The organism is Pseudomonas sp. WS 5027 (genome assembly GCF_012985695.1).
In the GTDB taxonomy this organism is placed as follows: Bacteria; Pseudomonadota; Gammaproteobacteria; order Pseudomonadales; family Pseudomonadaceae; genus Aquipseudomonas; species Aquipseudomonas hygromyciniae.
In genome coordinates this window covers 173,015-228,425 of record NZ_JAAQWU010000006.1, presented here as the reverse complement: position 1 = coordinate 228,425, position 55,411 = coordinate 173,015, and the positions used below count along the sequence as shown (strand labels likewise).

Below are 55,411 nucleotides of genomic sequence, written 5' to 3'. Positions count from 1 at the left end.
TTCAATTAATTGATTGAATGTTTGGCCGATGCTAGGATCTTTGCCATGAAACCGTCAAGCCCCGTATTCCCCGCCGATCATTTCACCGCCCTGGCCGACATTGCCCGGACCCTGGGCCATGCCCATCGCCTGGCCCTGCTTGAGCACATTGCCCAGGAAGAACGCTCTGTCGAACAACTGGCGCAACTGTCCGGGGTGTCTGTCGCCAATGCTTCGCAGCATTTGCAGCAACTCAAGCGTGCGGGCATCGTGCAAACGCGCCGCGATGGCAAACGCGTGCTGTACAGCCTGGGAGCGGGCCCGCTGGCGCCCTTGCTGGAGGCATTGCGCGGTTATCTGGCGTACCAGCACGCCGAGATACGCGAGGTCGCCCTCGATAGCCTCTCGCGGCGTGAGCGGTTGGAAGGCATATCCATCGAGGAACTGTTGCTGCAGATGCAAAGCCAGAGCGTGGTGCTGCTGGATGTGCGTCCCGAAGATGAGTTCGCTTCAGGGCACTTGCCCGGCGCGCTCAACATCCCGGCCAATGCCCTGCAGCAGCGCTTGGCCGAGCTGCCCAAAGGCAAGCAAGTGATCGCCTACTGCCGTGGACCTTATTGCGTACTGTCCACCGACGCCATCAACACATTGCACGCCCATGGCTTGCCCGCTCGCCGGCTGCGCGCCGGGTTTGACGACTGGAAAGCGGCTGGCCTGAGCGTCGAATAAACCATCGCAAGACTGGAAAAATGATCAGACTCCTGGAACCCAAAGACCTCGATTGCGTCCTGCAGATCTGGCTGGATGCGTCGCTCATCGCCCACGACTTTATCGACGCCGCCTTCTGGCAGTCGCAGGTCGAGAACATGCGCAACCTGTATATCCCGGCCTCGGAAACCTACGTCATGGAACGCGACTCAAGGGTCGTGGGTTTCTACTCGCTGCTCGACAACCAGATGGCCGCGCTGTTTGTCGCCCCCGATTGCCAGGGCCAAGGCATCGGTAAACGCTTGATGGCTCACGCCAGGGCGCAGCGGCCCGTGCTGACCCTGGCGGTGTATAAAAACAACACCGCCAGTTGCCAGTTCTATCTGTCGCAAGGGTTTGTGGTGACCCATGAACAGGTCGATGAACACAGCGGCCAGGCGGAGTACTGGATGAGCAGTGGCGCCAGCGCGCCTCAGTAATCCGTCATCACCACCATCACTTCAGCGTCCGCCTCGCTTTCGGCCAGGTAGATATGACCGATGCCGCTGTTGAAATAGGCGGTTTCGCGGCAGCCAATGCTGATGGACTCGCCCGTCTCGAATTGAATCCGCACCCGCCCGGACAGCACCACCGCAAACTCCTGGCCGGGGTGGCGGATGTAGTCGTCAAACTGGGTCAGCTCCCGGGCGAAAATGCGCGCATACATCGGTGTCATGCGCCGCCCCGGGAAATCCCCGGCCATCGGGTGGTAATCGTAATTGCCCGTGCTGTAGCCCGCCGCACTATCAATGGCGGTGCTGACCACTGTGGGCTGGACCAGGTTCGGCGCGGTCTTCACGGGGCTGAATAACTGCGCAATATCCACGCCCAGCGCCCGCGCCGCCGCCGCCAGTTTTTCGTAGCTCACCGAGACCTGTGCCAGCTCCATCTTCGACAGGGTCGACAGTGCCACACCCGAACGCTCGGACAGTTGCTTGAGCGTCAGCTGCTGGTTTTTGCGGATACCCCGTAAGCGGGCGCCTACCTGGCTGCGATCTATCAGCGGATGGGTCGTGGAACACGAAGCTGACGCTGTCTGATCGGAACTCATGCTGACTCTCTGTCGTACAAAAAACGGGGTGGGCATCCAGGCCGGAATATTAACCCACGAAGAAGGCTTGACTGGAAAATTCTCATATCCTACATTTCTCTTATGTGAGAATTATCAAAAACGAGAAAAGCCTCATTCGCACACAGAAGGGACTTCGGCATGCAGGACAGTGACTGTTTCGATTTCGCCATCATCGGCGGCGGCATTGCGGGGGCGTCCCTGGCCTATCGCCTGGCCGCAGAGGCCAGCGTGGTGGTGCTCGAACGTGAGAGCCAGCCGGGCTACCACGCTACCGGACGCTCTGCCGCCATGTTCATGGAAACCTACGGCACCCCGCAGATTCAAGCGCTGACCCGTGCCAGCCGGGCCTTCTACGAGCAACCACCGGCAGACTTTACCGAGCACGCACTGCTGGAGCCTCGCGGCTGCCTGTATGTGGCCAGTCACGAGCAGCAGGCGTTGCTGCAAAAAACCTTCGACAGCCATCAGGCCTGCGCGGCCAATGTTTCGCTGATTGATCGCGAACAGGCGTTGGCATTGGTGCCTTGCCTGCGCCCGGAAGTCATCGCCGGCGCCATGCTGGAAACCGAGGCCCGCGACCTCGATGTGCATGCGCTGCACCAGGGTTTCCTGCGGGCCATGCGTCGTGCCGGAGGGGTCTTGAAGTGTGACGCGCAGTTGAGCAGCGCCACCCGCCAGGGCCGGCATTGGCTGCTGACACTGGCCGACGGCCGACAACTGCGCGCGCGCAACCTGGTCAACGCCGCTGGCGCCTGGGCCGATGAGGTGGCACAGCAATGCGGCGTAGCACCGATCGGCCTGCAACCCTGTCGGCGTACCGCCTTTACCTTCGACGGTCCCGAAGGCCTGGACTTTGCAAACTGGCCCGCCGTTATCAGCATCGACGAAAGTTTTTACTTCAAACCCGACGCCGGCCAACTGCTTGGCTCACCGGCCAACGCCGATCCGGTTCCGCCACAGGACGTGATGCCCGAAGAGCTGGACATCGCCACCGGGATTTATCACATCGAAGCCGCCACCTCCCTGAGCATCCGGCGGCCCCGTCACAGCTGGGCCGGCCTGCGCTCTTTCGTGCCCGATGGCGACCTGGTGGTTGGTTGGGACGAGCGCTGTGACGGCTTCTTCTGGCTCGCCGCCCAGGGCGGTTATGGCATCCAGTCGGCGGCCGGTGTCTCGCAGCTGGCCTGTGCCCTATTGCTCGATCAACCCTTGCCCCAAGCGCTGCAGCGCCAGGGCGTCGAACCACAGCGCCTGGCTCCCGCCCGTTTGCGCTGACCCTTCACTCTGCCGAGGTTCCCTGTCATGCCTGAAAATATCCAGCGTTATCCCAGCCACCTGCCCTACCCGTTCTCCAAAGCCATTCGGGTGGGCGATTTGCTGTACCTCTCCGGGCAAGTGCCCATGGACCCAAAAGGCGAAGTGGTACGCGGTGATATCCAGCAGCAAACCGAAGCTGTCATGAGCCGCATCGGCGAAACCCTGACCGAATGCGGCGTGGGGTTTGACCACGTGGTCAAGGCCACTGTGTGGCTGTCGGACATGCAGCACTTCGCTGGTTTCAACGAGGTGTACGCACGCTACTTCAAGCAGGGTTTCCCGGTGCGCTCCACCGTCGGTGGCACGCAACTGGCGCTGGGGGTCGATGTAGAAATCGAAGTCCAGGCCTGGGTCGGCCCGCCAACCCGCTGATTCGAAACAACGCGTTGGTTCAAGGACAGCGCGTTATCGTTGCGGTTTTTCGCAAGCACGCTCGCACGCCCCTTAACAAAAACAATTCAAGGGAAGTCGTCATGAAAGAAAGTCTGAAGATTGCCGGTGCATTTGTCGGTGTGATCGTCGGTGCGGGGTTCGCCTCGGGCCGGGAACTGTTGCTGATGTTCGTCGATTTCGGCGTATGGGGATTGCTCGGTGCGGTGCTCAGCGCCGCACTGTTCACCTTCCTCGGTATGGCGCTGGCGGGCATGGGCAACCGCCTGCGCGCCACCTCCCATAAAGACGTGGTGTATGCATTGTGCGGGCGGCACCTGGGGGTGTTGGTCGACCTGATGATCACCTTTTTCATGTTTGCGGTCACCGTGGTCATGCTGGCAGGCGGCGGTGCGTTGCTGGAGCAGCAGTTCGGCATCCCGGCCACACTGGGCAGCGTGGTGGTCACCCTGGTGGTGATCGTTATCGTGTGCCTGGACGTGCACAAAGTCATCGGCCTGATCGGCTCGGTCACGCCGTTTTTGATCCTCACTGCCGTCGGCGTAGCGCTCTACGGCGCTGCCACCCGGGGCCTGAGCTTCGCTGAACTGAATCAACTGGCCAGCCGCCAGAGTGCCGGCGCCAGCCATTGGCTGCTCGGTGCATTGCTGTACGTGTCCTACAACATCGTGGCCGGCGTACCGATCCTGGCGATCATGGGCGGCGCGGCGAAAAGCGAAAAACAGGCGGTCTGGGGGGGAATTCTCGGCGGCGCCATCTTGGGCCTGCTGATGCTGGTCATGAGCCTGGGACTGTTGTCGCGCCTGGACAGCGTGGCAGACCTGCCGATGCCCATGCTGTCCATCGCCAGCGAAGTCTCGCCCGCTCTCGGGCTGCTGATGGCAGTGATTATCTTCCTGATGATCCTCAATACCGCCGTCGGCACCTTGTACTCCTTCTCGGCGCGCCTGCTGCCACCCGGCACCCGTACATTCCGGGTCGGCTCGGCGGCCTTTGCCACACTGGCCTTTGCCGGCAGCCTGATCGGCTTTATCAGCCTGGTCGGCCAGGTATACCCGCTGTTTGGCTACCTGGGCTTCTTGCTGATCGCCGCCGTGTTGATTGGCTGGCTGCGCCTCGGGCGCCTTGCCGGGGCAACGGGCTAAACCCAGGGCTGGTGGCTGGTCACGCAGTGAATGCCACCGCGGCCTGCGGCGATGGGCTTGTGGCGGGCCTAGGCCCGATGACAAGACGTCCAGTGCCCTTTGCCCATGCCGCCCCGCTCGATTCCTCCAAGCGTAGGAGATCCTCTTGTGAGACAGCAATCGACCAACAGCAGCCACTCGAACACATCATCTGAATAGGTTGTTTCACAAGACAAGAGGCACCAATGTTCCGCTGCCAAAGCCCGCCTGATCAAAGGCGGGCCCAAGGTGTTCCGATCAAGCACGGCGAGCCGTACTCTGATCTGGCTACAGGGTATAAGAAATGCCCACTTGCACCGTACGCGGCTCACCGGGGTAAGCGTAGAAGTTCAGGAACGAGCCTTCTTCGTACTCGCGATTGAACAGGTTCTTCACGTCGAGGTTGAGTCTGAGCTTTTCGTTGACCTTGTAATAGCTGAGCACGTCGACAACGGTGTAAGCCCCCATCGAGAACGTGTTATTGGCGGTCTGCCCGGCACGCTCGGCCACGTATTTTCCACCTGCGCCGAGCCCCAATCCTTTGAGCGCACCATCCTGAAACTCATACATATTGAGCAGGCTGAAGCTGTTGCGCGGAATATTCGCCAGACGCGTTCCGGTGCGCACTGTAGTGTCCTTGGTCACAGCGGCATCCACATAGCCATAGCCGCCGATTATCCGCCACTCGGGCGTCAGGTTTCCGGCCACGTTCAGATCGAAGCCGCGGCTGCGTACCTGCCCCGTGGCGACATTGAAGGCCGAGTCAACGGGGTCAACCCCCTGAACATTTTTCTTCTCGATCTGATATATCGCCGCGTCGACGCTCAACTGCCGGTCAAGCGCTTCCCACTTCACGCCCACCTCGTAGGACTTGCCCTTCTCCGGCTCGAACCCGCCGCCTTGACGACTGGCGCCCGTGTTGGGCTTGAACGAGCGCGCGGCATCCGCGTAGATCGCGACAGTGTCAGTGAGGTCATACATCACACCAACGCGCGGAGTGACGGCGTTGTCGGCGGCGTTCCAGGGTTTCACGCCGAGCACGTAGGATTCGTACTCGTGCTCGAAACGCTCAAAGCGCGCACCAGCGAGCACCTTCAAACGCTCGGTCAGCGCCACTTGATCCTGGACGAAGGCCGCGTAAGTCTTGAGGTTTTCTTTGTCGTGGGTAGGCGTACGAGTCAGCGCCGGACGTGGCTGGCCATACACCGGGTTGAAGATATCGATTGGAAAAGCCCCCCGCGTTGCGCTGGAGCGTTGGATGATGGACTTGTAGTCATAGTCTTCGTACTCGACGCCAGTCAGCAACGTGTGATCAAGGCCTCCCGTGGAAAAGCGCCCGGTCAGGTTCAGTTGATAGTCTTTGTCGGTCCAGTCCAGCTTGCGGTAGTTGAAGTTGCGCTGGAGTGTCCGCCCATCGGCATTCATGCTGTCAGGACCGTTGGCCTCAACAGCATTACCCTTCATCGTACCGTCCAGCCACTGGAAACCACCGCCCAGGCTCCAGTTGTCGTTGAGCATATGCTCGAACCGCAACTGGGCCATGTTGTTATCGTTGTGCAGATTACCGGCGTATTTTTCACCCCAGAAGGTGTCGCGGGATGCGGTACCGCGTTGGTTGGCAAAGCGAGTCAGGCCTCGATCAAGCGGATGATTGTTACGCATGAAGTCGCCTTCGAAAATCACCTTGGTGTCGTCATTGACCTGCCAGCTCAGTACAGGCGTTACCCCATAGCGCTCGGTTGAGACATGGTCGCGGAAGGTGTCGCCGCCCTCTCCTACCACGTTGAGGCGATAGGCCAGGCGCCCTTGCTCATCCAGCGGGCCAGAAGCATCAAGGGTGCCGCGTTTCATACCCTGATCATCCAGTTGGCTACCCAATGTGACCGTCCGCTCAGGCAAAGGCTGCTTGGAAACTATGTTGAAGGTACCGCCGGGATCACCACGTCCGTAGAGCATCGTCGCTGGTCCGCGAAGCACTTCAAGCCGCTCAATGCTGTTGGCGTCCGGCATGTTTGGGTAGCCCCGGTTAATCGGAAAACCGTTGCGGTAGAACTCGGCGGTTGTAAAGCCTCGGACAGTGAAATTGGTCAGCCCTTGGCCGCCGAAGTTGTTCGCGCGGCCAACGCCGCCTGCATAGTCCAGGGCCTCCTGCAAGCGAGTGGCACCGATATCCTCGACCACGTCTTTGGGCACTACGCTGATGGACTGAGGCGTCTCATGAATTGATGTGTCAGTGCGCGTCGCACTGGCCGAACGTGTGGCGCGATACCCCTTGACCGGCCCTTGAGCCGTCTCAGGGTCTGATTCGCCCGTGACATTGATGGCTTGCAGTTCGAGGCTGGCATTTTCGGTGCTGGCAACCTGCGCCCAAGCAAAAGGTGAAAACGCCTGAAGCACGCAGAGAGAAAGCAGGGTACGACGCATGAATTTTTGACCTGATGGATGAGCGGACGGGAAGGTGAACCTGCCTGGAAATCGCGAGGCATGATATACCAGCAGTTCCCATTTGCTACTCATTCTCACTTGTGTCTTTTCGGGTATGAGCTGGTCTACCCGAGTCTCATTATTCGCGATCAGTTGATAGGTGCCGCCTGGCGCTTCATGCGATAGCGCGTAGAACGACGACAGCGATGGCTGGTTATCCAGATCAATAAGTAGGGTTCGAAGAGCTGCATCGGCGCAGAACGCGCCTAGATTGGCGCCCACCGTGGTTTTACCCGGTCCGCCCTTGGTTGAAACGATTGCTGCGATTTTCATACTGCTTGCCTCAGAATCGAAGGATTAGAGACAGCTTCATAAAACTCGGGCTATAAGATGACGCTCAGGAAAACCGCCCTGAACGAAAAAAAGCCTGCATCTCTGCAGGCTTTTTTCAATGTCTGGCTCCACGACCTGGACTCGAACCAGGGACCCAATGATTAACAGTCATTTGCTCTACCAACTGAGCTATCGCGGAATGCGGCGTATCTTACTGATTGAAAAGGATAAGTCAACCATTTAGTGCATCTTTACCTGTGCACAGGGCGCGGTTTGGGTGCGTTATCATCGCCCGGGTGTTTACAGCAAGCCGCAACGCTCCACAGCATGAACCCCAGAAAAGTGGCAAACCAAACCGACAGGAAGTCGCTCCGTGAAAAGAATGCATCAACACCCCTTTTTCAAGCCCCGCCGCGCCGCTGCCGCCACACCGACACCGAAAAAGCCCAGGTTTTCCTCCGGTACGCTCCTGTCACTGGCGGCAGTGGTGATTTCCATTGCCGCCGCGTCGATTTCCTTCTGGCAACTGGACCTGATGCGCGAGCACAACCGACTGTCGGTACGGCCCTACCTGATGATCACGCCGCATTTGACCGCGGAAAAAAGCGGTCTGTACCTTTCCAATGAGGGGATTGGCCCGGGCATCATCACTGCGTTCAGCGTTCGCGTCGGCGATCAAACGTTCGATGGGCTTGGGGACAGCCGCTGGCCCGCCGTGTTGGAGAAAGCGCGACTGAATCCCGAGTGTTTCGCCAAAGGTTGGCCCATCGAAGGCGCAGCGGTCAGGCCGGGAATCGACATCGCGATTCTGGAGCCGACTAAAAGCACACAGTTCGGCCCCTTGTGCCTACTGCAAATGAGCTTTTTCCTGCAAAGGAATGACGTGTTTGTAGAGATGCACTATGAATCGCTCTACAAGGAACCCTTCACCTTTTCCGGCCCGTTGAGCATGAATGAGGCCATGGACATGGGCGCGTTGGGCAAAATATTGCAGCGCTGACCAAAAGGCCCCTCGTTACGGCAACTGCTCAATCACCCCACTACTCTTCAACTGCCCCAACTGCTCACTGGACAACCCCAACCGCCCAGCCAATACCTCATCCGTATGCTCGCCCAACATGGGCGCCGGCCGCACATACTCCACCGGGGTGCCGGACATCTTGATCGGGCTGCCGACCATGGCGAAATCCGGGTTTTGCGGGTGGGGAATCTTCACCATCAGTTCGCGGGCGATTACCTGTGGTTCTTCCAGTGATTGCGCGATGTTGTTGATCGCGCCCACTGGCACTTTCGAGGCGTGGATGCAGCTGACCCACTCGTCTGCCGTGCGGCCGAGGAAATGCGCCGACAGCAACTCGACGATTTCAGCCCGATGCGCAACGCGGTCGGCATTGCGCCGAAAACGCGGGTCGTCCGGCAGGTGTGGCAGGCCAATGCTCTGGCATAAGGCGATGAACTGGCTGTCGTTGCCGCAGGCAATGATGAAGTCACGGTCTGCGGCACGGAACACTTGGTACGGCACGATATTGGCGTGGGCATTGCCAAAGCGCTGGGGCACTTTGCCGGAGGCCAGGTAGTTCATGCTTTGGTTGGCCAGGGTCGCGACTTGCACATCCAGCAGGGCCATATCGATATGCTGGCCGACGCCGGTGCGTTCGCGGCTGAGCAGCGCGGCCTGGATCGCCACGGTGGAATATAGGCCGGTCATCAGGTCGGAGAACGCCACGCCGACTTTTTGCGGGCCGCCACCGGGCAAGTCATCGCGCTCGCCGGTGATGCTCATCAGGCCGCCAATGCCCTGGATGATGAAGTCGTAGCCAGGCTCTTCGGCACGCGGGCCGGTCTGGCCGAAGCCAGTGATGGAGCAATACACCAGACGCGGGTTGATCTCGGCCAGGGTCGCGTAGTCCAGGCCGTAACGTGCCAAGGAACCGGCCTTGTAGTTCTCGATCAACACATCGGAACTGGCCGCCAGTGCCCGCACCAGTTCCTGGCCTTCGGCGCTGGCCAGGTCGATGGCCACCGACAACTTGCCGCGATTGGTGGACTGGTAATACGAGGCCTGCCCGGATGACTCGCCAGCGGCGGTCTGCATCCACGGCGGCCCCCAGCCGCGCGTGTCATCGCCACTGTGCGGGCGCTCGATCTTGATCACTTCCGCGCCCAGGTCCGCCAGCACCTGACCACACCATGGGCCGGCCAAGACCCGGCTCAAATCCAGTACGCGCAAACCTGTTAATGCACCCATTGTTGTTATTCCTGAAGGTCTGTGTCGCCGACTGCCGGATTTTCTGGCGCAGCCAGCTATTGTTTTGCTGTGCGAAATAGTATTTCGTAATTTAGCAAAATAGTATGTCTCGACATGGAGGTTGTAAATGCAAAAGCACGATCACCCACAGATGAAAAACATAAACCATTGTTTTAGAAAGAATAATTAAATGACAGAGATAAAAATCAACACAACCATCAATTCCGCACAGCGAAATCTTATTTTGTTTTGTTGATTTTACAAAAAAAGGATGATTACCATGCACCGTCGCAACCCGGACCCCAGTCCATCCCAGACACCTGCAGGCCCCCATGGTTTTGAACACCTGAGGCTGGATCCAATGAGCAACGAAGAGGAGGAAGACAAGGACCGGCAGTTCATCACCGCGCTGGCCCGAGGCCTGGAACTGCTGCGCTGCTTTACCCCCAGCGAAAGCGTGCTGGGCAACCAGGAACTGGCGCGCAAGACCGGCCTGCCGAAACCGACGGTGACGCGCATGACCCACACCCTGACCCGCCTGGGCTACCTCAAGCACCTGCCGCAGTCTGGCCGGTACCAGTTGAATGTGGGGGTGATGGCATTTGGTTACGCGATGCTTTCCAACCTGTCGGTGCGGGCCGCCGCCCACCCGCTGATGGAGACCATGGCCAAGTACGCCCAGGCGGCCGTCGCGATGGCCTCCCGGGATCGCCTGGACATGGTGTACCTGGACGTGGTCCAGGGCGAAGCGAACATGACCATGCGCCGCCAGATCGGCACGCGCCTGCCGCTGCACTTGAGTTCGGCGGGCCGCGCCTGCCTGGCGGCGATGCCGGAGAGTGAGCGGGAGTTCATGCTCGACCATATCCGCCAGCGCCATCTGGAGGATTGGCCGACGATTCGCAAAGGGCTGGAACGCGCATTCAGGGATTACACCGACTTCGGCTATTGCATGTCGATCGGTGAGTGGCACCGCGATGTCAACGCCATCGCCGTGCCCATGCTGCACACACAACATGGGCTGTTGACGTTCAACTGTGGCGGGCCGAGTTTTCACCTTTCCCGGGAAAAACTCGAAGACGACATCGGGCCGCGTCTCAAGCACATGGTCAATAACATCGAGGCCGCCGCCCGCTAGACAGATCGGTGCACGGCCCGGCAGATCCAATACAACCGGCCCGCCTTACGGGCCGCCGAGGAATGCACATGATCCGAGATTCGCAAACGCTTCATATCCTGCTGGACTCCATTCGCCAGTTCGTCAACGAAGCGCTGATCCCACGGGAAAACGAAGTCGCCGAGACCGACGAGATCCCGGCGGACATCGTCCAGCAATTCCAGGATATGGGCCTCTTCGGCCTGACCCTGCCCGAAGCCTATGGCGGCCTGGGCGTGACCATGGAAGAAGAAGTGCATATCGCCTTCGAGCTGGGCCGCACCTCGCCAGCCTTCCGCTCCTACTTCGGCACCAACAATGGCATCGGCTCCATTGGCATCCTGCTGGACGGTACCGAGGCGCAGAAACAACACTACTTGCCCAAGCTTGCCAGCGGCGAGTTGCTCAGTTCGTTCTGCCTGACCGAACCGGATTCCGGCTCAGATGCCGCCTCGCTGAAAACCACCGCCGTGCGCGATGGCGAGTATTACGTGATCAATGGCACCAAGCGCTTTATCACCAACGCGCCCCACGCCGGGATTTTCACGGTGATGGCCCGTACCAATCCGCACATCAAGGGCTCCGGTGGCATCAGCGCCTTTATCATCGAACGCAATACACCGGGCGTGTCCCTGGGCAAGCGCGACCATAAGATGGGCCAGCAAGGCGCCCATACCAGCGACGTGATATTCGACAATGTGCGGGTGCCCGCCGAGCAACTGATCGGCGGTGTCGAAGGCGTAGGTTTCAAGACGGCGATGAAAGTACTCGACAAGGGCCGCCTGCACATCGCCGCCGTCAGCGTCGGCGCCGCCGAACGCATGCTCGACGATGCCCTGCGCTACGCCATCGAGCGCAAGCAATTCGGCCAGCCGATTGCCGAGTTCCAGTTGATCCAGGCCATGCTCGCCGACAGCAAGGCCGAAATCTATGCGGCCCGCTGCATGGTGCTGGACGCCGCGCGCAAGCGTGACGACGGCCTGGACATCGGCACCGAAGCCTCTTGCGCGAAAATGTTCGCCACAGAAATGTGCGGCCGGGTGGCTGACCGTTGCGTGCAGATCCACGGCGGCGCGGGGTATGTGAGTGAGTATGCGATCGAACGGTTCTACCGCGATGTGCGGCTGTTTCGGTTGTATGAAGGCACCACGCAAATCCAGCAGTTGGTGATCGCACGCAACATGATTCGCGAGGCCCAGCGCTAAGCCCCACACACAACCCTATGGGGGAACCGGGCTTGTGTGGGAGCGGGCTTGCTCGCGAAAGCGGTGGGTCAGTTAATAAATAGTTGACTGACACTGCGCTTTCGCGAGCAAGCCCGCTCCCACAGTAGATCTTCTTTGTTCATGCAGCAGCGTTCCAATCTGCAACACCCATAACCAGTGCCCTACAACTACAACAAGGTATCGCTATGGAAGTCGCCACATCGACGGGTGCGTTGTCGCCCGCAAAAAACAACCTGTGGATCATTGTGTTCATCTTCTGCTTCCTCGGTCTTCTGATTGATGGCGCAGACTTGATGCTGCTGTCCTACAGCCTCAGCAGCCTGAAAGCCGAGTTCGGCCTGACCAGTGTCGAGGCCGGCAGCCTGGGCAGTTTCACCCTCGCCGGGATGGCGGTCGGCGGGATTTACGGAGGCTGGGCCTGCGACCGCTTTGGTCGGGTCAAGACCGTGGTGTGGAGCATCCTGCTGTTCTCGGTAGGCACTGCGATTCTCGGCCTGACCCACAGCTACTGGCAGTTTGCGGTCACCCGCTTCTTCGCCTCCCTCGGGCTGGGCGCGCTGTATGTCGCCTGCAACACCCTGATGGCCGAATACGTACCGACCCGCTACCGCACCACCGTGCTCGGCACCCTGCAGGCCGGCTGGTCGGTGGGCTACATCGTCGCCACCTTGTTGGCCGGCTGGATCCTCCCGGACCACGGCTGGCGCTGGCTGTTCTACGTGGCGATCATCCCGGTGATCCTCGCCGTGCTGATGCAGCGCCTGGTGCCGGAACCCCAGGCCTGGCTCAACGCCCAGGCCGCACGCGCACGGGAAAAAGCCGAAGGCATCCAACGCGTCTCGGCGAAAAAGCCCGATGGCATGTTCAAGCTGATCTTCAGCGACCCCAAGGCCAGCCGCATGTTCCTGCTCTGGGCGCTGACCGCAGGCTTCCTGCAGTTCGGCTACTACGGGGTCAACAACTGGATGCCGTCCTATCTGGAAGGCGAGTTGGGGATGAATTTCAAGTCGATGACCAGTTACATGGTCGGCACCTACGCGGCGATGATCTTCGGCAAAATCCTCGCCGGCCTCGCGGCCGATCGCCTGGGACGACGCGTGGTATTTGCCTTCGGCGCCCTGGGTACGGCGGTGTTCCTGCCGGTGATCGTGCTGTACCAGAGCCCGGACAATATCCTCTGGCTGCTGATTGCCTTCGGCTTCCTGTACGGCATTCCTTACGGCGTGAATGCGACCTACATGACCGAGAGTTTCGAGGCGAAATTTCGCGGATCAGCCGTGGGCGGTGCCTACAACATTGGGCGGATTGGCGCGGCGGTCGCGCCGGCGGCCATTGGCTTCCTGGCGTCCCATGGCTCGATTGGCGTGGGCTTTTTGGTGATGGGCGCGGCGTACTTTATCTGCGGGGTGATCCCGGCGCTGTTTATCCGCGACAAGCAATTTGATCCGCAAAAGCAATAACCCGCTGTGGGAGCCGGCTTGCCGGCGCCTACGAAGGGCGCTAGTGCAGGTCCGGCTGAAAACCTAGCCGTTTTGCCAGTTACTTAAACGCTTTGTTCAAATTATCGTGTACCTGACCAATTGTTGATGGCAGGGCCGGAAATGGAATTCATCGAACAGACCCGCCAGGGCTATGCAGCCTTTCGCGGCTATCAGACCTGGTATCGCGTGACCGGGAACCTCGACAGCGGCAAGACCCCAGTGGTCATCCTCCATGGCGGTCCCGGCGGCACCCATGACTATCTGGACGCTTTCAAGGACGTGGCTGCCAGTGGCCATGCGGTGATTCACTACGATCAACTGGGCAATGGCCACTCCACCCACCTGCCCCACCAGCCCGACGATTTCTGGACGGTTGAACTGTTTCTCGACGAACTGGAAAACCTGCTCGGCCATCTGCACATCAGCGAGCATTACGCGATCCTTGGACATGCCTGGGGCGGCAGACTTGGCAGTGAGCACGCGATTCGCCAACCCAAGGGCCTGTGCGCGTTTATCGCCGCCAACCTGGCTGCCGGCTTCGATGATCAGCCTCTATGCCGAATCAACCCGTGGCCCGAAGAAGTGGCGCGCACCTTCGCCCAGATGGCGGCCGATCCTACGGTGTACAACGCCTTGCACGGCCCGATCAGCATTGGCCGGTTAACGCAGATCCGAGTACCGACCCTGATGATTTGCGGGCGGCATGACCAAGCCACGCCGCTGGAATTCAAGGCGTTCCTCGATGAAATCGCCGATGTGCGCGAGGCGTTGTTCGAGGACTCCAGCCATATGCCCCATGTCGAAGAACGCCAGGCTTGCATGGGCACGGTGGTGCAGTTTTTGGATGAGGCCTGTCGCCCCCGATTTTGAAACCACACACATCAAATGTGGGAGCGGCGGTGCGACGATTCGACTTGCTCGCGAAAGCGGTGGATCAGTCGGTACATCCGGCGACTGAAAAACCGCTTTCGCGAGCAAGCCCGCTCCCACATTTAGTGCGTGGTGTTTTCGCTACACCTCGCTGGTTTCAGCCCTACCCGGCACCGCTGCTTTCTCCTGCGGCTGCGCCACCACCGGTATCTCCTTGCCCTCGGCGTCAAACAATTTGCCTTTGCTGAAGTAGTCCCCGTCCCGCAGTGCCGCCACATCCTGGAAGCACAGGCTGCGCTCGGTGCCAGCGACGAACACCGACTGCTGGTCCGAGTTGCCGGCGGTGAAATGGTTGAATGCCAGGTTCAGCAGGATCGCCATGATTGCCGAGGAACTGATCCCCGAGTGGAAGATGGTGGCGAACCAGCTAGGGAATTGATCGTAGAAGCTCGGCGCGGCGATGGGGATCATGCCAAAGCCGATGGAGGTAGCGACGATGATCAGGTTCATGTTGTTGCGGTAATCGACCTTGGACAGCGTGCGGATCCCGCTGGCCGCCACGGTGCCGAACAACACGATCCCGGCACCGCCCAGCACCGAGGTCGGTACTGCCGCAATCACCCGGCCCATAAAGGGCAGCAGGCCAAGGATCACCAAGAACAGGCCGCCGGTGGCCACCACGTAGCGACTCTTGACCCCGGTCACCGCCACCAGGCCCACGTTCTGGGCGAAGGCACTTTGGGTGAACGAACCGAAAATCGGCGCGAACATACTCGACAGCATGTCCGCACGCAGACCGTTGCCCAGGCGTTTGGAGTCAACCTTGGTGTCGATGATCTCGCCCACCGCGAGGATATCCGCCGAGGTTTCCACCAATGTCACCATGACCACGATGCACATGGAAAGGATCGCGGCCACATGGAAAGTAGGCATGCCGAAGTGGAACGGCGTGGGGAAGCCGATCATCGGGCCTTGGGTCACGCTGGAGAAATCCGCCATGCCCAGAAATACCGCGATCAACGTACCAAACACCATCGCCAGCAGGATCGACAGGCGCGAGATAGTGGCGCTGCCCACCTTGCTCAACAACAGCACCAGCACCAGGGTGATGGCCGCCAGGCCAATGTTCGGCATGCTGCCAAAATCGGCGGCGCGGCTGTTACCGCCCATGGCCCAACGGGCGGCGACCGGCATCAGCGTAAGGCCGATGGTGGTAATCACGATCCCGGTCACCAGGGGCGGGAAGAACTTGGTAATTCGCGAGAATATCGGGGTGATCAGCAACCCGATCAGCGACGCGGCCATCACCGCGCCAAGGATCGCCGGCACACCGCCCGCGCCGTCACTGCCAACAATCGCCACCATGGTTGCCACACCGGCAAACGACACCCCTTGGACCAAGGGCAACTGGCAGCCAAAAAACGGTAGGCCCAGGGTTTGCAACAACGTGGCCAGGCCACCGGCAAACAGTGACGCGGCGATCAACAGGCCAATATCGGCGGGGGACAACCCGGCCGCCTGACCGACGATCAACGGCACGGCAACGATACCGCCGTACATGGTCAGTACATGCTGCAGGCCGTAAGCCATGTTGGCAGCGACGCCAAGATTCTCGTCTTCTGGCCGTTGCGGTGACGCCTTCGGGATAGTCATGGTGAGGGGATCTCTGTTTTTGTTGTGCGCTCACTGTATGCAATAGAAAGATTGGATGTCCATAGAGTTGTATACAATCATTTGCACAAGATACCTGGCATCGACGTTACAAAAATCCATTCAGCCGCCCAGCCCCAAGGCTCGAAGCCGTGCCCACAAGGATCAGAAAAAAATGCTCAACCGCACGCTGCGTATCCACTCTGCGGCCATTTGCTACTTCGATATGGTCCGCCGCTGCCATTCGATCCGTGAAGCCGCGCGCCGACTGAACGTCGCATCGTCGGCGGTGAACCGGCAGATTCTCAAACTCGAAGACGAAGTGGGCGCGACCCTGTTCGAGCGCCTGCCCGGCGGGCTGCGCCTGACCGCTGCCGGGGAAATCCTGACCCGGCATGTGACCTTGGTGTTGCAGGATGTGGAACGGGTACGCGGCGAACTGGAAGGCCTGAACCAGGTACAGACCGGGCATGTGGAAATCGCCACCGTGGAAGGCGCGACGGTGGAGTTGCTGCCCGCCGTGCTCAGGCGCATGCGCCAGCGCTATCCGGCGGTGACCATCGGTGTAACGGTGCAGGGCTCACAATCGATTCCGGCAGCGGTGATCAACGGCCAGGCAGACCTGGGGTTGGCCTTTGCCCTGCCGCGCAGTGCGGAAACCACGCAATTGTGTGTCGGCCATTTCCGCCTCGGTGCGTTGGTGGCACCAGGGCATCCACTGGCCTCCCAAGCCAGCGTCAGCTACACCCTATGCGCTGAACATGGGGTGATCCAAGCCAACAGCGAGCTGTCGATCCACCACTTGATCGCCCCGCTGCACCGGCGCTCGTCAACTGCGCACAAGCCGTTGCTGCAAAGCAATTCCATGGAACTGGCGCGACAGTTGGCGCGCCAGCAGTTGGGGGTGGCGTTCCAGACGCGGATCGGGATCGAGGCCGACTTGGCCAGGGGTGAACTGCTGCATATCCCCTTGAGCGATCAAGGCGGGATGTTCAGCGACCTGGGCCTGTATGCGCGCAAGGGCCGGGATTTGCCTACGGCGGTCGAGTCGATGGCCCATCTGATCAGCGAGGAAATCGCTTTGCGCGAACGCGAAGAATCCGCCTGTACGCCACGTATTTCCTGACCTGCAGGCCAGCTTACGCGCTGCCGATTCGGCAGCAGGCCAGTCGATATTATGTTCTTTGAGCATCACGGCGGTTGTGTCGATACTGCGCCCGGCGGCCCTGCACGGCTGCCATGAGCCAAACGCCAAAGGAACTAAAACAATGAAAAAGGCACTGCACGGCGCAACCGTTTTACTCACACTCCTCGGCGGCGGGGAGGCTGTCGCGGTGGAATGGATGAACAACAGCGTAGGATTTCGCTACGGGCAACAGTTCACCAACCCAAACAACCCCAACGACTTCAGCAAACGCATCTACAGCTTCACCCATGCCAGCGGCTACCAGTACGGCAGCAACTTTCTCCATCTCGACGTATTCCTTTCCGACAGCCGCGACCCGCGCAAGGGCACCGACCACGGTGGCAGCGAAGTGTATGCAGTCTACCGGCACCAACTGTATGCATCACGGGTATTCGACATGCCAGTGGGCACCGGGCTGATCAAGGATTACGCGCTGACCCTGGGCTTCGATGCCAACCGCAACAACAACCTGGCGTCGGCCAAAAAACGCGCCGTGGTGATCGGGCCGACCCTGAAGTTCAATACCGTCGGGGTGCTGGACCTGAGCCTGATGTACTACAAGGAAAACAACCACTCTGGCATCCCCGGGGCGAAGGATCCGAACCACACCTTCGACGACACCTACATGCTTAACCTGACCTGGATGCGCCCGTTCGAAATCGGCAACCATGGCGCGAAGTTCCAGGGGTTCATCAACCATGTCGGTGACAAGGGCCATGACTACAACAGTCGCGACACCGCCGCCGAAACCCTGATGCGCACCGCGCTGATGGTTGCCGTACGGCCAGGTAAAAGCGTCAAGCCCAACCTGTACCTGGGGGTGGGCTACGAATACTGGCATAACAAGTTCGGTGTGGATGGCGGCCGAGGTAGCCGCACCTCGACGCCAACTGTGAATATGGAAGTGACGTTTTAAGCGGCCGCCAACTGCGACTCATCCGACTTGGGCCGCGCCAGCCAGTAACCCAACACCGCCAGCGGCGCGGTCGCCAGCATCACGATTGCGGTGATCTGCAAGGGCTCTTCGATCAGCGACGACACCAGCAGGCTGGCGACGAAGCACAAACCCAATTGCAGAGTGTTTTGCAGCGCGGCAGCCTTGCCGGAGTTTTCCGAAAAAGGCATCAGCGCATTCGCCACTACAATCGGGTAGCTGGCGCCGTTGACCAGGGCCATCAGGCAGAACGGAATCAGCAAGGTGGTCAGAGTCGGCACCGTCAATGTCGCCACCAGGTACAACGCCACCATGCTGATGCAGTACGCCACCAGCAACCAGGGCAACAGGAGTTTGCCCTGGAACCGTTGCAAGGCACTGCGGCAACTGTAGCCCCCTACCAGAAACGCCAGGGTCGGCAAGACGTAGCTCAGGCCGATGTCATTGGGGCTGTAGCCCATGCCACCGAGAATAAACGGCGATGCGGTCAGCCAGGCGAAGAAACTGGCGGAGCACGCGGCAAAGATCATCACATTGCCGGTGAACACCCGCGACTTGAACAGTTGGCCGTAGCCCAACCGAGCCTTTTCGCCGTCGGCGGCCTGGCGTTTGGGCATGGGCTTGAGTAACAGCGTGGGTACCAGCAATAACAGCGAGACGCCCAGCAACACGGCGAAAATCGCCTGCCAGCCCCAGTGATTCAACACCACGGCGCCCAACAGCGGCGCCAGCGCCGGTGACAGGGACATCAACGGCATGATGCTGGCGAAGACCCGATGCGCCTTGTCGGCCGGGTAACGGTCAATCACCAGCGCCTGCCAACTGACGGCGGCGCTGCACACCCCAATCGACTGCACAAAACGCAAGGCCAGCAGCTGCGGCGCGGTCTCGACCCAGAACATCCCCAGGCAGCCGAGCACAAACAGGCTCAGGCCGGCCAGCAGGATTGGCTTGCGTCCCAGACGGTCAGATAGCGGCCCCCAAAGCAATTGCCCCACGGCAAAACCGGCGAGGAAGATACTCAAACTGGCCCCCACCGCACCGGGGGAAATTTGCAGGTGTTCGCCCATGGCGCCGAACGCGGGCAAGTACATATCCATGGCCAGGTAGCCGAGCATGCTCAGCCCCGCCAGGTACCAGGTAAAACCAAAAGAATTTTTCATTGAAGCCTTGTAGGTACTGCCATCAAACAATTTGCTGACTGGCGCCTATTATGAAGCTGACAGTTAGGCTGTGAAGCGATAATAATTGAACACTCTTATCAATATTTTTGAAGGCAACGCCCATGTGGTCCGAATACTCCCTGGATGTGGTGGATGCGGTAGCCCGCCATGGCAGCTTCAGCGCTGCCGCCCAGGAGCTGCACCGCGTGCCCTCGGCCATTAGCTACACCGTCCGGCAAATCGAGGAGTGGTTGGCGGTGCCGTTGTTTGTCCGCCGCCACCGTGATGTGGAACTGACTCCTGCCGGCCGCCTGTTCATCGACGAAGCCCGCGGCGTGATGAAAACCATGCTCGGCGCCCGCCGACTGTGCCAGCAAGTGGCCAATGGCTGGAGCGGCCAACTAAAAGTGGCGGTGGACTCTATCGTCAAACAGCAGCGCTGCCGGCAGTTGGTTCTGGACTTCTATCGCCAGTTCCCAGAAGTGGAACTGCTGCTGGAATACGAGGTGTACAACGGCGTGTGGGACGCCCTGGCAGATGAGCGCACCGATATCGTGATCGGCGCCACCAGCGCGGTACCGGTGGCCAGCCACTTCACCTTTCGCGACATGGGGCTGTTGAACTGGCTATGCGTGGTCAGCGCCCGGCATCCGCTGGCACAGGTCGAGGGTTTGCTCAGTGACGATCAACTGCGGCCCTTTGCATCGCTGTGCATGACCGACACTTCACGCAACCTGCCCAAGCGCGACACCTGGACCCTGGACAACCAACGGCGCCTGGTGGTCCCCAACTGGGCATCGGCCATGGATTGCCTCCAGGATGGGCTTTGCGTCGGCATGGTTCCGGCGCACTTGGTGCAACCGTTGATCGACAGCGGCGAATTGGCGGCGCTGCAACTGTCACGGCCGTTCCCGGCCAGCCCGTCCTGCGTGGCCTGGGCGCAGAACAAACTGTCCCCGGCCATGACCTGGCTGCTGGACTACCTGGGGGATAGCGAGACGATGAACCAGGAGTGGCTGAACGGGCCAGGGTCACAGTAACCGTGCGATGGCCCGCACAATCATCTCCACCTCCTTGTTATCCAGGGTCAGGGGCGGCAGCAAGCGAATCACCTTGCCCCGCGTGACATTGAGCAACACCCCCTGCTCCCGTGCGGCTCGCTCGGCCAGGTCACGCTGCGGCTTGACCAGTTCAATGCCGATCATCAAGCCGCGCCCACGGATTGCCAGCACTTTCGGATGCTCGCTCAATTCCACCCGCAGCCGCGCCAGCAGCCGCTCGCCTTGACGCGCGGCGTTCTCCAGCAGGCCTTGTTCCTCGATGATATCCAGCACCGTGCAGCCCACGCGACACGCCAGCGGGTTACCGCCAAAGGTGCTGCCATGGCTGCCGGGGGTGAAGAGCTTGGCCACTGCGGCGCGCGCCAGGCAGGCACCGATCGGGATACCGTTGCCCAGACCCTTGGCCAGGGTCATGACGTCCGGGACGATTCCCTCCTGCTGGAAAGCAAACCAGGTGCCGGTACGCCCGATGCCGGTCTGGATCTCATCGAGCATCAATAGCCAACCGTGCTGGCTGCAGTGGGCGCGCAATGCTTTCAGGTAGCCCGGCGGGGCGAGTTGCACGCCACTTTCGCCCTGGATCGGCTCCAGCAATACGGCAACTATCCTGGGGCCGAACTCACGGGTCACCGCGTCCAATGCCGCCAGATCACCAAAGCCGACCTTGATGAAATCACCCGGCAGGCGCTGGAACCCCAGGCGCACCGATGGCCCATCGCTGGCGGCCATGGTGCCCAGGGTGCGGCCGTGGAAGGCGTTCTCCATGACCACCACCAGCGGCTGCTCGATGCCTTTTTTCCAGCCATGCAGGCGCGCCAGTTTCAACGCGGTTTCGTTGGCTTCGGCGCCGGAATTGTTGAAGAACGCCTGATCCAGGCCGGACAACTGGGCTAACCGCTGGGCCAGGCGCTGCTGCCAGTCGATGCCGTACAAGTTGGAGGTATGCAACAGCAACCCGGCTTGCTCGCTGATTGCCGTCACCAGCCGTGGGTGGGAGTGACCGACATTGGTCACAGCGACTCCGGCCACGGCGTCCAGGTACTCACGGCCCTGCTGGTCCCACAGACGGGTGCCCAAGCCACGGGTAAAACTCAGGGCCAGGGGTTGATAGGTGGTCATCAAGCAAGCGGCGGTCATGGCATCGGGCTCCATCGGGGTCAGGGCCTTAGTATCGTTAGCCACTTAAGCTGGATAAACTGCACATATCTGCAATGACTTTGAATCAAGAGTTGATAATGGATCTGTTCCAGGCAATGACCGTCTACGTCAAAGTGGTGGAGACCGGTAGCATGACCGCGGCGGCCCAAGCCTGCGGCCTGTCGACCACCATGGTCGGCAATCACCTGCGCGCCCTGGAGCAACGCCTCGGCGTCAGCCTGCTTAAACGCACTACCCGCAAGCAAAGCCTGACCGAGTTCGGCGGCCTCTATTACCAGCGCTGCCTGGAGGTGCTGGGGTTGGTGGCCAACTCCGAGCAGTTGGCTGAACAAATCCACAGCGAGGCGCCCCAAGGGCTGCTGCGCATCACCGCCCCGCCCGCGTTCGGTGCCGAGCGCCTGGCACCGGCGCTCAGTGAGTTTTCCCGACGCTACCCAAAGATCCAGCTGTACGTGGTGTTGAGCAATCAAGCCATGGACCTGATCGACAGCGGCTTCGACGTGGCGCTGCGCCTGGGTGAGCTGCAGCCTTCCAGCCTGATCGCCCGGCCGTTGCAGGACTACACCATGACCCTGTGCGCGTCGCCGGCTTACCTGGCGCGCCGGGGTACGCCCCAGCAGCCCATGGATTTGCAGGCCCATGACTGCCTGGCATTCGCCTACCCGTCGACCGATGACTGGCGCAACGCCGACAAACTCTGGCGCCTGCGGGGAGCCGAGGGTGAAGTCGAGGTCGCCGTGTCTGGGCCCATGACCATCAACAGCTCCCAGGCGCTGCACCGTGCCGCTGTCGAAGGCATGGGCATCGTGATGCTGCCCGACGCCCTGGTCGGCGCCGACCTGCTGGCGGGCCGGCTGGTGGCGCTGCTGCCAAGCTATCAGTCACCTTCGCGCTCGATGCACCTTTTATATGCGCAGGACCGTTATCGCCTGCCCAAGCTGCGGGCCTTTGTCGACTTCGCGATCGAACAATGGGCGCGCTAGACGCCCAGCCCCAAGGCCTGCAACTGGCGCCGGGTCTGCTCGGGTGATACGTGGTGAATACCCTGCCAGCCCAAGGCAATGGCGGCATTGGCGTTCTCGGCGACATCATCGATAAACACCAGTTCTTCGGCCTGGATATCCGGCAGATGGGCACGCACCTGCTCGAGGCTGGCGCGGTAGATCGCGGGATCAGGCTTGATCAGCTTCACCTCGCCGGACACTACGATGTTGCGAAAGTATTTCAGGAATGGGTAGTTGGCGCGGGCATAAGGGAAGGTTTCTGCGGACCAGTTGGTCAAGCCGAACAACGGGACTTTGGCTTCATGCAGGTCTTCAAGAATCGCCACGCCATCGGCGAGCGGGCCGCGCAGCATTTCATGCCAGCGGTCGTAGTAGGCCCGGATCAAGGCCTCATGTTGCGGGTGTTCGGCGATCAGGCTGTGGGTGGCCTCAGCCAGGGTGCGCCCAGCGTCCTGTTCAGTGTTCCAGGCCTGGGTACAGATGTTATCGAGAAACCATTGGCGCTCCTCGTCACCGGTAATCAGCTTGCGGTACAGATGCTGCGGGCTCCAATCAAACAGGACACCGCCGAAATCAAAAACTACTGCACGAATCGTCATGAAGATCCTCCGTTAGCCTAGTGTGATAACGGACGCAGTCTGGCACATCGAGGTCAAGAAGGGGCAAGCGAGAAAAGGTAGGACGGTTCCCAAATGTGAGCTTTTTGGAGGAGCCGGCTTGCCGGCGAAAAACCCGAGAACACCACGGGGCGCCAGGCACCCCGCGTAATCGTTGACGATTTTCGCCGGCAAGCCGGCTCCTACAAAGGGTTAAGCCTGGACCAGACCTTCGATCTTCACGGTCGGATTGACGTCAGCCTCGTAGTCCACGCCATCAATCTCAAAACCGAACAGACGCAGGAACTCAGCCTTGTAGCCGGCAAAATCGCTGATCTCGTTGACGTTGTCGTCGGTCACCTGATTCCACAGCGCCGCTACGGCGTCCTGGACTTTCGGCTCTAGCTCAGCCAGGTCGGCACGCAGGCGGCCATCGGCGTCAAGCTTCGGCTGGCTGCCGTACAGGCTGTCCTTGAACAGACCGTAGACCTGCTCGATGCAGCCTTCGTGGGTGCCCTGCTCTTTCATCACCTTGAACAGCAGCGACAGGTACAGCGGCATGATCGGGATCGCCGAGCTGGCCTGGGTAACCACGGCCTTGAGTACCGAGACACGGGCATCGCCCTTGAGTGCGGCGAGGTTGTCGCGCAGGGTCAGGACTTTCTTGTCGAGGTCTTTCTTGGCCTCGCCGATGGAGCCGTTCCAGTAGATATCCTGGGTCAGCTTTTCGCCCAGATAGGTGAACGCGGTGGTCTTGGCGCCTTCGGCCAGCACGTCGGCGTCACGCAGGGCGTCGATCCACAGCTGCCAGTCTTCGCCGCCCATCACTTTGACGGTGCCGTCGATTTCTTCCTGAGTCGCCGGCTCCAGCGTGGTGTCGACCACAACGCCCTTGTCGGTGTTGATCCCGCGCAGGGTCACAGCCTTGCCAATCGGCTTGAGAGTAGAGTTATGCACCACGCCTTGCGGGTCGGTGCGACGTGGCGCGGCCAGGCTGTAAACCACCAGGTCGATCTTGCCCAGGTCTTTCTTGATGGTTTCGATGGTCAGGCGCTTGATCTCGTCAGAGAACGCATCGCCATTGATGCTCTTGGCGTACAGGCCTTTTTCGGCAGCAAACTTGTGGAAAGCGGCGCTGTTGTACCAGCCGGCAGAACTGAGCTTGCCTTCTTCGCCTTCTTTTTCAAAAAACACGCCAAGGGTATCGGCGCCACAACCAAAAGCGGCACTGATACGTGCTGCCAGGCCGTAGCCGGTGGACGCACCGAGCACCAGGACTTTCTTCGGGCCGCCTTCGATGGCACCGTGCTCGGTCACGTAGTCGATCTGCTCTTTGACGTTCGCTTCGCAGCCAACAGGGTGGGCGGTCACACAGATAAAGCCACGAACCCGCGGTTTGATGATCATAAAATTTCTGCCTCTTCCAAGGTGCCGATGGCCAATGGTGGCCATTACGGCGTCAATCGTACTGGTCTATGACGTCCGAAAAACCGAAGCGTCACGATAGTCGCAATTCTTCTGTTCTCAAAATCCAATCCACAGCGGGGAAAGGCACTATATTTTTCCAATAAGGACGCGAACTCAGCAAATTGTGCGGCATGATGAGGCTGTACGGAGTTTGCGTCCTGCCTGTAGGGCAGGGAAAATGCCCGTCCTGTGCGACCGTATTCGGCGCTCGTCATCCTCATGCCACTGGCTATTCATCGCCCGGTGGCTGCGCTTTCAGGGAATAAGAATGCCTCAACGCCAAGTCATCAATGCCTCCGTCAGCCCCAAGGGCAGTCTCGAAACGCTGTCGCAACGTGAAGTCCAGCAACTGAGCGAAGCCGGTTCCGGCAGCATCTATACGCTGTTCCGCCAATGCGCCCTGGCAATCCTCAACACCGGCGCCCATATCGACAATGCCAAGACCATCCTCGACGCCTACAAGGATTTTGAAGTCCGTATCCATCAACAGGATCGCGGCGTACGCCTGGAACTGCTGAACGCGCCCGCCGACGCATTCGTCGATGGTGAAATGATCGCCAGCACCCGGGAAATGCTGTTCAGCGCCCTGCGCGATATCGTCTACACCGAAAACGAACTCGACAGCCAACGCATCGACCTGAGCACCTCCCAGGGCATCACCGACTACGTGTTCCATCTGCTACGCAACGCACGCACGCTGCGGCCCGGGGTCGAGCCAAAGATCGTGGTGTGCTGGGGTGGGCACTCGATCAATACCGAAGAATACAAATACACCAAGAAAGTCGGGCACGAACTGGGCCTGCGCAGCCTCGACGTGTGCACCGGTTGCGGCCCGGGCGTGATGAAAGGCCCGATGAAGGGCGCGACCATTTCCCACGCCAAGCAACGCATCACCGGCGGGCGCTATCTGGGCCTCACCGAGCCGGGCATCATCGCCGCCGAAGCACCGAACCCGATCGTCAACGAACTGGTGATCCTGCCGGATATCGAAAAACGCCTGGAAGCCTTCGTGCGCGTCGGCCACGGCATCATCATCTTCCCGGGCGGCGCTGGCACGGCCGAAGAGTTCTTGTACCTGCTAGGCATCCTGATGCACCCGGACAACCGTGAGGTGCCCTTCCCGGTCATCCTCACCGGGCCCAAACAAGCGGCGCCGTACCTGCAACAGTTGCATGCGTTTGTCGGCGCGACCCTCGGTGAAGCGGCCCAGGCCCACTACCAGATCATCATTGATGACCCCGCCGAAGTCGCCCGGCAGATGACCGCGGGCCTGAAGTCGGTCAAACAGTTCCGCCGCGAGCGCAACGACGCCTTCCACTTCAACTGGCTGCTGAAGATCGACGAAGGCTTCCAGCGCCCGTTCGACCCGACCCACGCCAACATGGCCAGCCTGCAACTGAGCCACGCCCTGCCCCCCCATGAACTGGCGGCCAACCTGCGCCGGGCGTTCTCGGGGATCGTGGCGGGTAACGTCAAGGACAAGGGCATCCGCCTGATCGAACAGAACGGGCCCTATGAGATCCACGGCGACCCGACAATCATGAAGCCGCTGGATGAGTTGTTGAAAGCGTTCGTGGAGCAGCACCGGATGAAGCTGCCCGGCGGCGCAGCGTATGTGCCGTGCTATCGCGTCGTGCAATAAGGAAAATTGCCAGGTCATAGGTTGTATTGCTTTACGGCTGTCTGTGGGGTGTAGAGGGAACGAAAGCGGACTAGGGTTTTAACTATTCCGATCACTGACCCCACAGAAGAGCAACCTATGGACCAACGGATCTTGTCCTCCATTATTCCTTACCCTAAGGTAAGGAATATCCCGATGGAGACCTTCATTATGGCCACCGCCACACTCACCTCAAAAGGGCAAATCACCATCCCCGTTCAAGTCCGGACCGCATTGGGCCTGGATACCGGAGACCGGGTGGAATTTGTCGAAATAGAAGATGGCAAGTTTGCCATCGTCGCCGCCAACCACAGCATCCAGGAGCTCAAGGGGCTGATCCGCAAACCCGCGAATGCCGTCAGCATTGAACAAATGAACCAGGCAATCGCCGCGCAGGGAGCGAAGGCTGGATGATTGGCCTGGATACCAATGTGCTGGTGCGTTACGTCACCCAGGATGATCCCGTGCAATCGGCCAAGGCCTCGCACCTGATCGAATCCCTGACCGTTGCTGCGCCGGGTTTCGTCAGCCTGGTTTCGGTAGTGGAGCTGGTATGGGTATTACAGAGCTGCTACCCATGCACCAAGACGCAAGTGGTAGCGGTTCTGGAAACCCTGTTGCGTACCCGCGAACTGATCATCGAACATGCCGAAATCATCTGGCAGGCCGTGCGCCGATTCACCACGACCAAGGCTGATTTCGCCGACTGCCTGATCGAGCGCTGTGCCCACGCCGCCGGGTGCGAATACACCGCCACCTTTGATACAGACGCCGCGAAGGCCACCGGCATGCGGCGCCTGGGCTGAGCCCTGGCGTTGCTGCAAAGGACCTACTTTGGTAAACCTGTGTTCCATTGCCCCTTGAGAGACTGCCCTACGTGCGTACGCTTCTGCTCGCTAGCCTATTTCTGACACCCACCCTGGCCTTGGCGCAAACCATCGCCTGGCCCGACCTGCCGGAGACCTGTTTTGTCAGTGGGCGGTCCGCCACCAACGAGGATGTAGACCGTGGTTGCGCGGCGTTTCTGATCAATGTGAAGGGCAAGGCAGCCGGTACACCGATCAAAATGGACATTCCCCAATACGCCATGCACATCGAGGCAGGTACCCTTAAGGAGACCCCGGTGGTCATCATCCAGGCGGAACAGAATGGCAAGATCAAGGCTGTGGGGTACAAGGAGGTGGGTACCGAACAACTGGGGGCAGCGCTGCTCAAGGAACTGCGGTTGCTGGGAACGAAAAAACCGACCTAGTGGGGCAAAAAAGCGCTCCCGGCTTATGGCGTACACACCATGGTTTGTCGTTTCAAACGCACCAGAATCAGCCCCGCCACCACCACCACGATACCCACATAGGTCGACGTATAAATCACATCGCCGAACATAAGTGCGGCCCAGACCAACGTCACGGGTGGCTCCAGATAAACCAGGACCGCCACATGGGTGGCCGTCATTACCTGTAGCAGCATCCAAAGGCTCAGATACGCGATGAACGTTGAAAAAACCGTCAACCAAACGATCGAGATCAACACGCCCGCCCCCTGCGGAACACTCAACGTGTCGGTATAGAGCACAGCAGCGGTAAAGCCGATCAAGGTAACCAGCGACTGAATGAACAGCGACAGGCTCAGCGTACTGCCATGAGTTTGCGTCAGTGCTGCGCGGCGCTCATACAGCGTTGCCATCGTCAGCCCCAATGCCGAAACAAGCGGCAGTAGATACATGACCAGCCCGACCTCGGCACCGCTATTGCGGTATTGCCCAGCGATCACAATCGACACGCCACAAAAACCGATCATCAACCCCAACCACTGCCAGCCCCCGCTGCGCTCCACTGTACTGCCTGACGAAAGGGCCGCTGTCATCAGGGGCTGTAGGGCAGCAATGATCGCCGCAATGCCTGGAGGCAAACCGTTTTGAATGGCCACATAGACACAACTCAAATAGAGAAACTGCGACAAGAAACCGATCACCGCATGATGGCGGATTTGCGCCCAGGAAATCTTCAGCAGTGCGACGTTCAAAAACAGCGCCAGGCACACTGACACCAGCAAGAAACGCCAGAACAGCAAGTTGAACGCGCCTGCATCCTGGGCGCCCATCTTGGCCCCAATGAAACCGGAACTCCAAGACAGGACAAAGACAACCTGCAATAGCAGTAGCTTCAGCGCATCCAGGCGCGTGAGTTTGAGAAACCTCATAGGCGAACCGCCAGGTCGGCAAAAGTAATAGGCTCAATGCCGAGCCGCCGGTATTGCTCATCGGCAGGTAAGGCCAAGTCGCGCTTAAGTTGAAACCATAGCCTGATCGTCCTCAACACACCATCATCGGAGGCAAGGTGCCAGAACTTGTTCACATCCGCTGCGCTGTAAGGACAATGGAATGAAAGCACCAGCGACATGCGCCTACCGGACATGAGTGGGCGAACCCCATGAAACACACGACTGCCGTAGATATAAACAGCATCACCGCAGGCCTTGGCCACACTGGTGCAAAGACGTTCACCCAAGTCATTCACATCAAAGAGCTCGTTTGGCCCTTCAAAAAAGACAAACTCCCCACCCTCATACTCGCCAGGGGCCGATAGCAGGATATTCAGTACGAAACTCGTACCATCGGTATGCCACATCCCGACTTGGGCCTTGGCCTCGGGGGCCTGAGGCGGGTAAAAATAGTTAACCTGCGAACGCGCCCGCAAAAACGGATGAGGCACCAAGGGAACGCCTGCAATCCGTGACACCGCTAACAAGAAGGCGCGACTGCCCATCATTTCCCGCAGCAGGGTCGAAGACTCGGTAGCCGCCCGAGTACGATTGGAAATAATCCAATCGCTGGTGGTAGAGCCTGCTTCCAGTTGATAACAGGCCCGGCGTAATTGCACGACGCCTTCTTCACTGAACAACCCCGAAACCTGTGCCACTGCTGTCAACTGTTCAGCCGAGGCAATATCCACCGACGAACTGGCATAGCCAAGTTCGGCCAGGCTTCGGTGGTACCCAAGCAAAGGGGCCGTCTTGTTCAAGTAGCCATCATTCCAATGCTGCAAGGTATCCAGCAATGCACCAGGGTGCTTGCAGCGCAACGATGATGGAGAAAACGATGCCTGCAATGCCAATTTCAACCGTCCGGCCCCCTGTGCAAAGACGGGTAGGTCACTGTCTCGCCTCATTGTTACAAACCTCCCTCGTGGTCCAGGCAGTACTCAGCCAACTGATACATGACACTGCCATCGCCACTGCAATACTCGCCAATGACCCGGCAACTGCCGTATTCCTGCCGCACACGGATGAATTGTTCACGGGTGTATTTCAGGCAGACATTCGTCAAGAGATAGCCGTCATTGTGACCATCATTGACAGGGAGCAACGTTGCGGCGACGCGGTAGCAGTGGTCGTGGTGCTCAATCTGGGAAATGACGACTCGATGGTCATCCGTTTTCTTCAAGCCCAGTTTCAAACCGATCAGGTCAGAAAACCGGCTCATGCAATCGTGCCCATAAAAACGATGGATATGAGCGTCCCCCTCAGCGGTGGACAGTTGCATTTCTGATAAGACGTACGTTCGCATACCGCCTACCCGACGGATGATCTCGCCAATGGTATCGGGCAACTCGTTGCCCTCTTGAAACCCCAGCATGGTGATCAGCGTTACATCCTGCCCCCGTTCGAGCTGATGCCTGTGCAGGTCACGAAAGTCAGTGGCCAAGTAGGAAAACCCTTGGGGAGTTGACAGCAGCGGTTCTACCACTCGGCGCATGACCGCCTGCGAAGCGCTGTTGATATCCACCGCTGTGTAGTGTTGCGGTTCGCTGCCGCACTCAAGCAAATAGCCCATCAGCGCAGACGTTTTCACCGGCTCCGGACCCAGTTCAACGTAATGCAAGCTCCCCGGTCCCAGAAGATCAACCAAATCAGAAGCAACCGAATACAGGATTTCGCCCAAGGAGCCTGACCCACAAGGCGCAGCACACAAGCCTGCACCGCTTATGCCCTCAGTGTTCAAAGTCGTCATCAGCGCCAGTATTTCTTCACTGAGCTGCTGATTCAGGGCCGAGGTATACCCAGGCAATGTCGAATATTTCTCAGCGTTTTCAATCGTCCAAATGTGCCCGCCAAGCTCATGATTACTCTGCAAAGATGCGACAACCAGCGTGTTGATATCCATATGTACGCTCCGACTCTTTTTTTATTCGGTATGCAGGCGCGCTCCTGTTTGACCCAAAGACTAGGATGACGGCATGATTTTGTATATTTGAATAATCTGCATAACTAATCCCGAAAAGAGGGATCATGAACAAGCAACTGAACATTGACCTCTTGCGTACCTTTCATGCTGTTGCCCGCTTCAGGCGTTTCAACGAAGCCGCCAACCATGTGCATCGCAGCGCCTCGACCGTCACGACACAAATTCACAAGCTGGAGAACCTGGTAGGCCAAAGGCTCTTCAGCCGCAACAACCAGGGCGTAGAACTGACGATGTATGGCAAGAAATTGCTGAGCGAGACCACTGATTTCCTGAAAAGCCATGACCGTTTACTCGCCTCGCTAACCCCACAGCGCATGCAGGGCAAAATCCGCCTGGGTTTACCTGACTCCTATGCGCCGGCGTTTATGCGTGACTTCCTTCCACAACTGATTGCAGACAACCCTCTGCTCGAACTGGAAGTGGAGGCAAGGTCCAGCGGCGAACTGTCCACGATGTTCAGTCGTGAGCAAGTTGACCTGGCATTGATCGTCAGCGCGCAACCGCTGGAACAAGGCGAGCGGCTGGGTGCAATACAGCCGGTGTGGGTCGTGGCCGAGCACTTCCAGAGACCTGAACAGGCACCGCTTCCCATCGCCGTCCAGTTGAGCGGGTGCCCATACCGGGAGTCGGCTCTGCGTGTGCTGAAAGAGCACGGGGTGTATTACCGAATCCTGCTTGAGAGCGCCAGTTCAACAGCCGTAGAAGCCGCCATCATGTGTGGGTTGGCGGTTGGGCTGATCGAGGAGGAACGTAGGGTCCCAGGGCTGACCCGGGTCATTCCTGGCGTTCAGTTACCGGGGTTGTCGCCGCATCAGGTTTATCTACTGTCTGATAGCGGCAATCACCTGGCGCTTCATCTGCATGAACAGGTCAAAAAAGGTTTCCGTATTTGACCGGTGTAAGTACATCGAAACGCCACAACCAAAAAACCCGCTGACCGTTTCCGGTTCAGCGGGTTTTCAAGTGTCGATGCAGCCCTGGATCAGGACTGCCTCAACCGCTTACAGCGCGATATCAGCCGCCGGCTTGCTCGGCTCGGCCGCAGGCTTGGCAGCCTCGGTCGCTTGAGGCGCTGCCATTTCAGGAATGGCTGGCGGAGGCGTCAGTTGCAGAACCTTGGCGGTGTAGGCCCATTCTTGCGCAACGCGCTCAGGGCTGCCGTTCAGCTTGGTGCCATAGCTAGGCACGATCTGCTTCAGCTTTTCCTGCCAGGCCGGGGTAGCAACCTTGTCCTTGAACACTTTTTCCAGCACGGTCAGCATGATCGGCGCTGCGGTGGACGCACCTGGCGATGCACCCAACAGGCCTGCGATGGTGTTGTCGGCAGAGCTGACCACTTCGGTACCGAGTTTCAGGACGCCGCCCTGCTCTTCGTCACGCTTGATGATCTGCACGCGCTGACCGGCTTGCCACAGGCGCCAGTCTTCTTTCTTGGCGTTAGGGAAGTACTCTTGCAGCGCCTTGAAGCGGTCGTCATCCGACTGCATCAGTTGGCCGGCAAGGTACTCGACCAGTGGGTATTCACGAATACCGACTTTGGTCATTGGCCAGATGTTGTGGGTCGTGGTGCTGGTCAACAGGTCCAGGTACGAGCCTTCTTTCAGGAACTTGGTGGAGAAGGTCGCAAATGGGCCAAACAGGATCACGCGCTTGCCATCCAGCACACGGGTGTCCAGGTGCGGTACCGACATCGGTGGCGCGCCGACCGAAGCTTTACCGTAGGCCTTGGCCAGGTGCTGCTCGGCAATCGTTGGGTTCTCGGTCACCAGGAACGAACCACCAACCGGGAAGCCAGCGTATTCCTTGGCTTCAGGAATGCCCGACTTTTGCAGCAGGTGCAGGGCACCGCCGCCCGCGCCGATAAACACGAACTTGGCGTCGGTCTCGGTCTTGGTGCCATCTTTCAGGTTTTTGTAGCTAACGCGCCACGAACCGTCGGCGTTCTTGGTGATGTCCTGCACTTCGCTCGACAGTTTCAGATCAAACTTCGGCGTGGTTTGCAGGTGAGCGACGAACTGGCGGGTGATCTCGCCAAAGTTCACATCGGTACCGATCGGAGACCAGGTAGCCGCGATTTTCTGGTTCGGGTCACGCCCTTCCATCATCAGCGGAACCCACTTCTTGATCTGTACCGGATCTTCGGAGTATTCCATGCCAGCAAACAGCGGGCTCGCCTGCAGCGCTTCGTAACGCTTCTTCAGGAACTTGATGTTGTCATCGCCCCACACAAAGCTCATGTGCGGAGTGGAATTGATGAACGAGCGCGGGTTCTTCAGAACGCCTTGCTGAACCTGCCACGACCAGAACTGGCGGGAAATCTGGAACGCTTCGTTGATCTCGACCGCTTTCGGGATCTCAACGGTGCCGTCCTTGTTTTCCGGGGTGTAGTTCAGCTCAGCCAACGCGGAGTGACCAGTACCGGCGTTGTTCCAGCCGTTGGAGCTTTCTTCGGCGACGCCGTCCAGGCGCTCGACCATCTCCATCGACCATTGCGGCTCCAGCTCATTGAGCCAGACACCCAGGGTCGCACTCATGATGCCGCCGCCGATCAGCAGCACATCAACTTTCTTTGCCTCTTCCGCCTGGACGGAAGTAATCCCCATCGACAAAGCCAACCCCAGCAGGGCGGTGTTCACTTTTTTAAACATCGTAGCACCTATGATAAAACGCCTTCCGCCCTACCGCCCTCGACCTTCCGGCAACCGTGGTGCGCAAAACATCAGGCAATGTTTTGCTGGTTCCCGTACTCGCAAGAACTGCAGGGTGGGCACACAAGGCCGACGTATCGACCTCACTTTTATGTCCCTTCTGCGCTGACTTCTTATCATTATTGGCTTCAGCTACCTCGGCGACAGCTACCCTGCCGGTACGCATTCGGGAGCGCGTACCAGAGAGAGAATAGACCAAGATGGCGCGCAGAATATCATGCTCGGGCTGGATCGGGCGCCTGTTCTGGACTTGCTGGTCGTGTTGGCCCGCGGTTTAGCTTCACCTGAGCAACCAGATATCCTGTAACAAGGCCAATTACCGCCCTGACAGAACGTAAGTGAACTAAAAATCAGGAAAGTCGATGGGAATCATCGACATTTTACGGTTTTCCGGCATGCCCGATTGTCGATAATCGCGTCTTCTCAAAGGGGAGGCGCATATCCAGATGACTGCGGTAAAAAGTTATACGGCCACGGCAAAGTGGCTGCACTGGGGTATGGCGCTTATCTGGATTGTCGCCTGGGTCATTGGGATCCTGGCCGTTCACTGGCGCGATGAATTCAACCCGCTGCATCAACTCACCTTCTTACACAAGGCAATGGCCAGCACTCTGCTATTCCTCGTCGTCCTGCGCATCGCCTGGCGCCTGACCCATGCAGCACCCGCACTGCCCGATACGATGACCCCACTGGTCAAGCGTGCTGCGTTCATCGGCCATCTGCTGCTGTACATCGTAGCGCTGGTTGGGCTGCCACTATCCGGCTGGTACTGGAGCTCGGTCGCCGACAAACCCATTCTGGTTGCGGGCATATTCTTGCTGCCGCCACTGGTGGAGGCAGATAAAAGCCTCTATGACCTGGCAAAGGCGATTCATACCTACTGTGCGTGGCTATGCGGAATCCTTGTGGGTGGGCATATGGTGGTGGCGCTGAAGCATCACTTTATGGACAAGGACAAGGTACTGGCGGGGATGTTGCCGGGGCGTGTTGACTAACGTGGAAGGTCTCTCAATACCCGGCATCAACAGGGCTACCCGGTTCCTAATAAACTGATAGCCCTGCGCGCGCGCCAATCCGATACCTCAATGCCCCTACAAACTGCATCACCACCATTTTCTCGCCGTTTTTCGGTTGCGCCACCGAGCTCGGAAAAACAAAACACCAAGGCATTCCAATCTGCCATAGCGGCCTGAATTTCCGGCTTTCGGTTGCCGGTATTGCTGCCGGACACGGCCTGTTCATTTTGGGTGTGGGCCTGATAAAGCATAGCGGCTTGCCTCTTCCATCAAGTCATCACACATAGGATTCGCCTTGAGAACGTGAGCTGCGGGATCGATCCTCGACAAGCCGAGCGCCGTCTGCTCTGTGGCAGATGCCCAAACCTCTCCCATAGGCCCGACAATTTGGCTTTCCCCCCTGAATGTCACCTCTACGCCCTCATACATCTCCACACCACTACGATTGGCACAGATTAGCGGAGTGGCATTTTCCATCGCTCGAATACGTGCAAGCTGGGTTGTCCAAGGACCACCATAGTTGGCTGGACAACACAATAGTTGTGCACCCTGGCGCACCAGCAAACGTGCGGCTTCTGGCATCCAGAGGTCAAAACAAGTCAGAACGCCAAAGCGGCAGATTCCGTCATCAAAACACGTCAATGAATCGCCCGGGGTAAAGAGGACTTTCTCTATGCGTGACAGGTGACATTTACGTTGTTTCCCTAGCCAGCGTCCCCGTGATACGACAATCGCCGTGTTGTATATGTAATCGCCATCACGCTCAGCGATGCCTGCAATTAACGTGGCGTTCTTATCTGCTGATAGTTTCAATAAAAACTGCGCGGTTGGCCCATCGAGCGCCGATTCAGCACGACGGAACAACGCTTCACGGGAGTCGTGAAAATAACCGATGGTGCAAAGCTCGGGCATCACCAACAGATCAAATTGTGCCTGGTCCACAACATCGCAAATCTGCCTGAAATTTGCTGCTGGATCGCCAAACGAAACGGGATACTGCAAAAAAGCGGTCAGCATGAAATTGTTCAACCATTGCTAAGGTTTTCTGGGCCCAGATTCATCTTCCGTTGGGCGGTGTAAGGTTGAACTATACCCTCACCGGCTATCAGGGGTGCCATCTGCGCCAAGTCAGGGCTGGGCCGTTTTTCGCGGTTCCTGACACCTGGGCCTCGACCTCTAATGCCTCAACCTGAGGGCCCGCACGCTTAGCGTTCGATTTTGTCCGTTTTCTGTATCGTCTCTACACATAATTATGTAGCAATTGCTTGTCGCTCCAATCTCGACATCACCTACAAACTCCAACATCTGACGCTGGGTGAGTGAGAGTGCAGCCATGTGAAGGGAAAAGACCGAGGGAAAATGGGCTAGATTTATTTAACTCCGATAACCTCAACAGATTCGTGCCCCCTCCCCGCGAACTGCTCAGATTACGGAACAAGGCGTTGACTGGCTTCACGGGGTATCCAGGCTTTTATTTAGTTCCGAGAGGCCGAGGTACACCGAAGACCTGTTCGGCGTGTAGCCGCCTGTGGAGTGCATCCCAGGGGAAAACGGTGGGCCCAATCAGGGCGCCAAGCGTCTAAGGACACTTGGCGCTCGGCATCGTCGACGTGTCTATCTAAGGCCGAAGCAGAACAGGCTATTATTATCGTAGTGATAGAAACACATCCCTGAAGAGTCGTTTTTTAGTAGGCGGACATACGAAGTGCTACCCTCCGAGAGCTCCAGCTGCCTATCTAATATAATAGGAACTCCGAGCTCACTTAATAAAGTGCGCAGCCCATCCGTCACAACTTGCTTTTCGATGGACATATAGGCATACGCACCCCAAATAGGAGTAATATCCCCGGTCACATATAAGTATTCGGTTTCTCCCGCCTTTTGCCAAGTCGAAGTATATTGAAACGATCGGTGTCCCAGCGTCATAGTTTCAATATTATTTATCACGCGCTCATTTTTCAACGCATTATCTTTCTCGAGGTATATTGCAGTGCGCATTTTATACTCGACATTTTTTTCCACGCCCCACTCTCGCAAATAAACTGCCAGCGCAATCAAAACCAAACTACAAATCAGAATAACCAAGAACATAAACCTTTTAAAGCTCATGACTCCCCTCCTGCGCGTGACAGGCAATTCGCAACAGCATAATCCAACGGTACCGATATCGGCACTGTATAAGAGCTGAAGCCTGCGGAAGTATAACATACAACCCTATATCTTTTTTCATGAACCCTAACCATAATTTTCCCATAAGACCCCATAGGGATATTTTTAATTTGAGCCTCCAAAGGAGCTGCAATATCTTTTTTTAATGAGGTAATAAATTCAACATCAAGCTCCCCAACATTAAATTTTGTAATCCTTAGAGGATCCCTAGTTAAAATCTCAAACTCCGGCTCAAACAAGTAGATCAAGGAAGCCAAAAAAAACAAAAAAACAAACACCCTCAACAAACGCACAACAACGTGCTTCCGGTTTACCCACCCAAAAGACTTGCTGGCTCTCTCATCAACTGTAAAAGTTAGATCTGCACTATTAGTTGCTACGCCCAACTCCTGAACCGACTGTTTTTCAACACTGAGAGAGCCAACCAAAAAGTCCGAATTAAACATATAGCCAGTTTTCGGACTAGTAACAATAATTCCATGTCCATCCGCACCGAAGAAAGACCTTATATTAAAAATAGCCTGCGCCAAGCTACCAGTTGCAACTACACGCCCAGGCCAACCAAACAGAATTAACTGCTCCTTGTTAAATACTTCTCCCGACCTAGAGACAAGTTGATACAAGACCCTAATCTCCGCAGTACCAAGGTTGCAGATGATGGGCTGCTCCTCAAGATCTCTCACCCTCAACCTTTTTTTAGGGCCGTCAAAAAACAAACGAGCCCACCTCTTCTTCCCAGAGTCCATATAGACTGTAAAAACTTCAACCCCCACACCTATTTCCTGATCAGGCATAGCCGCTTCTCACTTTAGATCGGACTCATAATCAATATAGACGATACTGAAGCAGTAGAAACGCAAAGGAAACCCCCACACTACGAAATCTCTCTCACCCCCAAGCAAATAAAATTAATAAACGATCAATGATTTGACCGAGCGTTAAACAACCTCCAAATTTGACGTAACGAATTGTGGAGCAACGAACATGCAAAATAAGTCGAACGCCAATAGTACCAACTGCTTTGTCGAACACGACCAACTATCGAAGGATTACCAACAGCAGATCCTCGACTTGAACAAGCGACAGTTAATTCCTGCACACTCGTTTAGCCAGGTTTTTAGCGCCGCGCTTGGTGATCGTATTATTATTAGCAATCTTCCTTCGAGCCCAACCCACAACTCATCAAGTTTCTGCGATAAAATTTCAATCGAGATAACCTCAACAAGCAAAAACTCCATCAACCTCAAGTTAACCATCAGTAACAACACTTTTTTAATAGAGAAACAATTACCAGCAAAGAGTTAAGCCAGTTCCAAGAACTGGCCACACTTCAAAAACCGAGCATTTCAAAGGCTATTACAGTCGATTCGTATAAAAACCGGCTTGCCTTATCTGGATACCTAGAGATACTGGAGCTTGCCCATCCACCAATAGAAGCAGAGCACAAGACATTCATAACTTACGCTTGACCCCTGAGCCTTGGTAATTATTGTGCATTCAATATTAAGACATACATCAAGGCGCAACTTCACCAACCAACGGATTAATTAAAAACCCCACCATTGCACATCGACCTCCTTCAACCCTTCAGCAGGTTTCTAATATTATTGAAAACTTGAGCAGGAGCTCCGTCACTGACACTAGAAATTCTTGAGATATATAATGCGCACCCCCCCTCATCGTCCCTCAAGGTTTCAGGGGGTCTTTGGGCTGTGCTTCCGACCGGCAAAACAATAAAAATTGTGTCTCTCAGTAAAATTAGAAACCAACGAGTCTAGGAAGATAGTACTTCACCGCCCCTACAGCCTTATCTGACAGTTAGAGAATTATTGTCGGTTACAATTTAGTTAAGTCACCCATCACCTCACAACGTACTTCTTATACAACACCTGCAATATTGCATAGGGCCTTTAAACCCTCACCAATCCGGGGTAGCTATCAAAAAAGCAACAACCCTTCCTTACTTTCAAAAACCTCAGATGGATTCGCTAACTTCATAAGGTTTGAAGCGCATTACCTCCTCCCCAATCCAGTCATTCAACTGCGTCATTCGCGCCTGAATCGGCTCCAGTTCATTGGCTGCGTAAATCTGCGCCGCCTCCCTGATCGACCCAAACCCACCTGCATTCACCGAAGCTGAACGCCTCGATCTTGCCCTCACTACGCGGGATAAACTCCTGCGTTGTCACGGTGGGCACCTGGGCCATCTGCTTGGTACTTCTGCGGCGGCTCGACATCAAAAAATCTCCATCCGCCCGGTATTGGCAGTGGTCTGCCCTTCCTGCGGTTCGTTGTGCAATGCATGAAAGAGCGCCCATGCCAGATCGGCGTGACCGGTGTTGTCGTTGCGGCCGGCGGTATAAGTGAATTGGCGACCGCCTGCGGTGATGGTCTTGCGGATCGTCATCAGCGACTGCGCCATATCGGTCCAGCCGGCATCGAACTCCAGCCGGCCCCGGTGGATCACCTCATAGGCCTTCAGCACCAGGCGCGTCTTGACCTCTGGCGAGTAGCTGAAGGTGGTGACGTTGGGGAAGAATTGGCGCACCAGCTGGGAAAAGGGGACTGGGAAAAGGGGACAGATTTATTTAACTACGACAACCTCAACGGACGGGCCCACGCCATCCCCGCGAACCCATTCCTGTTAAACTGCCTCCCCTTCGCAAAGCTCAACTCAGATCCTCATGCCTCCAAACAAAGCTCCAACACAAGCTTTCTCCCGTCGCTTCTCCGTCGCCCCGATGATGGACTGGACCGACCACCACTGCCGCTACTTCCTGCGCCTGCTCTCCAAGCACGCCCTGCTCTACACCGAGATGGTCACCACTGGCGCCATCCTCCATGGCGACCACGAACGTTTCCTGCGTCACAACGAAGCCGAGCATCCGCTGGCGTTACAACTGGGCGGCAGTGTTCCGGCGGATTTAGCGGCTTGTGCCCGTATGGCCCAGGACGCGGGTTATGACGAGGTGAATCTGAACGTCGGCTGTCCCAGCGACCGGGTGCAGAACAATATGATCGGCGCATGCCTGATGGGGCACCCCGCTCTTGTGGCGGACTGTGTGAAGGCTATGCGCGATGCGGTGTCGATTCCGGTGACGGTCAAGCATCGTATCGGGATCAACGGGCGGGATAGTTATGCCCAACTGTGTGATTTCGTCGGGCAAGTGAAGGACGCCGGTTGCACCAGTTTTACCGTGCATGCGCGGATTGCGATTCTGGAGGGGCTGTCACCCAAGGAGAATCGGGACATTCCGCCGCTGCGTTATGACGTGGCCGCGCAGTTGAAGCGCGATTTTGCCGAGCTGGAGATTGTTCTCAACGGCGGAATCAAGACGCTGGAGCAATGTGCAGAGCATTTGCAGGTGTTTGATGGGGTGATGCTGGGTCGTGAGGCTTATCACAATCCGTATTTGCTGGCAGAAGTGGATCAGCGGTTGTTTGGCAGTACGGCGCCGGTGATCAGTCGGGCCGAGGTGTTGGCGCAGTTGCGGCCATATATCGCCGCGCACCTGGCTGCGGGTGGGGCGATGCATCACATTACGCGGCATGTGTTGGGGCTGGGCACCGGATTTCCGGGGGCGCGCCGGTTTCGGCAGTTGTTGTCGGTAGATATTCACAAGGCTGCGGATCCGTTGGCTTTGTTGGATCAGGCTGGGGCGTTGCTGGAGGGTCGCTGATGGACGGTGCCAGTCGATTTATTCGGTGACGGGTCCATCGCTATCGCGGGCAAGCCCGCTCCCACCTTTGATCTCAGCGTTTATTGCATCGGGTTGAACCTGATAGCGATTCTGCCCTCCTATTTACCAGCACGGCCGGTCATTCAAACGGCTGTTTTCAGGTTGTTGCCCTCGCAAACGATCGAACGCATTTGCGCCCTTGAGCGGCTAGCAGCCCTCGGGTAATGTCATCAGACCCATAGGACAGAGCACGCCCATGACTTCCAAGCTGGAACAACTCAAGCAATTCACCACTGTAGTTGCCGACACTGGCGATTTTGAAGCTATCGCTCGCGTCAAGCCGCAGGATGCCACCACCAACCCTTCCCTCTTGCTCAAGGCTGCGTCGATTCCAGCCTACGCCAAGCTGCTGGATGCCTGCGTGCAGGATTGCAACGGTGATGTGGGCCTGGCCAGTGACCGTTTTGCGGTGGCTGTCGGTCAAGAGATCCTGAAAGTGGTGCCAGGGCGCATTTCCACCGAAGTGGATGCCCGCCTGTCGTTCGACACTGACGCAGTACTCAAGCGTGCGCATCGCCTGATCGACCTGTACGAAAAGGCCGGTATTGGCCGCGACCGCGTACTGATCAAGATCGCATCCACCTGGGAAGGCATTCGCGCCGCCGAGCAACTGGAAAAGGAAGGCATCCAGACCAACCTGACCCTGCTGTTCTCCTTCGCCCAGGCCGTGGCCTGCGCTGAAGCCGGGGTGTTCCTGATTTCGCCGTTTGTCGGTCGTATCTACGACTGGTACAAAAAGGCCAATGGTAACGACTACACCGGCACCGATGATCCAGGCGTGCAGTCGGTAACGCGCATCTACAACTACTACAAGGCCAATGGCTACAAGACGGTGGTGATGGGCGCGAGCTTCCGCAACCTGAGCCAGATCGAAGAGTTGGCCGGCTGCGACCGCCTGACCATCAGCCCGGACTTGCTGGAGAAACTGGCGGCCGACAATGGCAAGCTGGAGCGCAAACTGGCGCCAGGCCATGCCGGTGAACCTCGTGTGCATATGACAGAAGCGCAGTTCCGTTGGGAGTCCAACGAGGATGCGATGGCCACTGAGAAGCTGGCTGAGGGCATTCGTCAGTTTGCTCGTGACCAGGAGAAGCTGGAGGCGTTGTTGAGCGCCAAGCTGTAAAAAGCGGGCACGGTAAAAAGGGCGGCATCTGTTAGGATGCCGCCCTTTTTTGTACCCGTTCAGTCTGTGTTGGTTGGGCTGGCGCTATCGCAGGCAAGCCAGCTCCCACATTTTGACCGTGCTCCAACCGTGAGGTCAGTGCCGCTCGAGGGCGTTGACCAGATCGTGGAAGGCTTCGCGATTGGATTCGTTCAGGCCCATCAAGATCTTGTGCGCCTCCAGCACCTTGAGCCGAACCACTTCCTCGGACTGGTCCTGGGACGGCAAGTCGGTCAGGCACTCCGGACACGGGATCGGGCGGTCAACGATGTTGAACACCTGGTCGAAGCCCATCGACTGCAACAGCCGGGTGATGTCTTCGTGGGTGGTGACGACGGTCGGCAGCAGCCCAACCTTCTGCCGAGACAGAATGGACAACTTGGCCAACAGCCCAAGGGTGGTGCTATCGATGCTGCGGGTTTCGGTCAGATCGATCACGATCGCCGAGAAGTTCAAGGCAGTGAAAATCCGCTCAATCGTTGCATCCAGCGCCGAACACAAGGTCAGGCGCACTTCACCGACAAACTTCAGGACGAAGGTCCCGTCTTGCTCGGCGAATTGGATTCTTCCGGTACTCATCAAAGATTCCTGCTCAACACCAATAGGGCGATATCATCCGGCATCTCCCCTAGCGTGGCCAATCCAAAAACCTGCCGCAGGCCATCCAGGCTGCCGCCCGCCGACCTTACCCGTTCGGGCAAGGCGGCTTCTTTCTCTTTGAGTGTAGGCTCTGGAAGAAGGTCCAGGATGCCATCGGACATCAGCGTCAGGCTGAAGGCCGGTGGCAACTCCAGGATATGGTCTTCATAGGTGGCTTCATTGAACAGGCCAACCGGCAGACCACGCCCTTCCAGATAACGCACACTGTCTGGAGTGTATAAAACCGGCAATGGCAGGTGACCGCCAATGCTGTAGGTCAACAGACCGGTTTCTTCATCAATCACGCCGCCGACCATCGTCACGTGCTTGCCCAGCTTGCAGCTGATCAAGCCCCGGTTGATGTGGCCCAGCACTTGCGAGGGAGTGAACTCCGGCAAGGTGCCGTTGCGCTTGGATTCGAACAACAGCCGTGTGGTCATGAACTTCAACAACACGGTGACGAATGCAGAGGATGCGCCGTGTCCAGAGACATCGGCCAGATAGAACGCGACGCGGCGCTCATCCACGCGGAAATAGTCGACAAAATCACCCGACAGGTACAACGACGGGATGATCTGGTGGGCGAACTGGAACTCGTCGATGCTCCAGGGACTGACCGGCAGCATGTTCATCTGCACCTGGCGACCGGCGTTCTGGTCTTCCTGAAGCAGGTTGAGACTGGCTTCGAGTTCACGGTTGGCGGTTTCGAGCTTCTCGCGGTAGCGCTGGTTTTCCAACAGCAGGCGGGCACGATCCAACGCGCGGCGCACCGAGTGCTCCAATACGGCCAGGTCTTCCAGGGGTTTGATCAGGTAATCGGCGGCGCCCAGGCGCAAGGCCTCCACGGCGTCGTTCATCACCCCGGCACCGGATACGACAATCACCGGCGTCTGCGGGGCAAGCTCGGTCACCTGGCGGATCAGCTCAAGGCCGCCCATCTGGGGCATGCGCAAGTCGCAGATCACCAGGTCGGGCTGGTCGCGCTCAAACACCTGGAGACCCTGAAGACCATTGCCGGCCTGCAGGACGCTGAAGCCACTGTCTTCCAAATAGGCTGCGAGACTCGCGCGCACTACTTCGTCGTCATCGATTATCAGCAGCGTGGCACTGGTTTTTTGCATGTGGGCAAACGGCGCCAGAATTAGGTTGGCGTAGGCAGTCAGGCAATGGCCCGGCTCGCACTACTGGATTCGCTTTCTAGCCTCTCTGTCCTACAAAACATGAGCTGTTGGCCCACGCACAAAGGTAAAGCAGAGGTGCCCTTCTAAGGCGCAGACGGTACTCCCATCCGCCAGGGGTTTCAAGCTCATGCCGATGGTCGCTGGGCGTCTTTACATCGCAAATCACCGGGAGTTATAAGAACAGGCAAAACCACAACGCAATGGAAGGATGAAAGCTATGAGCGCAAATGAACGTAACTACGCAGAAAAGCGCGATTTCATCCGCATGAGGGTGGATGCCGACGTGTCGCTGATCCATGCCGGACAAGAGATTGCCGGGGTCTGCCTGGACCTCTCCAGCTCTGGAATGCAGGTCCAGGCGCAGCACCCGTTCAACGTGGGTGACCAACTGAAGGTGCGCATCGACTCAGAACATGCCGCGCTCAAAGGCCTGGAAGCGGACACCGAAGTGGTATGGGCCAAAAAAGAAGACGACGATCTACACCTGGGCCTGAAAATCCTCAAGAAGTACTGAAATCAATGCACACAAAAAAGGCGGCCTCGAGGGCCGCCTTTTTCATTCAAGGTTTAACCTTAAAAGTCATCCACTACATTGCCATCCTTGACCTTGAACTCACGGTTCTGCAGGTAGGCGTTGCGGATAAAGGTGTATTTGTCGCCGTTGATCAGCTTTTCAGCCGACAGCAGGCTGGCGCGAGTATCGATGATATCCAGGCCCATGGCGCTGTTACGCGTAGGAATGTCGTTCATGTAGCGGTACGGTTCGGTGTAGCTGTCGACATACTTGGACGGAGCATCACGCAGGGTGCTTGGGCCCAGCAATGGCAGCATCACGTAAGGACCGCTGCCCACGCCCCAGTAACCGAGGGTCTGGCCGAAGTCTTCATCGCTGCGTTGCAGCCCCATTTTGGTGCCGACATCAACCAGGCCCAACACGCCAAACGTGGTGTTGACCAGCAAGCGCGCGGTGTCGACACCCGCCTTTTGAGGCTTGAGCTGCAGCACGTTGTTGGCCAGGTTGCCCACATCACCGATATTGCGGAAGAAGTTGTGGATACCGTCTTCGACAAATTGCGGAGTAATGAACTGATAGCCCTGGGCCAATGGTTTCAATGCGTAGGTATCAACGGTGTCGTTGAAGGTGAAGATCGGGCGGTTGATGCTTTCCCATGGATCGTCTTCCGCAGCCTGGGCAGCGAAAGGGACCAGCAGGACACTGGCACACACCGATAGTTGAGCAAGACACTGGCTCCAGCGCATAGCTTGAACTCCTTGAATGATCTGTCATGGGCGCTATGCCCTGAATAAGGCGGCAGTATATGACGGAAGTGTAGGATTAGGCAGCTTGACGGAATTGTCATTCAGAAAATGTACAATTTTCCCACAATCTAGTCAGGTGTCATCTGCCTGTCACGGACCTTCGATAGCGTCACAGCTATTTTCAGGGACGTCCACATGCCCCACCCCCAGATCCTTGCAGACAACGCCCCCGCCCTGACCGCCGTGTTGTTTGGGCTCAGTGGTTGCCTGGTGGACTTCGGTTCCATGGCCCACGCCGGAACCATCCCCGCTGGCGAAACCCTGGCCACCCCTGGCGCCCTGAATATCCTGCAATCGCTCAGTCAACAAGGCACCCCCTGCGCCTGGTTGGATGAGTTGCCCTCCACCGTCACCACGGCACTGGCCACAGCCCTGCCCGGCTGGGTCCAAGGTACCCGCCCTGCAACCATCCCCTGGCCTGCGCCCCATGCCTGCTGGCAAGCCTTGATGGACCTGAACATTGCGCGCCTGGATGGCTGCGTGCTGGTCAGTGGAGAACCCCGACTGCTGCAGTCGGGGCTCAATGCGGGGCTCTGGACGATTGGCTTGGCGTCCTGCGGGTCTTTGTGCGGGCTCTCCCCGGCCCAATGGCAAGCACTGGACGAACAGGCGCGTGAACACAAGCGCGCCAAGGCCACCGTCGCGCTATACGGGCTGGGGGTGCACTCGGTAATCGATCATCTGGGTGAGCTGGGCACGTGCCTTGCGGACATCCGCCTGCGCCGGCTCAAAGGCGAAAAGCCCTGATCAAGATCATGCACAGTCGCCGCCAGTGGATTAATCTACAGGTCATCCCGTAGACCTTTCTCGGCGTGCCGTGGTCTATGCCAGTGCCTATCGATAAAAGGAAGAACGCCATGCCTGCCCGCGAAAAACTGCAAGAACAGGTTTCCATCCTGCGCGAGCAATTGAAACAGGACCCGCCTCTGCCACTGGAAAAACGCGAAGCGCTGGAAGCATTGATTGCCAAGTTTGAAGTGCAACTGGAACTGGAGCCTGCCACCCAGAACCCCAGCCTTGCAGACGGTGTAAACCTGGCGGTAGAACGCTTCGAGTTGGAGCATCCGGGCATTGCCGGGACATTGCGCAATATTGTGGTGACCCTGGGCAATATGGGCATCTGACCCCAAGCCAAGCCCAAAACCCAATGTGGGAGCTGGCTTGCCTGCGATGGCGGTGTATCAGTCACCTAACTTTTGACTGAAAGACCGCTATCGCAGGCAAGCCAGCTCCCACATTTGTTTGGTTTGAAGCTTACTGGCGGGCCAGGCGCAGGTTCTGGAACTGCACAACCTCGGTACTGCGGTAAGGATTGATATCCAACCCGCCCCGACGCACATACCGCGCATAAACCGTCAATTTCTCAGGCTTGAGCAAGCGCTGCAGATCGAGAAAGATCCGCTCCACGCACTGTTCATGAAAGTCCGAGTGCTGGCGGAAACTCACCAGATATTCCAACAAGCTGGAATGATCCAACGCCGCGCCGCGGTACTCCACCGCCACGCTGCCCCAATCCGGTTGGCTGGTCACCGGGCAGTTGGACTTGAGCAAATGGCTGTGCACGCTCTCCTCGACCACACGGGAATCGTCGCAGCGCAGCAGTTCCGGGCGCGGGTGCTCGTAGTTGCTGACGCTGATATCCAGGTCATCAATGCACACCCCCGGCAGGCGTACCACGCCTTCGTCTTCCACCTCGGCCAGGCTGCGGATGCGCACGCCCACCGATTTTCCGGCCGCCGCGCTCAAGTCAGCACGCAAGGTCGCCTCAAGGTCGGACACCTCGGCGAACGGCGTCTGGTTCAACGAATTGAGGTAGAGCTTGAAGGATTTCGACTCGATGATGTTCGGCGAGTCAGCCGGGATGCTGAACTCACCGATAGCCACCACCGGCTTGCCAGACGGCAGCAGCCAGGACAGTTCAAAGCAGTTCCAGAAATCCACGCCGTTGTAAGGCAGCGTTTCGGCGGTGAGGCCCAACTCGGCCCATTTGGCGGCGCGAGGGATGGGAAATAGCAATGAGGGTGTGTAAGTGGAGATGTATTCACTGGACTTGCCCAGCGGCGAATGTTCGGCTGCGGGATGCATGGCGGAAACCTGGCTAAATAAACCCCGCCAGTCTACCAGCCTTTGCTCGCGCCTTTGAGCATCACCTTTACGGGCTGACGTGCAGCTTGCCAACCATTCCCGCCTGGTAGTGCCCTGGGAGGTTGCAGGCAAATTCCAGCGCGCCAGCCATGCTGAAGGTCCAGGTCAGTTCGGCGGTCTTGCCTGGCTCCACCAACACACTGTTGGGATCGTCATGTTTCATCCCGCCCATATCGCCATGCCCCATCGCTGCGTGGTCCATCTGGCCCATGCCGGTGGCGGTCAGCATGCCGCTGGCCTGCATCTTGAGCATTTCCTTCTGGTGATCGGCATGCATGCGCGCATCACCCAGGTTGAATTCGTGCAGCAACCGGCCCTTGTTGACCAACACAAAGCGCACCGTCTCACCGGCTTTTACATCAAGAGACGTTGGGGCAAAGGAAATATCCTGCAGCACCACCTCAACTGTACGAGTGGCCTTGGTTGCCGGCGCTGCCTGGCCAAAGGCAAACGTGTGGCCACCATCGGCCAGCGCCGGAACACTCAACATCATCAGGCAACCTGCCAGCCACCAAGATTTACGCAAAAACATGTTTATCCTCCAAAGGTGTAAGACCCGCTTGTGGGACACTCTAATAATGCGCCGCTGCCAGCTACCTGACTGCTAGATTACAACTTTGTCAGGTTGCGCCAGCCCCCCGGTGCACACGGTATAAAGCCCGCTGCTACCCGTTGCCATGAGTTGCCTATGAAACTGCTGATCGTCGAAGACCAACCCAAAACCGGCCAATACCTGCGCCAGGGCCTGACCGAAGCCGGGTTCAATACCGAACTGGTGGCCGACGGCACCACCGGCCAACATCTGGCGCTGACGGGCGACTACGACTTGCTGATTCTGGATGTGATGCTTCCCGGGCGCACCGGCTGGCAAATCCTCCAGGCCGTGCGCAGTGCCGGCCTGGAAATCCCGGTGCTGTTCCTCACCGCGCGGGATGCGGTCGAGGATCGGGTCCACGGCCTGGAGTTGGGTGGCGACGACTATCTAGTCAAGCCTTTCGCCTTTTCCGAACTGCTGGCCCGGGTGCGCAGCCTGTTGCGCCGGGGCAGCAGCACCCCCCAAGAGACCAGCCTGCACCTGGCCGACCTGCGCCTGGACCTGATCCGCCGTCGCGTGGAACGCAGCAACCAGCGCATCGACCTCACCGCCAAGGAGTTCGCCCTGCTGGAAATGCTCCTGCGCCGCCAGGGTGAAGTGTTGCCCAAGTCGCTGATTGCCTCCCAGGTCTGGGACATGAATTTCGACAGCGACACCAATATCATCGAAGTAGCCATCCGCCGCCTGCGCTTGAAGGTCGATGACGGTTTTCCCAATAAGCTGATCCACACCGTGCGTGGCATGGGCTATGTGCTGGAGGAGCGGTTCAGTTGATGAAGCGCCTCTCCCTGGCCAGCCGTCTGGCGTTGCTGTTTGCCGGTTGCACCGCCGTGGTCTCGCTGCTGGCGGGCGTATTGTTCAGCCAGGCCAGTGAAAAGCACTTCATCGAACTGGACCAGCAACTGCTCGACAGCAAGCTGATGACCCTGCGCAGTGCCTTACAAGATGCCGATACCCCGGCGCTGTTCGCCCAACGCGTGGCCGCACTGACCGACGAACTGAGCCATCAACCTGACCTATCCGTGCGCATCAACGCCGCAGACGGCCAGCGCTGGTTTGATAGCTCCCCGTACATTCCCGCCGAATTGCCCACCACCCCAGGCCTGCACAGCCTGCAAAACGCCGGCACCAATTACCGGGTGTACAACGTCCCCTTGAATCCCGGCCAGCCAGGTTCGGCGCAGCTCGTACTGATGCTGGACATCACGCACCACCAACACTTCCTGCAACGCATGCAGCACTTGATCTGGCTGACGGTGGGCCTGTCCGCCGTGGCGACCGCACTCCTCGGCGCCTGGGCCGCACGCAGCGGGCTGCGGCCCCTGCGACGGATGACCGAAGTGGCCAGCCGCGTGCGTGCCCACTCCCTGACCCAGCGCCTGCCCCAGGAACAGATGCCGGCCGAGTTGGCGGAACTGGCCCAGGCCTTCAACGCCATGTTCAGCCGCCTGGACGACGCGTTCCAGCGACTGTCGGCGTTCTCTGCCGATATCGCCCATGAACTGCGCACGCCGTTATCGAACCTGCTGACCCAGACCCAGGTGATCCTCACCCACCCCCGCCCGCTGGAGGACTACCGCGAAGCGCTGCACAGCAATCTGGAGGAGCTGCAATGGATGGCCCAACTGGTCAATGACATGCTGTACCTGGCCAAGGCCGACCACGGATTGCTGAACCCCAAACGCGAACCGCTGGCCCTGGCCAACGAGGTGGACGCGTTGCTGGAGTTTTTCGCGGCATTGGCCGAAGACGCTCAGGTCAATCTGCTGCGCGACGGCAGCGCCACTACCGCCGGCGACCGCAGCATGCTGCGCCGGGCGTTTTCCAATCTGTTGGACAATGCCGTGCGCTTTACCCCGCCGGGGGGTGAAGTACGGGTGAGAATCAGCGAAAACGCCGAGTGCGTAACGCTGAGTGTGGAAAACACCGGGACCGGGATCCCCCAGGCGTTACTGCCCAAACTGTTTGACCGGTTCTACCGTGTGGATCCGGCGCGGCATGAAGGTAGCAGCGAGCATGCGGGGCTTGGGTTGGCGATCACCCAGTCGATTGTGCGGGCGCACGGGGGGAGGATTTTCTGTGAGTCGCAGCCGGGGTGGACGCGGTTTGTGATTGAGTTACCCAAGGGGGATTGATGCAAGCTGGACGGGCCTCATCGCGGGCAAACCAGCTCCCACATTTTGATTTGTGAATACAGTCAAATGTGGGAGCTGGCTTGCCTGCGATAGCGATCTCAAAACCTACGAATATCTCAGAGCATGCGCCGGCTCGATCTTCGCCGCGCGATACGCCGGGTAGATCGTCGCCAAAAAGCTCAACACAAACCCGGCGCTGCAAATCAGCAGCACATCGCCACCTTGCAGTTCGGAAGGCAGGTTGCTGACAAAATACACGTCCGAACTGAAGATATGCTGCCCGGTCACGCGCTCCATCCAGCCCACCAACTCACTGACGTTGAGCGCGGCAATCACCCCCAGCACACCGCCGATCAACGTGCCGACGATACCGATCACCGTGCCTTGGACCATGAAGATCGCCATGATCTGCCGTGGCGTGGCGCCAATGGTGCGCAGGATCGCGATGTCCGCGCCCTTGTCGTTCACCACCATGATCAGCGTGGCGATGATATTGAAGGCCGCGACGGCGACGATCATCAGCAACAGCAGGCCAATCATGGTCTTTTCCATCTTCATCGCGCTGAACAGGCTGCCCTGGGTATGGGTCCAGTCGTCCGCCTTGTAGGCTGCGCCGAGGCCGGTGGCGATATCCGCCGAAACCTTGGGCGCCGCATACAAATCCTTGACCGCCAGGCGCACACTTTGCACCTGGTTGGGCTGCCAACGCAGCATTTGCGCGGCATCGGCGACATGGATCAGGGCCATCGAACCGTCCAGCTCGGCACCGACCTTGAACACGCCCACCACGTTCAAACGCTGCATGCGCGGGGTGATGCCGCCAGGAGCAGTGCTGATTTCCGGGACGATCAACGTCAGCTTGTCGCCCACGTTCAGGCGGAAACGGCGCGCGGTGATTTCCCCGATCACCACGCCGAACTCACCCGGCTGCAGGTTTTCAAGACTGCCCTGGACGATATGCTGGGTGACGATGGACACCTTGCCTTCCTGGGCCGGGTCGATACCGCTGATCTGGATCGGCTGCATCGAGCCCTTATAGGACAACATGCCCTCCATCTCGGTAAACGGCACGGCGGCGGTCACTTCGGGATTTTTCAGGGCTGCGGCGGCCACCGGCTGCCAGTCGCTGATCGGGTTGACGCCGACGATGGTGGCATGCGGCACCATGCCAAGAATGCGCGAGCTCATTTCCCGCTGGAACCCGTTCATCACCGACAACACCACGATCATCGCCAGCACGCCCAAGGCGAGGCCGATCATCGAGGTCATCGAGATAAACGAAACAAAACGGTTGCGGCGCTTGGCGCGGGTATAGCGCGTGCCGATGAAAATCGATAACGGTCTGAACATTCGCTTGCACCGCCTGAAAAAATAGAAAACCCAGGCACAGGCGCCCGGGCTTGAAACAGGTCAGATGGCGACCAGATGACCTTCCTGCAGGTGCAACACGCGGTCCATCTGCCGGGCCATGCTCATGTCATGGGTCACCACCAGGAACGCGGTGCGCATCTGGGTGCTCAGCTCCAGCATCAAGTCCTTGATGCCCTGGGCGGTGTGGGAGTCGAGGTTGCCGGTAGGCTCGTCGAGCATCACCAGGCCCGGGTTGTTGACCAGGGCACGGGCAATCGCCACACGCTGGCGCTCACCACCGGACAATTCTGCCGGCTTGTGCTCCAGGCGATGGCCAAGGCCGACGCGTTCCAGCAACGCGGTGGCACGCTGACGCGCCTGCGGGATCGCGGTCTTGCCGATCAATAGCGGCATGCACACGTTTTCCAGGGCGGTGAACTCTGGCAGCAAGTGGTGGAACTGGTACACAAAACCCAGGGAGCGATTGCGCAACTGGCCGCGGGCTTTCTCGTTCAGCGCCGAGAGTTCTTCACCGGCCAGCCACACACTGCCCTGGGACGGCGTATCAAGGCCGCCCAACAGGTTGAGCAAGGTACTTTTGCCGGAGCCGGAACTGCCGACGATCGCCACGCGCTCGCCCGGATGCAGTTCCAGTTGCAGGTTGGACAGCACTACCACCGACTCCGGGCCTTCCTCGTAGGATTTGCCCAGGTTGCGGCAGCTCAGGATTGCTTTTTCACTCATGCCCGATTCACTCATAACGTAAAGCCTGCGCCGGCTGGGTACGTGCCGCGCGCCAGGCTGGATACAGGGTGGCAAGGAAACTCAGGACCAACGCGGCGCCGCCGACCATCAACACATCCTGGCTCTGCACCTGGGATGGCAAGTAGTCGATGAAGTAGACGTCGGCGTTGAGAAACTTGTGGCCGATCAGGGTTTCGACGCCGGCGATGGCGGCGCTGACATTCAGCGCAGCGAAAATGCCCACCACCGTGCCGATCAAGGTGCCGACCACGCCAATCACCGTGCCCTGGACCATGAAGATCGCCATGATCTGCCCCGGCGTGGCGCCAAGGGTACGCAGGATGGCGATATCGCCCTTCTTGTCGTTCACCACCATCACCAGGGTGGAGATGATGTTGAAGGCGGCCACGGCGACAATCAGCAGCAGCAACAGGCCGATCATGGCCTTTTCCATGCGGATCGCCTGGTACAGATTGCCGTGGGTACGGGTCCAGTCGCGGGCGTAGTACTGGCTTTCACCCAGGTGCTGGGCGATTTCCCAGGCTCCGCGCGGGGCCTCGAACAAGTCGTTGAATTTCAGGCGCAGGCCCTGCACCTGGTCCGGCTTCCAGCGATGCAGGCGGGCCAGGTCGGTGAGGTTGGTCAGGCCAAGGAAGCCATCGATCTCGCCGGCGCCGACATGAAAGATGCCGACCACGGTAAAGCGCTTCATGCGCGGGAACATCCCGGCCGGGGTCACCGTGACCTCCGGGGCGACGAACGTCAGCTTGTCGCCGATGCTCACGCCCAGTTTGGCCGCCGCGCGGTCGCCAATGACGATGCCGAAGCTGCCAGGCGTCAAGGCGTCGAGCTGGCCCTGCTGCATGAACTGGTCAATGATCGAGACCTTGCGCTCCTGCGCCGGGTCAATGGCATTGAGCAGGACTTTCTGCACCTTGCCATCGTTGGTCAGCAACCCCTGCATTTGGGTAAACGGCGCGACCGCCAGCACCTTGGGGTTCTGCTTGACCTTGTCGGCCAGGCCTTGCCAGTCGCCCAGGGGCTCACCGGACTCGATGGTCGCGTGGGGCACCATGCCCAACACGCGGGTGCGCATCTCATGATCGAAGCCATTCATCACCGAGAGCACCACGATCATCACGACCACGCCCAGGGCGAGTCCGATCATGGAGGTCAGGGAAATGAACGACACAAAATGATTGCGACGCTTTGCACGGGTATAACGCGTGCCGATAAATACGAAGAGAGGTCTGAACATGTCGGGGCTTGTTCGGAGGAAAAGAAGACGTCCCGGTGGCGGGGTCTGGTAAGCAGCTTTACACTCAGACCATTACCGTTACCTGGGGTTCGCCATGACGACATTAGATGAAGAAGATCGCCGCGAATACTACCGTATCGACGACATGATCGCACTCCAAATCAAAAGCCTGTCTGCCCCCCAAGCGGCGAGCAAGGAAGTGTTGCTGGATGATTCCCCGCTGTTCAACCTACTCAGTGAACTGCACCTGAGCGAATTCGAGTCTCAGCACCTGCTGCGCCAGCTCGGCGAGCGCGATCGCACCCTCGCCGCCTTCCTCAAGGTGCAGAACAAACGCATGGATTTACTCAGCCAAGTCATGGCGCAAAGCCTGCTGGGTGAGATCGGCGCGCCGCAACCTGTGATCATTTCCGAAGGCGGCATCGACTTCCAGCATCCCACACTACTCGCGCCCGGCAGCCACCTGGCGGTCAAGCTGGTGCTGATGCCCCAGGCACTGGGTCTGTTGTTGCGGGCCAAGGTCACCCATTGCGATCCCAAGGGCGACGGCTTTGACGTGGGCACCGAGTTCGAATCCATGACCGATGCCCAGCGCCAGTTGCTGGCTCGCTATATATTGCAAAAACAGGCCCAGGAGCGGCGCCTGGCCCGGGAACAAAGCGAAGGCCAAGACACCTGATTTCGTATTTATCCAGCCATTATCTGGCGAAAAGGAGCAACTGTGACCCTGATTTATGGCCACCGCGGCGCTAAAGGCGAAGCACCGGAAAACACCCTGACCAGCTTCCAGCAATGCCTCAAGCGCGGCGTGCGTCGTTGCGAGCTGGACTTGCACCTGTCCATGGACGGCGAGTTGATGGTGATCCACGACCCGACCTTGAAGCGTACCGCCGACCGGCGCGGCAAGGTGGTGGAATACGCCGCCGCCGACTTGGTGAAGATGGACGCGCGCAAGGGCGGCCCTGGCTGGGTCACCCCCTGCCCGATCCCGCGCCTGGAAGAGCTGTTCGAAAAGTGCGATTTCGACCACTGGCAACTGGAAGTCAAAAGCGCCTCACGCACCCGCGCCGCGACCACCGTACTGGCGATTCGGGAAATGGCCCAGCGCTTTGGCCTGCTGGACAAAGTCACCGTAACCTCAAGCTCGCGGGAAGTATTGAAAGCCGCCCTGGAGCTGACGCCGGACCTGTCCCGTGGACTGGTGGCCGAATACGCCTGGCTCGACCCGCTGAAGGTCGCGCAGAACTATGGCTGTGAGATGCTGGCGTTGAACTGGACGTTGTGTACCCCAGAGCGCTTGGCCAAGGCCCAGCGCCAGGGGCTGCACGTGTCCGTGTGGACAGTCAACGAGCCCGCGCTGATGCGCAGGCTCGCCGACTTCGGCGTAGATAGCCTGATTACAGACTTTCCCGGTTTGGCCACTGCCACTCTCGGGAATTACTGAAATCGGTCTCCCCGGCCGGCTCAGGCCACCGGCCGGAGCCGCTCAAAAAAGCCGGTTGAGGCCATCGTAGGCCGCTACCCGATAGGCTTCAGCCATAGTCGGGTAGTTGAACGTGGTGTTGACGAAATACTTCAGGGTATTTTGCTCGCCCGGCTGGCTCATGATGGCCTGGCCGATGTGCACGATCTCTGAGGCCTGGTAGCCGAAGCAATGCACGCCGAGCACTTCCAGGGTTTCGCGGTGGAACAGAATCTTCAGCATGCCCTGGGGCTCGCCGGCGATCTGCGCACGCGCCATGCTCTTGAAGAACGCCTTGCCCACTTCATAAGGCACCTTGGCCTTGGTCAGTTCGTGTTCATTCTTGCCGATGGAGCTGATCTCGGGAATCGTGTAGATCCCGGTCGGCACATCATTCACGTAGCGCCAGCTGCCGTTGTCGACAATGCTGCCAGCAGCCGAACGGCCCTGGTCGTGGGCGGCACTGGCCAGGCTCGGCCAGCCAATCACGTCGCCCGCACCGTAGATGTTGGTGACGCAGGTGCGATAGTTCTCATCCACTTCGATCTGGCCACGGCTGTTGACCTTGACCCCGATGTTTTCCATGCCCAGCTTGTCGGTGTTGCCGGTACGGCCGTTGCACCAGAGCAAGGCGTCGGCCTTGATCTTCTTGCCGGACTTGAGGTGCAGGATCACCCCATTGTCCAGGCCTTCAACGCGGTCGTATTCCTCGTTGTGGCGCACGGTGATGTTGTTGTTGCTGAAGTGGTAGCTCAACGCCTGGGAAATTTCCGAGTCGAGGAAGCTGAGCAACTGGTCACGGTTGTCCACCAGCTCCACCAGTACACCCAGGCCGCTGAAAATCGAGGCGTACTCACAACCGATCACGCCGGCGCCGTAGATGATCAGTTTGCGCGGGGTGTGGCCCAGGCTGAGGATGGTGTCGCTATCGTAGATACGCGGGTGGTGGAAATCGATATCGGCCGGGCGATACGGGCGCGAGCCGGTGGCGATGATGATGTGCTTGGCCACCAGCTTCTCGACCACGCCGTTGGCGCAGACCACTTCGACGGTTTGCTCGTCGGCGAAGCTGCCGGTGCCGAAGAACAGGTCGACACGGTTACGAGCGTAGTAGCCGGTACGCGAGGCGACTTGCTTGGAAATGACTTTCTCGGCGCTTTTCAGTACATCCGGGAACGAGAACCAGCGCGGCTCACCAATGGCCCGGAACATCGGGTTGGTGTTGAACTGCATGATCTGGCGCACCGAGTGACGCAAGG

General features: G+C 58.5%; 54 protein-coding genes, 1 tRNA gene and 1 pseudogene (1 of these 56 only partly in view). 29 read left to right on the top strand and 27 right to left on the bottom strand.

Annotated elements, in window-relative coordinates:
* Positions 1–45: 45 nt before the first annotated feature.
* Both HBO09_RS10350 and HBO09_RS10345 read left to right on the top strand, forming a co-directional pair.
* Entirely contained in the window at positions 46–708 is a 663-nt protein-coding gene (locus tag HBO09_RS10350; RefSeq protein ID WP_169992396.1) for a metalloregulator ArsR/SmtB family transcription factor, read from the top strand.
* Positions 709–728: 20 nt separating this feature from the next.
* Positions 729–1,166, top strand: coding sequence for an N-acetyltransferase (locus HBO09_RS10345; protein ID WP_169992398.1), 438 nt, complete (start codon positions 729–731; stop codon positions 1,164–1,166).
* On the opposite strand, the gene HBO09_RS10340 is transcribed toward HBO09_RS10345, so the two are convergent.
* Entirely contained in the window at positions 1,160–1,777 is a 618-nt protein-coding gene (locus HBO09_RS10340) for an XRE family transcriptional regulator (RefSeq protein ID WP_169992400.1), read from the bottom strand. The two genes, HBO09_RS10345 and HBO09_RS10340, sit on opposite strands and share 7 nt — an antisense overlap.
* Before the next feature lie 159 nt (positions 1,778–1,936).
* On the opposite strand from HBO09_RS10340, the gene HBO09_RS10335 reads away from it, so the two are divergent.
* From HBO09_RS10335 to HBO09_RS10325, 3 genes are all read left to right on the top strand, one after another.
* Positions 1,937–3,073, top strand: coding sequence for an FAD-dependent oxidoreductase (locus HBO09_RS10335; protein WP_169992402.1), 1,137 nt, complete (start codon positions 1,937–1,939; stop codon positions 3,071–3,073).
* 27 nt (positions 3,074–3,100) lie between these two features.
* Complete coding sequence (locus HBO09_RS10330; RefSeq protein WP_169992404.1) at positions 3,101–3,487, top strand: Rid family detoxifying hydrolase; 387 nt, start codon at positions 3,101–3,103, stop codon at positions 3,485–3,487.
* Between the two features lie 101 nt (positions 3,488–3,588).
* Positions 3,589–4,650, top strand: a complete 1,062-nt coding sequence (locus HBO09_RS10325; RefSeq protein ID WP_169992406.1) for a hypothetical protein — start codon at positions 3,589–3,591, stop codon at positions 4,648–4,650.
* Between the two features lie 306 nt (positions 4,651–4,956).
* On the opposite strand, the gene HBO09_RS10320 is transcribed toward HBO09_RS10325, so the two are convergent.
* Together HBO09_RS10320 and HBO09_RS10310 are read right to left on the bottom strand one after the other, a co-directional pair.
* Entirely contained in the window at positions 4,957–7,425 is a 2,469-nt protein-coding gene (locus HBO09_RS10320; RefSeq protein ID WP_178120209.1) for a TonB-dependent siderophore receptor, read from the bottom strand.
* Between the two features lie 123 nt (positions 7,426–7,548).
* Positions 7,549–7,624, bottom strand: a tRNA-Asn gene (locus tag HBO09_RS10310).
* Between the two features lie 174 nt (positions 7,625–7,798).
* Here HBO09_RS10310 and HBO09_RS10305 point away from each other — a divergent pair.
* Positions 7,799–8,425, top strand: coding sequence for a hypothetical protein (locus HBO09_RS10305; RefSeq protein WP_169992408.1), 627 nt, complete (start codon positions 7,799–7,801; stop codon positions 8,423–8,425).
* A gap of 15 nt (positions 8,426–8,440) precedes the next feature.
* On the opposite strand, the gene HBO09_RS10300 is transcribed toward HBO09_RS10305, so the two are convergent.
* Positions 8,441–9,673 (bottom strand): CaiB/BaiF CoA-transferase family protein, encoded by a 1,233-nt coding sequence (locus HBO09_RS10300; RefSeq protein WP_169992410.1) that lies wholly within the window; start codon positions 9,671–9,673, stop codon positions 8,441–8,443.
* Between the two features lie 280 nt (positions 9,674–9,953).
* On the opposite strand from HBO09_RS10300, the gene HBO09_RS10295 reads away from it, so the two are divergent.
* The 4 genes from HBO09_RS10295 (at position 9,954) to HBO09_RS10280 (ending at position 14,406) form a co-directional block, all read left to right on the top strand.
* The gene (locus HBO09_RS10295; protein WP_169992412.1) at positions 9,954–10,811 is read left to right on the top strand and encodes an IclR family transcriptional regulator; all 858 of its coding nucleotides are present in this window, start codon (positions 9,954–9,956) and stop codon (positions 10,809–10,811) included.
* A 68-nt stretch (positions 10,812–10,879) separates the two neighbouring features.
* Positions 10,880–12,034 (top strand): acyl-CoA dehydrogenase family protein, encoded by a 1,155-nt coding sequence (locus HBO09_RS10290; RefSeq protein WP_169992414.1) that lies wholly within the window; start codon positions 10,880–10,882, stop codon positions 12,032–12,034.
* 206 nt (positions 12,035–12,240) lie between these two features.
* On the top strand, positions 12,241–13,515 hold the full coding sequence (locus HBO09_RS10285; RefSeq protein WP_169992416.1) for an MFS transporter: 1,275 nt from the start codon (positions 12,241–12,243) through the stop codon (positions 13,513–13,515).
* Between the two features lie 141 nt (positions 13,516–13,656).
* A complete protein-coding gene (locus HBO09_RS10280) occupies positions 13,657–14,406 on the top strand; it encodes an alpha/beta fold hydrolase (RefSeq protein WP_169992418.1) in 750 nt (249 codons plus the stop codon).
* Positions 14,407–14,547: 141 nt separating this feature from the next.
* Here the strand turns inward: HBO09_RS10280 and HBO09_RS10275 are convergent, their stop codons facing one another.
* Positions 14,548–16,059: a nucleobase:cation symporter-2 family protein gene (locus tag HBO09_RS10275; protein ID WP_169992420.1), complete on the bottom strand. Its 1,512-nt coding sequence runs from the start codon at positions 16,057–16,059 to the stop codon at positions 14,548–14,550.
* 172 nt (positions 16,060–16,231) lie between these two features.
* Between HBO09_RS10275 and HBO09_RS10270 the strand changes: the two genes are divergently transcribed.
* Together HBO09_RS10270 and HBO09_RS10265 are read left to right on the top strand one after the other, a co-directional pair.
* Entirely contained in the window at positions 16,232–17,182 is a 951-nt protein-coding gene (locus HBO09_RS10270) for a LysR family transcriptional regulator (RefSeq protein ID WP_169992422.1), read from the top strand.
* A gap of 142 nt (positions 17,183–17,324) precedes the next feature.
* Positions 17,325–18,158 (top strand): nucleoside-binding protein, encoded by an 834-nt coding sequence (locus tag HBO09_RS10265; RefSeq protein WP_169992424.1) that lies wholly within the window; start codon positions 17,325–17,327, stop codon positions 18,156–18,158.
* Here the strand turns inward: HBO09_RS10265 and punC are convergent.
* A complete protein-coding gene (gene punC / locus HBO09_RS10260; protein WP_169992426.1) occupies positions 18,155–19,339 on the bottom strand; it encodes a purine nucleoside transporter PunC in 1,185 nt (394 codons plus the stop codon). The genes HBO09_RS10265 and punC overlap by 4 nt on opposite strands.
* 122 nt (positions 19,340–19,461) lie before the next feature.
* Between punC and punR the strand changes: the two genes are divergently transcribed.
* Positions 19,462–20,379 carry a DNA-binding transcriptional activator PunR gene (gene punR, locus HBO09_RS10255; protein WP_169992428.1) on the top strand — a complete coding sequence of 306 codons (918 nt, stop codon included), beginning with the start codon at positions 19,462–19,464 and terminating at the stop codon, positions 20,377–20,379.
* Here punR and HBO09_RS10250 read toward each other — a convergent pair.
* Positions 20,371–21,537: an aspartate aminotransferase family protein gene (locus tag HBO09_RS10250; protein ID WP_169992430.1), complete on the bottom strand. Its 1,167-nt coding sequence runs from the start codon at positions 21,535–21,537 to the stop codon at positions 20,371–20,373. The two genes, punR and HBO09_RS10250, sit on opposite strands and share 9 nt — an antisense overlap.
* A gap of 98 nt (positions 21,538–21,635) precedes the next feature.
* Between HBO09_RS10250 and HBO09_RS10245 the strand changes: the two genes are divergently transcribed.
* Positions 21,636–22,541, top strand: coding sequence for a LysR family transcriptional regulator (locus HBO09_RS10245; RefSeq protein ID WP_169992432.1), 906 nt, complete (start codon positions 21,636–21,638; stop codon positions 22,539–22,541).
* On the opposite strand, the gene HBO09_RS10240 is transcribed toward HBO09_RS10245, so the two are convergent.
* Together HBO09_RS10240 and fabV are read right to left on the bottom strand one after the other, a co-directional pair.
* A complete protein-coding gene (locus HBO09_RS10240) occupies positions 22,538–23,161 on the bottom strand; it encodes an HAD family phosphatase (RefSeq protein WP_169992434.1) in 624 nt (207 codons plus the stop codon). The genes HBO09_RS10245 and HBO09_RS10240 overlap by 4 nt on opposite strands.
* A 210-nt stretch (positions 23,162–23,371) precedes the next feature.
* Positions 23,372–24,565 (bottom strand): enoyl-ACP reductase FabV, encoded by a 1,194-nt coding sequence (gene fabV, locus HBO09_RS10235; RefSeq protein ID WP_169992436.1) that lies wholly within the window; start codon positions 24,563–24,565, stop codon positions 23,372–23,374.
* Positions 24,566–24,893: 328 nt separating this feature from the next.
* On the opposite strand from fabV, the gene ppnN reads away from it, so the two are divergent.
* The 4 genes from ppnN (at position 24,894) to HBO09_RS10215 (ending at position 27,537) form a co-directional block, all read left to right on the top strand.
* Positions 24,894–26,267 carry a nucleotide 5'-monophosphate nucleosidase PpnN gene (gene ppnN / locus HBO09_RS10230; RefSeq protein WP_169992438.1) on the top strand — a complete coding sequence of 458 codons (1,374 nt, stop codon included), beginning with the start codon at positions 24,894–24,896 and terminating at the stop codon, positions 26,265–26,267.
* Positions 26,268–26,441: 174 nt separating this feature from the next.
* The gene (locus HBO09_RS10225; protein WP_169992440.1) at positions 26,442–26,699 is read left to right on the top strand and encodes an AbrB/MazE/SpoVT family DNA-binding domain-containing protein; all 258 of its coding nucleotides are present in this window, start codon (positions 26,442–26,444) and stop codon (positions 26,697–26,699) included.
* On the top strand, positions 26,696–27,091 hold the full coding sequence (locus HBO09_RS10220) for a type II toxin-antitoxin system VapC family toxin (RefSeq protein WP_169992442.1): 396 nt from the start codon (positions 26,696–26,698) through the stop codon (positions 27,089–27,091). Before HBO09_RS10225 ends, HBO09_RS10220 begins: the two co-directional genes overlap by 4 nt.
* A 71-nt stretch (positions 27,092–27,162) precedes the next feature.
* Entirely contained in the window at positions 27,163–27,537 is a 375-nt protein-coding gene (locus HBO09_RS10215; RefSeq protein WP_169992445.1) for a hypothetical protein, read from the top strand.
* A gap of 23 nt (positions 27,538–27,560) precedes the next feature.
* Here the strand turns inward: HBO09_RS10215 and HBO09_RS10210 are convergent, their stop codons facing one another.
* Genes HBO09_RS10210 through HBO09_RS10200 form a run of 3 tightly spaced genes read right to left on the bottom strand, consistent with a single transcriptional unit; the run spans position 27,561 to position 30,447 of the window.
* Complete coding sequence (locus HBO09_RS10210; protein WP_169992447.1) at positions 27,561–28,484, bottom strand: DMT family transporter; 924 nt, start codon at positions 28,482–28,484, stop codon at positions 27,561–27,563.
* Positions 28,481–29,404: a 2OG-Fe(II) oxygenase gene (locus tag HBO09_RS10205; protein WP_262381211.1), complete on the bottom strand. Its 924-nt coding sequence runs from the start codon at positions 29,402–29,404 to the stop codon at positions 28,481–28,483. Before HBO09_RS10205 ends, HBO09_RS10210 begins: the two co-directional genes overlap by 4 nt.
* A gap of 50 nt (positions 29,405–29,454) precedes the next feature.
* Positions 29,455–30,447: a hypothetical protein gene (locus tag HBO09_RS10200; protein WP_169992451.1), complete on the bottom strand. Its 993-nt coding sequence runs from the start codon at positions 30,445–30,447 to the stop codon at positions 29,455–29,457.
* A 125-nt stretch (positions 30,448–30,572) separates the two neighbouring features.
* Between HBO09_RS10200 and HBO09_RS10195 the strand changes: the two genes are divergently transcribed.
* Positions 30,573–31,421: a LysR family transcriptional regulator gene (locus tag HBO09_RS10195; protein WP_169992453.1), complete on the top strand. Its 849-nt coding sequence runs from the start codon at positions 30,573–30,575 to the stop codon at positions 31,419–31,421.
* Between the two features lie 108 nt (positions 31,422–31,529).
* On the opposite strand, the gene mqo is transcribed toward HBO09_RS10195, so the two are convergent.
* Entirely contained in the window at positions 31,530–33,176 is a 1,647-nt protein-coding gene (mqo, locus tag HBO09_RS10190; protein WP_169992455.1) for a malate dehydrogenase (quinone), read from the bottom strand.
* A 506-nt stretch (positions 33,177–33,682) separates the two neighbouring features.
* Between mqo and HBO09_RS10185 the strand changes: the two genes are divergently transcribed.
* Positions 33,683–34,231, top strand: a complete 549-nt coding sequence (locus tag HBO09_RS10185; protein WP_169992457.1) for a cytochrome b — start codon at positions 33,683–33,685, stop codon at positions 34,229–34,231.
* A gap of 35 nt (positions 34,232–34,266) precedes the next feature.
* Here HBO09_RS10185 and HBO09_RS10180 read toward each other — a convergent pair whose 3' ends face one another.
* From HBO09_RS10180 to HBO09_RS10160, 5 genes and pseudogenes are all read right to left on the bottom strand, one after another.
* Positions 34,267–34,503: a hypothetical protein gene (locus HBO09_RS10180; RefSeq protein WP_169992459.1), complete on the bottom strand. Its 237-nt coding sequence runs from the start codon at positions 34,501–34,503 to the stop codon at positions 34,267–34,269.
* A complete protein-coding gene (locus tag HBO09_RS10175; protein WP_169992461.1) occupies positions 34,475–35,269 on the bottom strand; it encodes a nitrilase-related carbon-nitrogen hydrolase in 795 nt (264 codons plus the stop codon). The genes HBO09_RS10180 and HBO09_RS10175 overlap by 29 nt, the downstream gene beginning before the upstream one ends.
* A 597-nt stretch (positions 35,270–35,866) precedes the next feature.
* Positions 35,867–36,361: a hypothetical protein gene (locus tag HBO09_RS10170; RefSeq protein ID WP_169992463.1), complete on the bottom strand. Its 495-nt coding sequence runs from the start codon at positions 36,359–36,361 to the stop codon at positions 35,867–35,869.
* Positions 36,358–37,215 (bottom strand): winged helix-turn-helix domain-containing protein, encoded by an 858-nt coding sequence (locus HBO09_RS10165; protein ID WP_169992465.1) that lies wholly within the window; start codon positions 37,213–37,215, stop codon positions 36,358–36,360. Before HBO09_RS10165 ends, HBO09_RS10170 begins: the two co-directional genes overlap by 4 nt.
* A gap of 1,442 nt (positions 37,216–38,657) precedes the next feature.
* Positions 38,658–38,978 (bottom strand): annotated as a pseudogene (locus HBO09_RS10160) (terminase); the annotation flags it as partial.
* Positions 38,979–39,105: 127 nt separating this feature from the next.
* On the opposite strand from HBO09_RS10160, the gene dusA reads away from it, so the two are divergent.
* Together dusA and tal are read left to right on the top strand one after the other, a co-directional pair.
* Complete coding sequence (gene dusA / locus HBO09_RS10155; RefSeq protein WP_169992467.1) at positions 39,106–40,101, top strand: tRNA dihydrouridine(20/20a) synthase DusA; 996 nt, start codon at positions 39,106–39,108, stop codon at positions 40,099–40,101.
* A gap of 256 nt (positions 40,102–40,357) precedes the next feature.
* Complete coding sequence (gene tal / locus HBO09_RS10150; protein WP_092231713.1) at positions 40,358–41,284, top strand: transaldolase; 927 nt, start codon at positions 40,358–40,360, stop codon at positions 41,282–41,284.
* Positions 41,285–41,419: 135 nt separating this feature from the next.
* Here the strand turns inward: tal and rssC are convergent, their stop codons facing one another.
* Both rssC and rssB read right to left on the bottom strand, forming a co-directional pair.
* Positions 41,420–41,902 carry an anti-sigma factor antagonist RssC gene (rssC, locus tag HBO09_RS10145; RefSeq protein WP_029293846.1) on the bottom strand — a complete coding sequence of 161 codons (483 nt, stop codon included), beginning with the start codon at positions 41,900–41,902 and terminating at the stop codon, positions 41,420–41,422.
* Positions 41,902–43,083, bottom strand: a complete 1,182-nt coding sequence (gene rssB, locus HBO09_RS10140) for a two-component system response regulator RssB (protein ID WP_169992469.1) — start codon at positions 43,081–43,083, stop codon at positions 41,902–41,904. Before rssB ends, rssC begins: the two co-directional genes overlap by 1 nt.
* Before the next feature lie 277 nt (positions 43,084–43,360).
* Here rssB and HBO09_RS10135 point away from each other — a divergent pair, with 277 nt between their 5' ends.
* Entirely contained in the window at positions 43,361–43,657 is a 297-nt protein-coding gene (locus HBO09_RS10135) for a PilZ domain-containing protein (protein WP_169992471.1), read from the top strand.
* Between the two features lie 59 nt (positions 43,658–43,716).
* On the opposite strand, the gene HBO09_RS10130 is transcribed toward HBO09_RS10135, so the two are convergent.
* Positions 43,717–44,403 carry a VacJ family lipoprotein gene (locus tag HBO09_RS10130; protein WP_169992474.1) on the bottom strand — a complete coding sequence of 229 codons (687 nt, stop codon included), beginning with the start codon at positions 44,401–44,403 and terminating at the stop codon, positions 43,717–43,719.
* 195 nt (positions 44,404–44,598) lie between these two features.
* Here HBO09_RS10130 and HBO09_RS10125 point away from each other — a divergent pair, with 195 nt between their 5' ends.
* Together HBO09_RS10125 and HBO09_RS10120 are read left to right on the top strand one after the other, a co-directional pair.
* Positions 44,599–45,210 carry an HAD family phosphatase gene (locus HBO09_RS10125; RefSeq protein WP_169992476.1) on the top strand — a complete coding sequence of 204 codons (612 nt, stop codon included), beginning with the start codon at positions 44,599–44,601 and terminating at the stop codon, positions 45,208–45,210.
* Between the two features lie 110 nt (positions 45,211–45,320).
* Complete coding sequence (locus HBO09_RS10120) at positions 45,321–45,587, top strand: DUF4404 family protein (protein WP_169992478.1); 267 nt, start codon at positions 45,321–45,323, stop codon at positions 45,585–45,587.
* Between the two features lie 130 nt (positions 45,588–45,717).
* On the opposite strand, the gene queF is transcribed toward HBO09_RS10120, so the two are convergent.
* Both queF and HBO09_RS10110 read right to left on the bottom strand, forming a co-directional pair.
* A complete protein-coding gene (queF, locus tag HBO09_RS10115; protein WP_169992480.1) occupies positions 45,718–46,548 on the bottom strand; it encodes an NADPH-dependent 7-cyano-7-deazaguanine reductase QueF in 831 nt (276 codons plus the stop codon).
* Between the two features lie 67 nt (positions 46,549–46,615).
* Complete coding sequence (locus tag HBO09_RS10110; protein WP_169992482.1) at positions 46,616–47,140, bottom strand: cupredoxin family protein; 525 nt, start codon at positions 47,138–47,140, stop codon at positions 46,616–46,618.
* Positions 47,141–47,296: 156 nt separating this feature from the next.
* On the opposite strand from HBO09_RS10110, the gene HBO09_RS10105 reads away from it, so the two are divergent.
* Both HBO09_RS10105 and HBO09_RS10100 read left to right on the top strand, forming a co-directional pair.
* Positions 47,297–47,977 carry a heavy metal response regulator transcription factor gene (locus HBO09_RS10105; protein ID WP_169992484.1) on the top strand — a complete coding sequence of 227 codons (681 nt, stop codon included), beginning with the start codon at positions 47,297–47,299 and terminating at the stop codon, positions 47,975–47,977.
* A complete protein-coding gene (locus HBO09_RS10100; RefSeq protein WP_169992486.1) occupies positions 47,977–49,338 on the top strand; it encodes a heavy metal sensor histidine kinase in 1,362 nt (453 codons plus the stop codon). The genes HBO09_RS10105 and HBO09_RS10100 overlap by 1 nt, the downstream gene beginning before the upstream one ends.
* 105 nt (positions 49,339–49,443) lie before the next feature.
* Here the strand turns inward: HBO09_RS10100 and HBO09_RS10095 are convergent, their stop codons facing one another.
* The 3 genes from HBO09_RS10095 to HBO09_RS10085 are packed head-to-tail and all read right to left on the bottom strand — an operon-like array spanning position 49,444 to position 52,690.
* A complete protein-coding gene (locus HBO09_RS10095; RefSeq protein ID WP_169992488.1) occupies positions 49,444–50,688 on the bottom strand; it encodes a lipoprotein-releasing ABC transporter permease subunit in 1,245 nt (414 codons plus the stop codon).
* A gap of 60 nt (positions 50,689–50,748) precedes the next feature.
* Complete coding sequence (gene lolD, locus HBO09_RS10090; RefSeq protein WP_169992491.1) at positions 50,749–51,432, bottom strand: lipoprotein-releasing ABC transporter ATP-binding protein LolD; 684 nt, start codon at positions 51,430–51,432, stop codon at positions 50,749–50,751.
* 7 nt (positions 51,433–51,439) lie between these two features.
* A complete protein-coding gene (locus tag HBO09_RS10085) occupies positions 51,440–52,690 on the bottom strand; it encodes a lipoprotein-releasing ABC transporter permease subunit (RefSeq protein ID WP_169992493.1) in 1,251 nt (416 codons plus the stop codon).
* Positions 52,691–52,784: 94 nt separating this feature from the next.
* On the opposite strand from HBO09_RS10085, the gene HBO09_RS10080 reads away from it, so the two are divergent.
* Together HBO09_RS10080 and HBO09_RS10075 are read left to right on the top strand one after the other, a co-directional pair.
* Positions 52,785–53,369, top strand: coding sequence for a PilZ domain-containing protein (locus tag HBO09_RS10080; RefSeq protein WP_169992495.1), 585 nt, complete (start codon positions 52,785–52,787; stop codon positions 53,367–53,369).
* A 42-nt stretch (positions 53,370–53,411) separates the two neighbouring features.
* Entirely contained in the window at positions 53,412–54,134 is a 723-nt protein-coding gene (locus HBO09_RS10075) for a glycerophosphodiester phosphodiesterase (RefSeq protein WP_169992497.1), read from the top strand.
* Positions 54,135–54,176: 42 nt separating this feature from the next.
* Here HBO09_RS10075 and sthA read toward each other — a convergent pair whose 3' ends face one another.
* Positions 54,177–55,411, bottom strand: the 3' portion of a protein-coding gene (sthA, locus tag HBO09_RS10070) for a Si-specific NAD(P)(+) transhydrogenase (protein ID WP_029300105.1). 160 nt of this gene lie beyond the right edge of the window; 1,235 of the gene's 1,395 nt are visible here — the last part of the coding sequence; its start codon lies off the right edge, out of view; the stop codon is at positions 54,177–54,179.

What these genes read in the sequence shown, in the direction of transcription:
- HBO09_RS10195 (WP_169992453.1), top strand. Translation starts at nt 30,573, where the DNA reads ATGAACAAGCAACTGAACATTGACCTCTTGCGTACCTTTCATGCTGTT.
- HBO09_RS10295 (WP_169992412.1), top strand. Translation starts at nt 9,954, where the DNA reads ATGCACCGTCGCAACCCGGACCCCAGTCCATCCCAGACACCTGCAGGC.
- HBO09_RS10220 (WP_169992442.1), top strand. Translation starts at nt 26,696, where the DNA reads ATGATTGGCCTGGATACCAATGTGCTGGTGCGTTACGTCACCCAGGAT.
- HBO09_RS10125 (WP_169992476.1), top strand. Translation starts at nt 44,599, where the DNA reads ATGCCCCACCCCCAGATCCTTGCAGACAACGCCCCCGCCCTGACCGCC.
- lolD (WP_169992491.1), bottom strand. Translation starts at nt 51,432, where the DNA reads ATGAGTGAAAAAGCAATCCTGAGCTGCCGCAACCTGGGCAAATCCTAC.
- HBO09_RS10135 (WP_169992471.1), top strand. Translation starts at nt 43,361, where the DNA reads ATGAGCGCAAATGAACGTAACTACGCAGAAAAGCGCGATTTCATCCGC.
- HBO09_RS10340 (WP_169992400.1), bottom strand. Translation starts at nt 1,777, where the DNA reads ATGAGTTCCGATCAGACAGCGTCAGCTTCGTGTTCCACGACCCATCCG.
- HBO09_RS10175 (WP_169992461.1), bottom strand. Translation starts at nt 35,269, where the DNA reads ATGCTGACCGCTTTTTTGCAGTATCCCGTTTCGTTTGGCGATCCAGCA.
- mqo (WP_169992455.1), bottom strand. Translation starts at nt 33,176, where the DNA reads ATGTTTAAAAAAGTGAACACCGCCCTGCTGGGGTTGGCTTTGTCGATG.
- HBO09_RS10335 (WP_169992402.1), top strand. Translation starts at nt 1,937, where the DNA reads ATGCAGGACAGTGACTGTTTCGATTTCGCCATCATCGGCGGCGGCATT.
- HBO09_RS10320 (WP_178120209.1), bottom strand. Translation starts at nt 7,425, where the DNA reads ATGAAAATCGCAGCAATCGTTTCAACCAAGGGCGGACCGGGTAAAACC.
- HBO09_RS10085 (WP_169992493.1), bottom strand. Translation starts at nt 52,690, where the DNA reads ATGTTCAGACCTCTCTTCGTATTTATCGGCACGCGTTATACCCGTGCA.
- HBO09_RS10285 (WP_169992416.1), top strand. Translation starts at nt 12,241, where the DNA reads ATGGAAGTCGCCACATCGACGGGTGCGTTGTCGCCCGCAAAAAACAAC.
- HBO09_RS10275 (WP_169992420.1), bottom strand. Translation starts at nt 16,059, where the DNA reads ATGACTATCCCGAAGGCGTCACCGCAACGGCCAGAAGACGAGAATCTT.
- HBO09_RS10210 (WP_169992447.1), bottom strand. Translation starts at nt 28,484, where the DNA reads ATGAGGTTTCTCAAACTCACGCGCCTGGATGCGCTGAAGCTACTGCTA.
- fabV (WP_169992436.1), bottom strand. Translation starts at nt 24,565, where the DNA reads ATGATCATCAAACCGCGGGTTCGTGGCTTTATCTGTGTGACCGCCCAC.
- punC (WP_169992426.1), bottom strand. Translation starts at nt 19,339, where the DNA reads ATGAAAAATTCTTTTGGTTTTACCTGGTACCTGGCGGGGCTGAGCATG.
- rssB (WP_169992469.1), bottom strand. Translation starts at nt 43,083, where the DNA reads ATGCAAAAAACCAGTGCCACGCTGCTGATAATCGATGACGACGAAGTA.
- HBO09_RS10165 (WP_169992465.1), bottom strand. Translation starts at nt 37,215, where the DNA reads ATGCCTGATCAGGAAATAGGTGTGGGGGTTGAAGTTTTTACAGTCTAT.
- HBO09_RS10110 (WP_169992482.1), bottom strand. Translation starts at nt 47,140, where the DNA reads ATGTTTTTGCGTAAATCTTGGTGGCTGGCAGGTTGCCTGATGATGTTG.
- dusA (WP_169992467.1), top strand. Translation starts at nt 39,106, where the DNA reads ATGCCTCCAAACAAAGCTCCAACACAAGCTTTCTCCCGTCGCTTCTCC.
- HBO09_RS10250 (WP_169992430.1), bottom strand. Translation starts at nt 21,537, where the DNA reads ATGACCGCCGCTTGCTTGATGACCACCTATCAACCCCTGGCCCTGAGT.
- HBO09_RS10350 (WP_169992396.1), top strand. Translation starts at nt 46, where the DNA reads ATGAAACCGTCAAGCCCCGTATTCCCCGCCGATCATTTCACCGCCCTG.
- HBO09_RS10120 (WP_169992478.1), top strand. Translation starts at nt 45,321, where the DNA reads ATGCCTGCCCGCGAAAAACTGCAAGAACAGGTTTCCATCCTGCGCGAG.
- HBO09_RS10280 (WP_169992418.1), top strand. Translation starts at nt 13,657, where the DNA reads ATGGAATTCATCGAACAGACCCGCCAGGGCTATGCAGCCTTTCGCGGC.
- HBO09_RS10130 (WP_169992474.1), bottom strand. Translation starts at nt 44,403, where the DNA reads ATGCGCTGGAGCCAGTGTCTTGCTCAACTATCGGTGTGTGCCAGTGTC.
- HBO09_RS10170 (WP_169992463.1), bottom strand. Translation starts at nt 36,361, where the DNA reads ATGAGCTTTAAAAGGTTTATGTTCTTGGTTATTCTGATTTGTAGTTTG.
- HBO09_RS10240 (WP_169992434.1), bottom strand. Translation starts at nt 23,161, where the DNA reads ATGACGATTCGTGCAGTAGTTTTTGATTTCGGCGGTGTCCTGTTTGAT.
- punR (WP_169992428.1), top strand. Translation starts at nt 19,462, where the DNA reads ATGTGGTCCGAATACTCCCTGGATGTGGTGGATGCGGTAGCCCGCCAT.
- HBO09_RS10100 (WP_169992486.1), top strand. Translation starts at nt 47,977, where the DNA reads ATGAAGCGCCTCTCCCTGGCCAGCCGTCTGGCGTTGCTGTTTGCCGGT.
- HBO09_RS10270 (WP_169992422.1), top strand. Translation starts at nt 16,232, where the DNA reads ATGCTCAACCGCACGCTGCGTATCCACTCTGCGGCCATTTGCTACTTC.
- HBO09_RS10290 (WP_169992414.1), top strand. Translation starts at nt 10,880, where the DNA reads ATGATCCGAGATTCGCAAACGCTTCATATCCTGCTGGACTCCATTCGC.
- HBO09_RS10105 (WP_169992484.1), top strand. Translation starts at nt 47,297, where the DNA reads ATGAAACTGCTGATCGTCGAAGACCAACCCAAAACCGGCCAATACCTG.
- ppnN (WP_169992438.1), top strand. Translation starts at nt 24,894, where the DNA reads ATGCCTCAACGCCAAGTCATCAATGCCTCCGTCAGCCCCAAGGGCAGT.
- HBO09_RS10245 (WP_169992432.1), top strand. Translation starts at nt 21,636, where the DNA reads ATGGATCTGTTCCAGGCAATGACCGTCTACGTCAAAGTGGTGGAGACC.
- HBO09_RS10200 (WP_169992451.1), bottom strand. Translation starts at nt 30,447, where the DNA reads ATGGATATCAACACGCTGGTTGTCGCATCTTTGCAGAGTAATCATGAG.
- HBO09_RS10345 (WP_169992398.1), top strand. Translation starts at nt 729, where the DNA reads ATGATCAGACTCCTGGAACCCAAAGACCTCGATTGCGTCCTGCAGATC.
- HBO09_RS10180 (WP_169992459.1), bottom strand. Translation starts at nt 34,503, where the DNA reads ATGCTTTATCAGGCCCACACCCAAAATGAACAGGCCGTGTCCGGCAGC.
- HBO09_RS10325 (WP_169992406.1), top strand. Translation starts at nt 3,589, where the DNA reads ATGAAAGAAAGTCTGAAGATTGCCGGTGCATTTGTCGGTGTGATCGTC.
- tal (WP_092231713.1), top strand. Translation starts at nt 40,358, where the DNA reads ATGACTTCCAAGCTGGAACAACTCAAGCAATTCACCACTGTAGTTGCC.
- queF (WP_169992480.1), bottom strand. Translation starts at nt 46,548, where the DNA reads ATGCATCCCGCAGCCGAACATTCGCCGCTGGGCAAGTCCAGTGAATAC.
- HBO09_RS10265 (WP_169992424.1), top strand. Translation starts at nt 17,325, where the DNA reads ATGAAAAAGGCACTGCACGGCGCAACCGTTTTACTCACACTCCTCGGC.
- HBO09_RS10300 (WP_169992410.1), bottom strand. Translation starts at nt 9,673, where the DNA reads ATGGGTGCATTAACAGGTTTGCGCGTACTGGATTTGAGCCGGGTCTTG.
- HBO09_RS10330 (WP_169992404.1), top strand. Translation starts at nt 3,101, where the DNA reads ATGCCTGAAAATATCCAGCGTTATCCCAGCCACCTGCCCTACCCGTTC.
- HBO09_RS10095 (WP_169992488.1), bottom strand. Translation starts at nt 50,688, where the DNA reads ATGTTCAGACCGTTATCGATTTTCATCGGCACGCGCTATACCCGCGCC.
- HBO09_RS10080 (WP_169992495.1), top strand. Translation starts at nt 52,785, where the DNA reads ATGACGACATTAGATGAAGAAGATCGCCGCGAATACTACCGTATCGAC.
- rssC (WP_029293846.1), bottom strand. Translation starts at nt 41,902, where the DNA reads ATGAGTACCGGAAGAATCCAATTCGCCGAGCAAGACGGGACCTTCGTC.
- HBO09_RS10185 (WP_169992457.1), top strand. Translation starts at nt 33,683, where the DNA reads ATGACTGCGGTAAAAAGTTATACGGCCACGGCAAAGTGGCTGCACTGG.
- HBO09_RS10225 (WP_169992440.1), top strand. Translation starts at nt 26,442, where the DNA reads ATGGAGACCTTCATTATGGCCACCGCCACACTCACCTCAAAAGGGCAA.